The organism is Mesorhizobium loti CJ3sym, assembly GCF_000472785.1.
Taxonomy (GTDB): domain Bacteria; phylum Pseudomonadota; class Alphaproteobacteria; order Rhizobiales; family Rhizobiaceae; genus Mesorhizobium; species Mesorhizobium loti_E.
Genome location: NZ_AXAL01000002.1, coordinates 57465 through 110063, shown reverse-complemented (window position 1 = coordinate 110063; position 52599 = coordinate 57465). Strand labels below are relative to the sequence as shown.

The 52599-nt window shown below is 63.1% G+C and carries 67 protein-coding genes, 1 tRNA gene, 1 pseudogene and 1 riboswitch (2 of these 70 running past the window's edge); of the genes and pseudogenes, 25 read left to right on the top strand and 44 right to left on the bottom strand.

Annotation, left to right across the window (positions count from 1 at the left end; genetic code table 11):
* The 7 genes from A3A9_RS0105130 to A3A9_RS0105100 form a co-directional block, all read right to left on the bottom strand.
* Window positions 1–123 carry the start of a sugar phosphate isomerase/epimerase family protein gene (locus A3A9_RS0105130; RefSeq protein ID WP_027057807.1) on the bottom strand. The gene continues 792 nt to the left of window position 1, outside the view, so only the first 123 of its 915 coding nucleotides appear in the window; its start codon is at window positions 121–123; its stop codon lies off the left edge, out of view.
* A 55-nt stretch (window positions 124–178) separates the two neighbouring features.
* Window positions 179–1264: a Gfo/Idh/MocA family protein gene (locus tag A3A9_RS0105125; protein WP_027057806.1), complete on the bottom strand. Its 1086-nt coding sequence runs from the start codon at window positions 1262–1264 to the stop codon at window positions 179–181.
* Between the two features lie 35 nt (window positions 1265–1299).
* Window positions 1300–2361 (bottom strand): ABC transporter ATP-binding protein, encoded by a 1062-nt coding sequence (locus A3A9_RS0105120; RefSeq protein ID WP_027057805.1) that lies wholly within the window; start codon window positions 2359–2361, stop codon window positions 1300–1302.
* Between the two features lies 1 nt (window position 2362).
* The gene (locus A3A9_RS0105115) at window positions 2363–3454 is read right to left on the bottom strand and encodes an ABC transporter ATP-binding protein (protein ID WP_027057804.1); all 1092 of its coding nucleotides are present in this window, start codon (window positions 3452–3454) and stop codon (window positions 2363–2365) included.
* Window positions 3451–4407, bottom strand: coding sequence for a carbohydrate ABC transporter permease (locus tag A3A9_RS0105110; RefSeq protein ID WP_027057803.1), 957 nt, complete (start codon window positions 4405–4407; stop codon window positions 3451–3453). The genes A3A9_RS0105115 and A3A9_RS0105110 overlap by 4 nt, the downstream gene beginning before the upstream one ends.
* Window positions 4404–5264, bottom strand: a complete 861-nt coding sequence (locus A3A9_RS0105105) for a carbohydrate ABC transporter permease (protein ID WP_027057802.1) — start codon at window positions 5262–5264, stop codon at window positions 4404–4406. Before A3A9_RS0105105 ends, A3A9_RS0105110 begins: the two co-directional genes overlap by 4 nt.
* An 82-nt stretch (window positions 5265–5346) precedes the next feature.
* A complete protein-coding gene (locus tag A3A9_RS0105100) occupies window positions 5347–6960 on the bottom strand; it encodes an extracellular solute-binding protein (protein WP_027057801.1) in 1614 nt (537 codons plus the stop codon).
* 357 nt (window positions 6961–7317) lie between these two features.
* Here A3A9_RS0105100 and A3A9_RS0105095 point away from each other — a divergent pair, with 357 nt between their 5' ends.
* Entirely contained in the window at window positions 7318–8346 is a 1029-nt protein-coding gene (locus A3A9_RS0105095; RefSeq protein WP_027057800.1) for a LacI family DNA-binding transcriptional regulator, read from the top strand.
* 17 nt (window positions 8347–8363) lie between these two features.
* Here A3A9_RS0105095 and A3A9_RS0105090 read toward each other — a convergent pair whose 3' ends face one another.
* The 9 genes from A3A9_RS0105090 to A3A9_RS0105050 all read right to left on the bottom strand — a co-directional run bounded on the left by A3A9_RS0105090 (window position 8364) and on the right by A3A9_RS0105050 (window position 16894).
* Window positions 8364–8786, bottom strand: a complete 423-nt coding sequence (locus tag A3A9_RS0105090; RefSeq protein ID WP_027057799.1) for an aconitase X swivel domain-containing protein — start codon at window positions 8784–8786, stop codon at window positions 8364–8366.
* Window positions 8783–10033, bottom strand: a complete 1251-nt coding sequence (locus A3A9_RS0105085) for an aconitase X (RefSeq protein ID WP_027057798.1) — start codon at window positions 10031–10033, stop codon at window positions 8783–8785. Before A3A9_RS0105085 ends, A3A9_RS0105090 begins: the two co-directional genes overlap by 4 nt.
* A 227-nt stretch (window positions 10034–10260) precedes the next feature.
* The gene (locus A3A9_RS0105080) at window positions 10261–11325 is read right to left on the bottom strand and encodes an ABC transporter ATP-binding protein (protein ID WP_027057797.1); all 1065 of its coding nucleotides are present in this window, start codon (window positions 11323–11325) and stop codon (window positions 10261–10263) included.
* A complete protein-coding gene (locus A3A9_RS0105075) occupies window positions 11325–12113 on the bottom strand; it encodes an ABC transporter permease (RefSeq protein WP_027057796.1) in 789 nt (262 codons plus the stop codon). Before A3A9_RS0105075 ends, A3A9_RS0105080 begins: the two co-directional genes overlap by 1 nt.
* Window positions 12113–12982 carry an ABC transporter permease gene (locus A3A9_RS0105070; RefSeq protein ID WP_027057795.1) on the bottom strand — a complete coding sequence of 290 codons (870 nt, stop codon included), beginning with the start codon at window positions 12980–12982 and terminating at the stop codon, window positions 12113–12115. Before A3A9_RS0105070 ends, A3A9_RS0105075 begins: the two co-directional genes overlap by 1 nt.
* 67 nt (window positions 12983–13049) lie before the next feature.
* Window positions 13050–14111: an ABC transporter substrate-binding protein gene (locus tag A3A9_RS0105065; protein WP_027057794.1), complete on the bottom strand. Its 1062-nt coding sequence runs from the start codon at window positions 14109–14111 to the stop codon at window positions 13050–13052.
* Between the two features lie 39 nt (window positions 14112–14150).
* A complete protein-coding gene (locus tag A3A9_RS0105060) occupies window positions 14151–15134 on the bottom strand; it encodes a PfkB family carbohydrate kinase (protein ID WP_027057793.1) in 984 nt (327 codons plus the stop codon).
* Window positions 15131–16165, bottom strand: coding sequence for an ADP-ribosylglycohydrolase family protein (locus tag A3A9_RS0105055; protein WP_027057792.1), 1035 nt, complete (start codon window positions 16163–16165; stop codon window positions 15131–15133). Before A3A9_RS0105055 ends, A3A9_RS0105060 begins: the two co-directional genes overlap by 4 nt.
* Before the next feature lie 3 nt (window positions 16166–16168).
* Entirely contained in the window at window positions 16169–16894 is a 726-nt protein-coding gene (locus tag A3A9_RS0105050; RefSeq protein ID WP_027057791.1) for a GntR family transcriptional regulator, read from the bottom strand.
* Window positions 16895–17083: 189 nt separating this feature from the next.
* Between A3A9_RS0105050 and A3A9_RS0105045 the strand changes: the two genes are divergently transcribed.
* The 3 genes from A3A9_RS0105045 to A3A9_RS0105035 all read left to right on the top strand — a co-directional run bounded on the left by A3A9_RS0105045 (window position 17084) and on the right by A3A9_RS0105035 (window position 19053).
* Complete coding sequence (locus tag A3A9_RS0105045) at window positions 17084–17341, top strand: hypothetical protein (RefSeq protein ID WP_027057790.1); 258 nt, start codon at window positions 17084–17086, stop codon at window positions 17339–17341.
* Window positions 17342–17372: 31 nt separating this feature from the next.
* Entirely contained in the window at window positions 17373–17630 is a 258-nt protein-coding gene (locus tag A3A9_RS0105040; protein ID WP_051370765.1) for a hypothetical protein, read from the top strand.
* Window positions 17631–17982: 352 nt separating this feature from the next.
* On the top strand, window positions 17983–19053 hold the full coding sequence (locus A3A9_RS0105035; RefSeq protein WP_027057788.1) for a sensor histidine kinase: 1071 nt from the start codon (window positions 17983–17985) through the stop codon (window positions 19051–19053).
* Between the two features lie 5 nt (window positions 19054–19058).
* Here A3A9_RS0105035 and A3A9_RS0105030 read toward each other — a convergent pair whose 3' ends face one another.
* From A3A9_RS0105030 to A3A9_RS0104990, 9 genes are all read right to left on the bottom strand, one after another.
* Window positions 19059–19529, bottom strand: a complete 471-nt coding sequence (locus A3A9_RS0105030) for a pyridoxamine 5'-phosphate oxidase family protein (RefSeq protein WP_343286125.1) — start codon at window positions 19527–19529, stop codon at window positions 19059–19061.
* A 481-nt stretch (window positions 19530–20010) separates the two neighbouring features.
* The gene (locus A3A9_RS42360) at window positions 20011–20175 is read right to left on the bottom strand and encodes a DUF3309 family protein (RefSeq protein ID WP_080680761.1); all 165 of its coding nucleotides are present in this window, start codon (window positions 20173–20175) and stop codon (window positions 20011–20013) included.
* 190 nt (window positions 20176–20365) lie between these two features.
* Complete coding sequence (locus tag A3A9_RS0105020; protein WP_027057786.1) at window positions 20366–20914, bottom strand: hypothetical protein; 549 nt, start codon at window positions 20912–20914, stop codon at window positions 20366–20368.
* Between the two features lie 347 nt (window positions 20915–21261).
* On the bottom strand, window positions 21262–21888 hold the full coding sequence (locus A3A9_RS0105015) for a hypothetical protein (protein WP_051370763.1): 627 nt from the start codon (window positions 21886–21888) through the stop codon (window positions 21262–21264).
* A 486-nt stretch (window positions 21889–22374) separates the two neighbouring features.
* Window positions 22375–23145 carry a methyltransferase family protein gene (locus A3A9_RS0105010; RefSeq protein ID WP_430515876.1) on the bottom strand — a complete coding sequence of 257 codons (771 nt, stop codon included), beginning with the start codon at window positions 23143–23145 and terminating at the stop codon, window positions 22375–22377.
* Between the two features lie 190 nt (window positions 23146–23335).
* Window positions 23336–24352 carry an ABC transporter substrate-binding protein gene (locus A3A9_RS0105005; protein ID WP_027057783.1) on the bottom strand — a complete coding sequence of 339 codons (1017 nt, stop codon included), beginning with the start codon at window positions 24350–24352 and terminating at the stop codon, window positions 23336–23338.
* Window positions 24345–25097: an ABC transporter ATP-binding protein gene (locus tag A3A9_RS0105000; RefSeq protein ID WP_027057782.1), complete on the bottom strand. Its 753-nt coding sequence runs from the start codon at window positions 25095–25097 to the stop codon at window positions 24345–24347. Before A3A9_RS0105000 ends, A3A9_RS0105005 begins: the two co-directional genes overlap by 8 nt.
* Window positions 25094–25909 (bottom strand): ABC transporter permease, encoded by an 816-nt coding sequence (locus A3A9_RS0104995; RefSeq protein ID WP_051370761.1) that lies wholly within the window; start codon window positions 25907–25909, stop codon window positions 25094–25096. The genes A3A9_RS0105000 and A3A9_RS0104995 overlap by 4 nt, the downstream gene beginning before the upstream one ends.
* Window positions 25910–25948: 39 nt before the next feature.
* Entirely contained in the window at window positions 25949–26557 is a 609-nt protein-coding gene (locus tag A3A9_RS0104990; protein WP_027057780.1) for a YkoF family thiamine/hydroxymethylpyrimidine-binding protein, read from the bottom strand.
* Window positions 26548–26661: riboswitch (TPP riboswitch) on the bottom strand. Its footprint overlaps the gene before it by 10 nt.
* Window positions 26662–26857: 196 nt before the next feature.
* On the opposite strand from A3A9_RS0104990, the gene A3A9_RS0104985 reads away from it, so the two are divergent.
* Window positions 26858–27184 carry a hypothetical protein gene (locus A3A9_RS0104985; RefSeq protein ID WP_027057779.1) on the top strand — a complete coding sequence of 109 codons (327 nt, stop codon included), beginning with the start codon at window positions 26858–26860 and terminating at the stop codon, window positions 27182–27184.
* Between the two features lie 101 nt (window positions 27185–27285).
* On the opposite strand, the gene msrA is transcribed toward A3A9_RS0104985, so the two are convergent.
* Together msrA and A3A9_RS0104975 are read right to left on the bottom strand one after the other, a co-directional pair.
* Window positions 27286–27804: a peptide-methionine (S)-S-oxide reductase MsrA gene (msrA, locus tag A3A9_RS0104980; protein WP_027057778.1), complete on the bottom strand. Its 519-nt coding sequence runs from the start codon at window positions 27802–27804 to the stop codon at window positions 27286–27288.
* A gap of 205 nt (window positions 27805–28009) precedes the next feature.
* A complete protein-coding gene (locus A3A9_RS0104975) occupies window positions 28010–29545 on the bottom strand; it encodes an ArnT family glycosyltransferase (RefSeq protein ID WP_245278981.1) in 1536 nt (511 codons plus the stop codon).
* Between the two features lie 206 nt (window positions 29546–29751).
* Here A3A9_RS0104975 and A3A9_RS0104970 point away from each other — a divergent pair, with 206 nt between their 5' ends.
* Entirely contained in the window at window positions 29752–30459 is a 708-nt protein-coding gene (locus tag A3A9_RS0104970) for a hypothetical protein (protein WP_027029882.1), read from the top strand.
* Between the two features lie 95 nt (window positions 30460–30554).
* Here A3A9_RS0104970 and A3A9_RS0104965 read toward each other — a convergent pair whose 3' ends face one another.
* The 3 genes from A3A9_RS0104965 to A3A9_RS0104955 form a co-directional block, all read right to left on the bottom strand.
* Complete coding sequence (locus A3A9_RS0104965) at window positions 30555–30953, bottom strand: GNAT family N-acetyltransferase (RefSeq protein ID WP_245278980.1); 399 nt, start codon at window positions 30951–30953, stop codon at window positions 30555–30557.
* Between the two features lie 246 nt (window positions 30954–31199).
* Window positions 31200–31535 carry a hypothetical protein gene (locus A3A9_RS38320; protein WP_033838354.1) on the bottom strand — a complete coding sequence of 112 codons (336 nt, stop codon included), beginning with the start codon at window positions 31533–31535 and terminating at the stop codon, window positions 31200–31202.
* On the bottom strand, window positions 31528–32052 hold the full coding sequence (locus A3A9_RS0104955) for a hypothetical protein (protein WP_245278979.1): 525 nt from the start codon (window positions 32050–32052) through the stop codon (window positions 31528–31530). The genes A3A9_RS38320 and A3A9_RS0104955 overlap by 8 nt, the downstream gene beginning before the upstream one ends.
* Window positions 32053–32216: 164 nt before the next feature.
* On the opposite strand from A3A9_RS0104955, the gene A3A9_RS0104950 reads away from it, so the two are divergent.
* The 5 genes from A3A9_RS0104950 to A3A9_RS0104930 all read left to right on the top strand — a co-directional run bounded on the left by A3A9_RS0104950 (window position 32217) and on the right by A3A9_RS0104930 (window position 34812).
* Window positions 32217–33032: a class I SAM-dependent methyltransferase gene (locus tag A3A9_RS0104950; protein ID WP_027057774.1), complete on the top strand. Its 816-nt coding sequence runs from the start codon at window positions 32217–32219 to the stop codon at window positions 33030–33032.
* A 242-nt stretch (window positions 33033–33274) separates the two neighbouring features.
* On the top strand, window positions 33275–33544 hold the full coding sequence (locus A3A9_RS0104945) for a hypothetical protein (RefSeq protein ID WP_027057773.1): 270 nt from the start codon (window positions 33275–33277) through the stop codon (window positions 33542–33544).
* Between the two features lie 41 nt (window positions 33545–33585).
* Window positions 33586–33747, top strand: a complete 162-nt coding sequence (locus A3A9_RS42355) for a DUF3309 family protein (protein WP_033838353.1) — start codon at window positions 33586–33588, stop codon at window positions 33745–33747.
* A 65-nt stretch (window positions 33748–33812) separates the two neighbouring features.
* Window positions 33813–34118, top strand: coding sequence for a hypothetical protein (locus A3A9_RS0104935; RefSeq protein WP_027029924.1), 306 nt, complete (start codon window positions 33813–33815; stop codon window positions 34116–34118).
* A 97-nt stretch (window positions 34119–34215) separates the two neighbouring features.
* A complete protein-coding gene (locus tag A3A9_RS0104930) occupies window positions 34216–34812 on the top strand; it encodes a TMEM175 family protein (RefSeq protein ID WP_027057772.1) in 597 nt (198 codons plus the stop codon).
* 20 nt (window positions 34813–34832) lie between these two features.
* Here the strand turns inward: A3A9_RS0104930 and A3A9_RS0104925 are convergent, their stop codons facing one another.
* On the bottom strand, window positions 34833–35261 hold the full coding sequence (locus A3A9_RS0104925; protein WP_027057771.1) for a DoxX family protein: 429 nt from the start codon (window positions 35259–35261) through the stop codon (window positions 34833–34835).
* A gap of 227 nt (window positions 35262–35488) precedes the next feature.
* Here A3A9_RS0104925 and A3A9_RS0104920 point away from each other — a divergent pair, with 227 nt between their 5' ends.
* Complete coding sequence (locus A3A9_RS0104920) at window positions 35489–35857, top strand: VOC family protein (protein ID WP_027057770.1); 369 nt, start codon at window positions 35489–35491, stop codon at window positions 35855–35857.
* A 135-nt stretch (window positions 35858–35992) separates the two neighbouring features.
* Entirely contained in the window at window positions 35993–36184 is a 192-nt protein-coding gene (locus tag A3A9_RS38310; protein ID WP_027029928.1) for a hypothetical protein, read from the top strand.
* A gap of 198 nt (window positions 36185–36382) precedes the next feature.
* Here A3A9_RS38310 and A3A9_RS43855 read toward each other — a convergent pair whose 3' ends face one another.
* The gene (locus A3A9_RS43855) at window positions 36383–36622 is read right to left on the bottom strand and encodes a hypothetical protein (protein WP_161634478.1); all 240 of its coding nucleotides are present in this window, start codon (window positions 36620–36622) and stop codon (window positions 36383–36385) included.
* Window positions 36623–36717: 95 nt separating this feature from the next.
* Here A3A9_RS43855 and A3A9_RS0104910 point away from each other — a divergent pair, with 95 nt between their 5' ends.
* From A3A9_RS0104910 to A3A9_RS0104890, 4 genes are all read left to right on the top strand, one after another.
* Entirely contained in the window at window positions 36718–36897 is a 180-nt protein-coding gene (locus tag A3A9_RS0104910) for a DUF3606 domain-containing protein (protein WP_015317039.1), read from the top strand.
* Between the two features lie 78 nt (window positions 36898–36975).
* Window positions 36976–37428 (top strand): GFA family protein, encoded by a 453-nt coding sequence (locus A3A9_RS0104900; protein WP_027057769.1) that lies wholly within the window; start codon window positions 36976–36978, stop codon window positions 37426–37428.
* 126 nt (window positions 37429–37554) lie between these two features.
* Window positions 37555–37791, top strand: coding sequence for a DUF982 domain-containing protein (locus A3A9_RS0104895; RefSeq protein ID WP_027057768.1), 237 nt, complete (start codon window positions 37555–37557; stop codon window positions 37789–37791).
* Window positions 37792–37802: 11 nt separating this feature from the next.
* A complete protein-coding gene (locus A3A9_RS0104890; protein WP_027057767.1) occupies window positions 37803–38048 on the top strand; it encodes a DUF982 domain-containing protein in 246 nt (81 codons plus the stop codon).
* A gap of 86 nt (window positions 38049–38134) precedes the next feature.
* Here A3A9_RS0104890 and A3A9_RS46260 read toward each other — a convergent pair whose 3' ends face one another.
* From A3A9_RS46260 to A3A9_RS0104875, 3 genes are all read right to left on the bottom strand, one after another.
* On the bottom strand, window positions 38135–38269 hold the full coding sequence (locus A3A9_RS46260; protein ID WP_275451159.1) for a hypothetical protein: 135 nt from the start codon (window positions 38267–38269) through the stop codon (window positions 38135–38137).
* 83 nt (window positions 38270–38352) lie between these two features.
* On the bottom strand, window positions 38353–38646 hold the full coding sequence (locus tag A3A9_RS0104880; protein ID WP_027057766.1) for a hypothetical protein: 294 nt from the start codon (window positions 38644–38646) through the stop codon (window positions 38353–38355).
* Window positions 38647–38750: 104 nt separating this feature from the next.
* On the bottom strand, window positions 38751–39278 hold the full coding sequence (locus tag A3A9_RS0104875) for an MgtC/SapB family protein (RefSeq protein ID WP_027057765.1): 528 nt from the start codon (window positions 39276–39278) through the stop codon (window positions 38751–38753).
* A gap of 158 nt (window positions 39279–39436) precedes the next feature.
* Here A3A9_RS0104875 and A3A9_RS0104870 point away from each other — a divergent pair, with 158 nt between their 5' ends.
* The 4 genes from A3A9_RS0104870 (at window position 39437) to A3A9_RS0104845 (ending at window position 41250) form a co-directional block, all read left to right on the top strand.
* Window positions 39437–39919: a pyridoxamine 5'-phosphate oxidase family protein gene (locus A3A9_RS0104870; protein WP_027057764.1), complete on the top strand. Its 483-nt coding sequence runs from the start codon at window positions 39437–39439 to the stop codon at window positions 39917–39919.
* Between the two features lie 528 nt (window positions 39920–40447).
* Window positions 40448–40744: a hypothetical protein gene (locus A3A9_RS0104860; protein WP_027057762.1), complete on the top strand. Its 297-nt coding sequence runs from the start codon at window positions 40448–40450 to the stop codon at window positions 40742–40744.
* 107 nt (window positions 40745–40851) lie between these two features.
* A tRNA-Gln gene (locus A3A9_RS0104855) sits at window positions 40852–40925 on the top strand.
* Between the two features lie 118 nt (window positions 40926–41043).
* Window positions 41044–41250: a hypothetical protein gene (locus A3A9_RS0104845; RefSeq protein ID WP_027057761.1), complete on the top strand. Its 207-nt coding sequence runs from the start codon at window positions 41044–41046 to the stop codon at window positions 41248–41250.
* 1 nt (window position 41251) lies between these two features.
* On the opposite strand, the gene A3A9_RS0104840 is transcribed toward A3A9_RS0104845, so the two are convergent.
* Window positions 41252–42343 (bottom strand): sensor histidine kinase, encoded by a 1092-nt coding sequence (locus A3A9_RS0104840; RefSeq protein ID WP_033838376.1) that lies wholly within the window; start codon window positions 42341–42343, stop codon window positions 41252–41254.
* A gap of 122 nt (window positions 42344–42465) precedes the next feature.
* Window positions 42466–42677, bottom strand: a pseudogene (locus tag A3A9_RS43850) (hypothetical protein); the annotation flags it as partial.
* A 270-nt stretch (window positions 42678–42947) separates the two neighbouring features.
* On the opposite strand from A3A9_RS43850, the gene A3A9_RS0104830 reads away from it, so the two are divergent.
* Together A3A9_RS0104830 and A3A9_RS0104825 are read left to right on the top strand one after the other, a co-directional pair.
* Window positions 42948–43241, top strand: a complete 294-nt coding sequence (locus A3A9_RS0104830) for a hypothetical protein (RefSeq protein WP_027057759.1) — start codon at window positions 42948–42950, stop codon at window positions 43239–43241.
* 134 nt (window positions 43242–43375) lie between these two features.
* Entirely contained in the window at window positions 43376–44377 is a 1002-nt protein-coding gene (locus A3A9_RS0104825; RefSeq protein WP_027057758.1) for an aldo/keto reductase, read from the top strand.
* A 44-nt stretch (window positions 44378–44421) separates the two neighbouring features.
* Here A3A9_RS0104825 and A3A9_RS0104820 read toward each other — a convergent pair whose 3' ends face one another.
* The 3 genes from A3A9_RS0104820 to A3A9_RS0104810 form a co-directional block, all read right to left on the bottom strand.
* Window positions 44422–44985 (bottom strand): GNAT family N-acetyltransferase, encoded by a 564-nt coding sequence (locus A3A9_RS0104820; protein ID WP_027057757.1) that lies wholly within the window; start codon window positions 44983–44985, stop codon window positions 44422–44424.
* 366 nt (window positions 44986–45351) lie between these two features.
* A complete protein-coding gene (locus A3A9_RS0104815; protein WP_027057756.1) occupies window positions 45352–45882 on the bottom strand; it encodes a dihydrofolate reductase family protein in 531 nt (176 codons plus the stop codon).
* A 112-nt stretch (window positions 45883–45994) separates the two neighbouring features.
* On the bottom strand, window positions 45995–46909 hold the full coding sequence (locus A3A9_RS0104810; protein WP_033838350.1) for a LysR family transcriptional regulator: 915 nt from the start codon (window positions 46907–46909) through the stop codon (window positions 45995–45997).
* A gap of 201 nt (window positions 46910–47110) precedes the next feature.
* On the opposite strand from A3A9_RS0104810, the gene A3A9_RS0104805 reads away from it, so the two are divergent.
* Both A3A9_RS0104805 and A3A9_RS41710 read left to right on the top strand, forming a co-directional pair.
* Entirely contained in the window at window positions 47111–47848 is a 738-nt protein-coding gene (locus tag A3A9_RS0104805) for an SDR family NAD(P)-dependent oxidoreductase (RefSeq protein ID WP_027057754.1), read from the top strand.
* Window positions 47849–47985: 137 nt separating this feature from the next.
* Complete coding sequence (locus A3A9_RS41710) at window positions 47986–48591, top strand: TetR/AcrR family transcriptional regulator (RefSeq protein WP_051370759.1); 606 nt, start codon at window positions 47986–47988, stop codon at window positions 48589–48591.
* Between the two features lie 17 nt (window positions 48592–48608).
* On the opposite strand, the gene A3A9_RS0104795 is transcribed toward A3A9_RS41710, so the two are convergent.
* The 4 genes from A3A9_RS0104795 to A3A9_RS0104775 form a co-directional block, all read right to left on the bottom strand.
* Window positions 48609–49460: an NAD(P)H-binding protein gene (locus tag A3A9_RS0104795; RefSeq protein ID WP_027057753.1), complete on the bottom strand. Its 852-nt coding sequence runs from the start codon at window positions 49458–49460 to the stop codon at window positions 48609–48611.
* Complete coding sequence (locus A3A9_RS0104790) at window positions 49457–50290, bottom strand: SGNH/GDSL hydrolase family protein (protein WP_027057752.1); 834 nt, start codon at window positions 50288–50290, stop codon at window positions 49457–49459. The genes A3A9_RS0104795 and A3A9_RS0104790 overlap by 4 nt, the downstream gene beginning before the upstream one ends.
* A gap of 325 nt (window positions 50291–50615) precedes the next feature.
* Window positions 50616–51737 (bottom strand): hypothetical protein, encoded by a 1122-nt coding sequence (locus tag A3A9_RS38290; RefSeq protein ID WP_051370757.1) that lies wholly within the window; start codon window positions 51735–51737, stop codon window positions 50616–50618.
* Window positions 51738–51843: 106 nt separating this feature from the next.
* Window positions 51844–52599, bottom strand: the end of a protein-coding gene (locus A3A9_RS0104775) for an AI-2E family transporter (RefSeq protein ID WP_027057751.1). Its footprint extends 1206 nt past the window's final position; only the last 756 of its 1962 coding nucleotides appear in the window; the start codon falls outside the window, past its right edge; it ends in the stop codon at window positions 51844–51846.

The following is a 52599-nucleotide window of genomic DNA, read 5'->3' as shown; positions in this document are numbered from 1 at the left end:
CAGATCGACATCCCGGAAATGCAGGTCGAGCTGCACCGTGTTGAAACCGAGCCCGCGGATCTTCTTCGCCGTCTCTTCGAGGCCGTACGGGAAATAGCCCGTGAAAATACCTGCCTGCATCATGGTGTGAATTCCTCCCTGTAAGCGATTCAGTTGTCTGGTGTTTCAGTTGCGGTGATCAGATAGCGATTTCGGAAAGCCTGACGGTGCGGCCCTCGTTGATCGAGCGGTAGCCCGCCTCGACCAGCGCCATGGTCTTGACGTTGTCGGCGACGGAAAGCGCCGGCGGCGTGCCTGTCTTCACCGCGTGCTGCAGCTGCTCCATCACGCCGATGAAGGCATGCGGGAACCACATCGTGTCCCAGCTTGGGCTGACCCATTCGCCGCCGGTCGTCTCGGCCGACGCATAGGTCAGCGTCGAGGCAGCCCCCGTCGGCCAGCCGATCGTACCCTTGGCAACGCCCCTGGTGCCGTCGACACGCCAGTTGATGTGCTGGTCGTCCTTGTAGCCATCCTGGCGCGGACCGGACCAGACATCCTCCAGCGACACGGCAAGCACACCGGACGGGAAGCGCAGTGTCGACACGGTGATGCCGTCCAGATGGTCGAATGTCGTGCGCGGATCCTTGCGCGTCAGCGTCGTGATCTCATCGGGGTCGCCAAACAGGAAACGCAGCACGTCGAGATGGTGCACGCTCATATTGGCGAGCGTCAGCCGGTCGTAATCCTCGAGAAAAGTCTGCCAGTGCGGGATGGCGTGCATGTCGATCTGCGCGAAGACGATGTCGCCCAGCGCGCCGCTGTCCATGATCTGCTTCAGGACGCGCATCGACTGGTCGTAGCGCATGTTCTGGTTGACCGAGAGGATCTTGCCGGCCTTCGCCGCTTCGTCGCGCAACTTGACGGCTTCCTCGACCGACAGCGCCAAGGGTTTCTGCGCCAGAACAGCCTTGATATGCTTCTGCTTCAGCGCATGGCGGATCAGGGCCGGCTGCAGGTCGGGCGGAAAGGCCAAATCGATGATCTCGACGGCTTCGTCCTCGATTAGCTGTTCGGGCGTGTCGTGCACGGTCGGGATGCCCCAGCGTGTCGCGACCTTCTGCGCATTCGCAGGCGTGCGCGAGGCGATCGCCACGACCGGAAAGCCCGCTTCGTGATAGGCGGCGAGATGGCACTCGGCCATGATCATGCCGGCGCCGACGCAGCCGATCCTGTATTCTTTCGTGCGGACTTTAACGTCCGGCTCGAAGCCTTTGGCTGTCATGCTTTCCTCCCGAAACTCTGTCCTCGCGGCCGCAATCATCTCACCAACGCGCCTCCGCTTTGCCCGAAATAATGCACGCGGGCCGGCTCGCAGGATATCGCCACCATCGCATCCGGCCTGATATCGGGCTGACCGCGCAACAGCGCCTTCAGCCGCGCCTGCCCAGCGGCGAGTGTCACGACGGTGTAGCCACCAAGCGGCTCGACCTCGAACACCCGCGCCGGGCGACCCTGGCCCCCATCCGCCCACGGCCTGACCTTGATATCCTCCGGCCTCAGCCCGATCTCGACGGCATCAGCGGGGGCAGTCTTGTCGGCAATCCGGATCGTGCCTTCGGCCGCCTCGACGCCGCCCTCGCCCCGGGCCGATTTCAGGATGTTCATGACAGGCGAACCGAGCAGCCGTGCCACATAGGTGCTGGCAGGACGATCATAGATCTCCGCCGGCGCGCCGATCTGCCGGATGCTGCCATTCTCCAGTATGGCGATGCGGTCGGCGATCGACATCGCCTCTTCCTGATCGTGGGTGACATAGATCAGCGTCTTGCCGAGCTGGCGCTGGATGCGCTTCAGCTCGACCCGCGTCTCCTCGCGCAGCCGTGCATCGAGTGCTGAGATCGGATCATCCATCAGATAGGCATTGGGGTCGCGCACCAGCGCGCGCGCGATTGCCACGCGCTGCCGCTCGCCGCCCGAAAGCTGCGCCGGTGGTTTGTGCAGGATATGGCCGATATGCAGCTTGGCCGCGACATCGGCGACTCGCTTTTTAATCTGGAGTTCCGCGACCCGGCGTTCGACTAGAGGAAAGCGCACATTGTCGAGCGCGCTCATATGCGGGAACAGCGCCAGGTTCTGGAACACCATCGCCACATTGCGCTCGGCCGGCGACACCGCGTTGACCGGTTTGCCGCCGATCAGGATGTCTCCGGTATCAGGCTTCTCCAGCCCGAGCACCAGGCGCAGGATTGTCGATTTGCCCGACAGCGGCGGCCCGAAGAAGCAGAAGAACTCGTTGTCATTGACCGTGAACGAGGCGTCGTCGACGGCGTGTGTGTTGCCGTAGCGCTTGGTCACATTGCGAAAGACGATGTCAGCCATCTCAACTTGCCTTCATCGCAACACCAGTGGCGGCATCGAAGACACGTACCGACAACGCGTCGGGGGCGACAACTGCGGTTTGCCCGATCGACAACCCGACATCATTGTCGAAGACCGCCTTCACTGCGCCTTCGCCCTGGCCGAGATGGACAATGGTACGCGCGCCGATGCGCTCGACGAAGGTGACAGACATGGCAAGGCCGCGCCCATCTTGCGCCAGCGCCACCTGCTCCGGCCGGAAACCGTAAAGCACTTCGCCGCGTGCGCCGCGCACGGTCGCCGCCAGATCGTCCGGCAGTGGCGGCGTGATGCCCAGCGGCCCGAGATCAACGACCAGCCCGCGGTCACTCTCCGCCGGCCGGCCCTTCAGCAGGTTCATGCCCGGCGCGCCGATGAAGCGGGCGACGAAGACGTTGACCGGATTGTTGTAGACTTCGAGTGGCGTTCCGACCTGCTGCAGCACGCCATGGTCCATGACGGCGATGCGGTCGGCCATGGTCATGGCTTCGAGCTGATCATGGGTGACATAGACCATCGTCTGCTTGAACTGTCGCTGCAGCTGTTTCAGCTCGGTGCGCATCACCGCCCGGAAGGCGGCATCGACATTGGACAGCGGCTCATCGAGCAGGAAGATCGCCGGCTCCATGATCGCCGACCGGCCGATCGCCACGCGCTGCAAGATGTTGACCGAGAGCCGGTCAGCCTTGCGGTCGAGCAGCGGCGTCAGTTGCAGCAATTCGGCGATGGCGCCGACGCGGCGGTCGATTTCGGCTTTCGCAGCACCGCGCATCTTCGGTCCGTAAGCCAGGTTCTGGCGCACCGTCATATGGGTGAAGATGGCGTAGTTCTGGAAGACGAAGCCGACGCCGCGCCGGCCCATCGGCACGCCGGCCATGTCGCGCTCGCCAAACAGGATCTTGCCGCTCGTCGGCTCCTCCATGCCGGCGATCATGTTCATCGTCGTCGACTTGCCGCAACCGGAAGGCCCAAGCAGCGCCATGAACTCGCCATCCGCTATGTCGAGATCCATGGTCTTCAGCGCGGTGAAGTCGCCGAATGTCTTGGTGAGGTTGCGCAGTTGGATCGTACTCATGCCGCCACCTGCCTTGCCCGTGCCATGCGCTTCATGGCGAACACGGCAACGATGGAGAGCACGATCAGGATGGCGAGCGCAATCGCCGCGACATAACCCCAGATCAGGTCCTGAGTGGTGACTTTGTAGATGTAGACCGAGATCGTTTCCGTAGCGACGCCGGGGCCGCCGCCGGTCATGATGTAGAGCGTGTCGAAGATCTTGAAGTTCTCGATCACGCGGATCGCCAGCGCGATGATGATGATGGTCTTCATCTTCGGCAGCACGATGGTGGTAAAGCGTTGCCAGGGATTGGCGCCAAGCAAGGTCGCTGCCTTGACCTGGTCCTCCGGCACGCCGACCAGGCCGGCGAGCAGGATGAGGAACATCAGCGGCGTCCACTGCCAGATGTCGGCGATCATCACCGCGATCAGCGCCAGCGTCGGATCCGACAGCCAGGCGATGGTGACGCGTGTACCCGTGATGGCCGACAGGATGTCGTTCACCGGGCCGCCGGATTGAAACAGCATGAAGAACATATAGCCGGCCACCGCCGGCACCACCATCATCGGCATCAGCAGGATCGAATAGAAGATGCGCTTGCCGGGAAAATCATCGGCGAACAGCGTCGCCAGTGCGAGGCCGAGCAGGAACTCCGCCGGCACGCAGACGACCATGACGATGGCCGTGCGCTTCAGCGCGCTCCAGAAGCGCGCGTCGGCGGCAAGATCGGTGTAGTTGGCAAAGCTGTTCCACATCTCCCAGGCATTCCACCAACCGAGGCCCGAGAGCGGCGACCAGTCGGTGACGCTGATGTAGAGCTGCATCAGCAGTGGAAAGACCGAGATGAACAGCACCAGGATCTGCGCCGGCAGCGTCAACCGGAAGCCCAGCCGGGCGCCCTCGTCGCGCAGGGCCGGCTTTGTCCGCGCGTCCATCTCGCCCTCCGAAATCGTCGTCATCACCGCGCTCATTGCTTGAGCGCCCCGAATGTCAACCCACGCACCAGATGGCGCTGGATGGCGATGCCCATGATGACGGGCGGCACGGCGGCGATCAGGCCAAGAGCCGCCTTGGCGCCATAGAGCTGGCCTGTCATCGAGGACGACAGCGACGCCATGTAGACGGGGATGGTCACCCATTCGCGCGTCGTCAAAAGCAGCGCGATCAGATAGTCTGACCAGTTGAGGATGAAGACGAAGAGGGCCGCACTGGCGAGCGGCGCGCGCATCATCGGCAGTGTGATGCGGGTGAAGACGCGCAGCCGCGAACAGCCTTCGACCAAGGCGGCTTCCTCGATCTCCCGCGGCATGTCTTCGAAAAAGGTCTTCATCAGCCAGAAGGCGAAGGGCAAGGTGACGATGCCGTAGATCAGCGCCAGACCCCACCAGCTGTCGGTGAAGTTCAGGAAGGCCCACATGATCATGACCGGGATCATCACCGCCATCGGCGGAAACAGCCTGAGCTGGATCAGCGCCAACGGCAGGTTCTGTCCGGAGCCGAAACGCGACAGCCCATAGGCCGCCGCCGTGCCCGCCGACATGGCGATCGCCGTCCCGAACACCGCCGACAGCAGCGACGACAGGATCGGCTTCAGCGCGGTGCGGTCGAGCGCCACGATCAGGCTGTTGGTGGACTCGCCGAAGACGAAGCGGAAATTGCTCAGCGTCGGGTTCTTCGGCCACCATGTCAGGTCGGCACCCGTCGCCGACCATTCGGCGATCGGCTTGAAGGCCATCGACACCATCCACAGGATCGGCACCAGCGTCACCGCCATCGCCGCGAGGATCGCGGCGTAGCGGAATATCTCGAAAGGAACGGAACGCTTCATCTGGCTGCTTTTGCTGGTGGCGTTGAGTGCGGAGGGGAAGAGCTTTCGCCCCTCCCCTCCGGCTCTGATCCAGGGAGACGGATCAGCTGATCGGATCGAGAACGGTCGGCCATGCCTCCTTGTTGGTCCTGATGGCTTCGAGCAGTTTGTCCTCGCCGATGCGCCGGGCGATCTTCTTCCACTCGGTCTCGGTGTCGGCCATCGCCTGCTCCGATGTCTTGGCCTTGGTCAGCGAGGCCATGAGGTTTTCATCGAGCGCATTGTGGAAGGCGGTGGCGCCGGGATAGTTGATGGTCGGCACCGTGCGCGCCACCGTCTCGCGCACCACGTCCATGTGGTAGGCGTGATAGGTCTGGCGCACCAGAGGATCGGAGAAGTCCGACAGCCGGAACGGATCGAGATAGCCGCCGGGGTTGGCGCTCATCCAGGCGTAAATGCGGGCCGAGCCCAGCCATTGCAGCAGGAGGTAGGCGACTTCCTGGTTTTTCGACTGCGACGAGACCATGCCGGTCAGCGAGAACCACAGCACCGAGCGGCTGATCAGCTTGCCGTCGATCTCGCGGCCGGGCGGCAGCATCGAACCGATCTTGCCGGTGACGGCCGAATCCTTGTTGCCGGCATTGTCGAGGAATTTCGGCAGGTTGGAGAAGGCGCAGGTCATCGCCGCACCGCCCTTGGCGAAATTGCCGTACTGTTCCGGCCAGCCCCAGGAGATCGCATCCGGGGAGTGGTGCGCGAGCGAAGCGACATATTCGTTGGTGGCGGCGATACCGTGCTCGGAATTGATCAGCGGCTTGCCGTCATCGCCGAACAGGAACTGGTTGGGCGAAGCCATCGAGACATAGCGCTGGTACCAATTGGTGTAGCCCCAGCCCTGGTTGCGCAGGTCGGTCGAGCCGAACAGGCCCTTGTCCGGGCGCTGGAAGAAGGCGGCGATATCGCCGTGCTGCTTCCAGGTCTTCGGCGGTGCCAGGTCGTAGCCGTACTTGTCCTTGAAAGCCTTCTGCTCGGCTGCGTCGCCGAACAGGTCGGTGCGGTAGACCCAGGTCTGGAAGTCGCCGTCCAGCGACACGCCGTAGTTCGAGCCGCGATATTTGTTGAGCAGCGACACACCCTTGGCGCCGTCGACATAGCCGGTCTTGGGATCGTCCCATTCCGGCTTGTACTGGGCGACGAAGTCGTCGAGCTTGGCGATGCCGCCGGTCTCGGCGAGGTCGCCGAGGCGGTTCCATTCGGTCGAATAGATGTCATAGGCCCCACCCTTGGTGGAGATGTCCTGCATAGTCTTGGTGAATTCCTGGCCGTTCGGCAGGCCGACGATTTCGATCGGAATACCGGTCTCTTTTTCCCAGAGATCCTTGATCGACGGCGCGCCGGCCGGGAAAGGCTGCGTCAGCTGCCCGATCGAGCCGTCCGACAGGCCGAGCACGATCTTCGCCGGCGCCTTGCCGGCACCCTTCAGCGCCTTGGCCGCCTCGATGGCGCGGCCTTCCGGCGTGTCGTCACCATACTGGTAGCGCTCGGCGCCCTCGAAGCCGGTCGGGCCACCGATCATGCCCGGCGCAAGTGCGTCGGCAGCGAAGGCACGGCCGGGACGAATGAATTGCGGTGCGATACCCGTGGCGGCTACGAACACCGCCGCCTTTCCTCCGGACGCCAGCAACCGGCGTCGCGATATGCGGATCAGATCAGACATTGGAGTTCCTCCCTCAGGGCTCACGTTTCCCCCACGAGCCCATGAGGGATATTGACGGCAGGATTGGAAGGCTGTCAACATCATAAATAATCAAAACACATCACAACATTGCAATGAGGCGAGGAAATGCGTCATACCGGGGTCCATATATCGCTCCAGATGCCTCGATTTGATGGGAAATGTATCCTCCCGCCCCGGAATAGCCGTGCCGGGCAACCTGATTTAGCCCAACGGCTTGCGCTTCGGCCAAGGCCGGATACATCATTTCCCATCAGAATCGCCGATGGCGAGGAGTCGTGGCCATCAGGCCGGCCGCCGGCATTGCGTGATCCTGATGCGTTGAGGAGATGAAAGACGGTGCGTTCCACCCTGACTGACATAGCCCGGGAGGCCGGCGTTTCCGCCGCCACCGTCGACCGCGTGCTCAACAACCGCGCCGGTGTGCGGGCGCGCACTCGCGAAATCGTGCTCGAAATGGCGCAGCGCCTCGGCTACATCGCCGAAGGCCCGAACGGGGCGCCGCCGCGCGCCTTGCCCGGCGAGGTCATCCGGCTCGACTTCGCGCTGCCGGCCGGCACCAATTCCTTCATCAAGATGCTGCACCGGCACATTGAGGCGCAGGCCCTGGCCCGCCCCGATCTCGATGTCCACATCGCCACCATAGAAGGCTTCAATCCCGACCGGCTCGCGCGCCTGCTGCAGGAATTACGCGGGCAGACGCAAGGCGTCGGCGTCATCGCGCTCGACCATCCAACGGTGCGCGAGGCGATCCGCTCGCTGTCGGCCAACGACATCAAGGTGGTGACCATCGCCTCCGACATCCTGCATGTGCCGAGGGTCGCCTATATCGGCATCGACAACCGCGCCGCCGGGAGGTTGGCCGGCTATCTGCTCAACCGTTTCATGGGGTCGGAACGCCCCGGCAAGGTGGCGCTGTTCGCCGGCTCGCTCTCCTATCGCGGCCATGAGGAACGCGAGATGGGGTTCCGGCACATATTGACCGAGGAATCGCCCAATCTCGAGATCGTCGAAATGCGCGAAATGCTCGACGACCGCGAAAAAGCCTATTCAGAGGCGTCAGCGCTTCTGGACAGGCACCCCGACCTTGCCGCGATCTACAATGTCGGCGCCGGCAACACCGGCATCGCCCGCGCGCTCAAGGAGCGCGGCCGCGCGCAATCCATGGTCTTCCTCGGCCATGAAGTGACGGATGGCACCAAGGACCTGCTGCTCGACGGTACGCTCGATGCGGTCATCGACCAGAACCCACGTGTCGAGGCGCGTGAGGCGCTCAACACCTTGACCCATGCGGTCCGGGGCCTGCCCTATGAATTGCACCAGCCGAGACTGCAGGTGATCTTCAAGGAGAACATTCCGGAGATCTGAGCGGCTAGCTTTCGGTTCTAACCCCTGATGATCGCGCGGCCGTCCGCGCCGGTGCCGATCGCTATCCTGTCGCCGGACACAATGCCCGCAATCTCACACACCACCAGCGGCATGCGTATTTCGTAGAGAAACTCCGCCACGATGGCACCGACCGCCAGGATCGGGTCCGGCCGTTCCATGAGAATGCCGGCTGGTGCTGTACCTCGGCGGATCGCTTCAGCCAGGACAGACGACGAAGACGACGATCCCCGCCCGCTCGGCATGACCAGGATCCTGCCGGCGACATTCTGGCCGAGCCCCGGATGGGAGTGGTCGATGATCTCGCCAGTCTCGGCATCGACACCGCCCCAGAAGCTGAGCGGCTGCGAAAACACCAGCGCCTCGCCATCGGCGTTGCCCGCTAGCTGGAAGATGCCGGATCGCTCCGCCGATTGCATCATGATGCACCCCGCACCACATGCCCGACCGCGGCGGAGCGGATGCAATCCTTCATGTCGGCGAAGGCGACGGTGACGCCGATATTGCCCGGCGCGTAATGCGCCCATTTGCCGGAATTGGTCATCACCACGCCGTCGAGCCGCTCGAGAATCGAGGTGACATAGGTGCAGGTGTCGGCGACCGGGATGAGGCCGAACGCCTCCATGCCTGTGAGCATGCCTTCTTCCTGCAGCCGCGTCAGTGTCGCGCGGCCGGTGTTGACATAGATCGGGATACCCCTGCCAGGGGCCGCCTCGCGCAGCAGCGGCAACAGGCGCATCCATTCCTCATGCGAGAAATGCGGCGTGCCCAGTGACACGGCGGCGAGCAGCGCTCCGTCCGGCACCATTGAAAGCCTGGCCAGCGCGTGATCGACATCGGCGCGGGTGATACGGATCGTCTCTTCCGGCGCGTGGCCATGGAACGCCTCATCGAGCGTGCTGGCTTCCGGTGTGATGCGGATCGCATGGAACAGCGCCACGGCGCCCGTCGTCGCCGCCGCCGCGCCCAAAGCCTTCAACTGGTCCTCGTCACGGGGCCGGGGCAGGCCTGATATGACCGGAATGCGGTCACCGCTGGCTTGCCCGATGATTAGTCCGACGCCGACAAACAGGCTATCGCTCGGCTCAAGGTCCGGAACGTCTAGCTCGAACAGGATGCGACCGCGCCGGTTTTCGCTGAGGTGCAGGCCCCAGGCCGGCGCGCGTCCGGTCATGGCGCAGCACAAATCGATGAAATCGCCATAGCGGTTGGTGCGCGCGCCGATGACCGAATTGGCGAAGACGATGGCGTTGGATTCGCCCCAGGCGATCTGCTGGCCGAATTCAGGCCGGAAGCGTGTCTGGTAGGGCGCGCAGGTGAAGGTCGCCTGGCAGCCAAGCTCCAGATGCGCCTTCATCAGCCGCCGCGCCGGCACCTCTTCCGCCGCCGGCATTTTCACCATGCCGGGATGGATGAGGTCGAACGAGCCGACATTGAGCGTCGTCGGCACTTGCACACGCCCCCCGCCCTCGACCAGCCGTTCGACGAAATCGAGGCCGGCCTTGCCGTGGTAAAGACAGCCGTCGATATGGGCGCCCGATATGTCGAGCAGGCTGCCTGCATCGATGGCGTTGGAGAAGGCGACGAGAATTCTCATGGCAGCGGCGGAGGACGGGCCTTGCTCGCCATCGAGCATGGATTGGTCCTCGGCGGTCAGCTCAAGCGTCATCAGTACTCCAGCCACTTACTCGATCGTATGGCGGGACAGCGCCCCCCTCTGCCCTGCCGGGCATCTCCCCCACAAGGAGGGAGATTGGCAGCTTCGGCCCTGGCGCTCATTCTTGCAACGTAGGAGATTTGCGAAAACATCGACGACGGCCAATCTCCCCACTTGTAGGGGAGATGTCCGGCAGGGCAGAGGGGGTGTGACGGAGCGCCAACCTCCCCGGTTAGTCCCTAACCAGCAGCGATCAATACCGTACTTTCCGGCGACCAGCGCAGCACGACATCCTGCCCTTCGGCCAGCCTGTCGGCGCCGGTGTTCTGCACGATGACCTTCAGCGTCTGGCCGGCACGCTCGACAAAATACGTGCTGTTGTTGCCGGCGAAGATGCGCTTGGACACCTGACCCTTGAGCGTGTTTGCATTGCCGTCCGAAGCTCCACCATCCGTGGCAATCCGGATGCGTTCCGGCCGCACGGCACAGCTCGCCTTGGCGCCCGCGGCAAGCGTCGCCCCCACCCCAGCGGCAATCGCCGTTCCGTCCGGCAGCCGGATGCCATTGCCGGTCGAGTCGCCGCGAAAGATGTTGGCGTCGCCGAGGAAGGTGGCGGCGAACTCGCTTTTCGGCCGGTCGTAGATCTCCTCCGGCGGCCCCTCCTGCACCACCCGCCCGTCGCGAAGAATGCCGATGCGGTCGCTCATCGTCAGCGCTTCTTCCTGGTCGTGGGTGACGAAGATGGTGGTGATGCCGATCTCGCGCTGGATACGCTTGAGCTCGATCTGCATGTCGACGCGCAGCGCCTTGTCGAGCGCGCCGAGCGGTTCGTCGAGCAGCAGCACACGCGGCTTGGTGACGATGGCACGCGCTAAGGCCACGCGCTGTCGCTGGCCGCCAGAGAGCTGGTGCGGCCGGCGGCCGCCAAGCTTGCCCAATTGCACGAGGTCGAGCGCGCGCTGCACCTCCGTCGCGATGACGGGCTTGGCCTCGCCGCGCACCGACAGGCCGAAGGCGACATTGTCGGCGACGCTCATATTGGGAAACAGCGCATAGTTCTGGAACACCATGCCGATGCGCCGCTTCTCGACCGGCACCCGCTCGACGCTCTCACCACCGATGGCGATGCGGCCAGAGTCCGGAAAGTCGAAGCCCGCGATCTGCCTGAGCAGCGTGGTCTTGCCGCTGCCGGATGGCCCGAGCAGCGCATAGAAGCCGCCATCGGCGAAGTCGATGGAGACATCGTCCAGCGCCTTGTGCGCGCCAAAGCTGCGCGAGACGTTCGATACCTGCACACCGGCCATTATTTCTCTCCGCCGAATTTGAAGAAGCGCGCCGTGAGCAGCATCAGCGCCATCGACACGACAATGATGATGGTCGAGACCGCATTGATCTCGGGCGTGAAACCCTTGCGGATCGCTGCGTAGATTTCGACCGGCAGCGTCGTCTGTCCCGGCGTCGCCAGGAAATAGGAGACGACGAACTGGTCGAACGACACCGCAAACGCAAACAGCCCGCCGGCAATCACGCCCGGCATGATCCACGGCAGCGTGACGCGCCTCGTCACCTGCCACTGGTTGGCGCCGAGCGAGCGCGCCGCCTCTTCCAGTTCGGGCGCGAAAGTCTGCAGCCGCGCCGAGACGACGACGATGACATAGGGCAGCGCCAGCGCGACATGGCCGAGCAGAATGGCGAACAGGCCGCGACCGATGCCGACGCCGAAGAAGAAGATCAGCATTGCCGTACCGGTGATCAGCCAGGGAATGGCGATCGGCGGGAAGAGCAGCGCGTGCAACACCTTCTTGCCGCGAAATTCATAGCGGAAAAGCGCCAGCGACGCCGCCGAGCCGAGCACCACGCAGATGATGGTGGTGATGATTGCGATCTCGAGGCTGTTCCAGGTCGCGGCGATGATCTGATCGTCCTGCCAGAGCGACGTGTACCACTCGGTCGTCCATTCGAACGGCAACTGGTAGAAGGGCGAGACGTTGAACGACATCAGCGCCATGATGATGATGGGCAGATAGAGGAAGGCGAGCAGCAGTCCGACATAGAGGCGGCCAAGCCCTTCCAGGATACGCGTGGTCATCATCACGCAGCCCTCCGCAGCACCGGCGAGGCAACAGCCAGGATGACCAGCACGACGGCCAGCAGGATGAAGGAGAGCGCCGCGCCCAATGGCCAGTTGAAGACGGCGACGAACTGGTCCTCGATGACAGTTCCGTAGAAGGTGCCGGTGCGGCCGCCGAGGATGCGCGGCTCCATGAACGAACCGACGACCGGCACGAAGATCAGTGCCGCACCCGCCACCAGGCCGGGCATCGACAGCGGAATGATCACTCGCTTCAGCACCTGCAGCCGCGAGGCGCCGAGCGAGCGGCCAGCCTCGATCAACGAGTCGTCGATCGCCTGCAAGGTGAGATAACAGGTCAGCACCATGTAGGGCACGTAGGAGTGCACCAGGCCGATAATGACGGCCGGATAGGAATACATGAGATCGATGTTGATCTTGAACGGCAGCACGGCATTGAGGGCCGTGTCGAGAATGCCGCCTTGGCGCAACACCATCGCCCAGGAAAAGATGCGCACCAGCCCGTTCGACCAGAACGGCAGGATGACGAGCAGGAAGATCGCCTCGCGGCTGCGCCCCTTCAGCACCTTGGCCAGCACATAGGCGGCGGGATAGCCGATGACAACGCACCACAGCGTGACTTCGAGGCCGAGCCGCAACGAGGCGAGTAGCAGCGTCAGATAAAGGCTCTGCGAGAAGAAGGCGGCGTAGTTGCCAAGCGTGAAGGCCCATGGCTTTCCCGACAGCGGCAGCTCGGTCATGAACGAGAAAAAGACCATGGCCGAGAGCGGCAGGAAGATCGCCACCGTCAGCCAGAGATAGGCTGGCGCCAGCAGCGGCAGAGCCGATCTCAGCCCGCTGCGCGACGCGACCGCTCCCTCTACTGCCATGACACCCTCCTCCCCAGGATTGCAAGAACCAGCCGGCGCGAACCGCCGGCTGGTCCGGACGCGCGTTTTACTTCACGTCGACCTTGAGCTGCTGCCAGAGTGCCAGATAGGCCTCGCGCTGCGCGTCGGTGATCGGTGCCTGGAACTGGATGCGCTTGGCCACCTCGGGATCACCCATCACCTTGCGGTTGAAGGAGTCTTCGGGCAGCGCTTCCACCGCCTTGGTGTTGGCCGACACCGGCGCGCCGACCTTGGTGACCCATTCGACATAGAATTTCGGGTCGATCATGTAGTTGATGAAGGCCTGCGCGCCCTCGACATTCTTGGAACCGGCAGGAATGGAGAAGGCATCGAGCCAGGCGACGGCGCCTTCCCTTGGAATGACCAGCGAAACCGGTAGCTTGAAGTGCGTCTTGGCGCGGTCGGCCGAGCCGCTCCAATAGGTGCCGATGTCAATCTGGTTGGAGGCGACCATCTGGTTCCAGTCGTTCTCCGAGCTCCAGAACGTCTTGATCTGCGGCATCAGCGAAGTGAGCTTCGTCTTGACCGAATCCATATCCTTGATGTCGTTGATGTTCTGGCCGGTGGCGATGGCGCCGAACTGCACCGCCTCGACGGCGTCGTCGCGGATGACGACGCGGCCCTTGTGCGCGGCATCCCACATTTCGGCGATCGACGTCGGCGGCTTGTCGAAGGACTTTTCGTTGATGGCGAGCGCCGTCAGGCCCCACACCCACGGCACGCCATAGACCTTGCCGTCATGGTCGAGCATCGGCGAACCGGCCTTGTCCTTGCTGATGTCGGCATAGTTCGGCAGCTTGGAGGTGTCGATCGGCTGGATCAGCTTTTCCGCGATCGCCTGGTCGTTGAAGGCGGCGTTGATCATGACGACGTCGTAGAGGCCGGGATTGGTCCGGATCTTGGTCAGCATTTCCTGTTCGGAATTGAAGAAATCGTTGACGACCTTGTTGCCGGTCGCCTTTTCGAAAGCCTCGACGGCCCATGGCTCGTCGGCGCCGTAGCCTTTCCAGTTGAGCACATGCACTTCGGCGGCACTGGCGGCCAGCGTGAGTGCGGTGGTGAAGACGGCAGTCGCCGTCAGCAGAGCAGTCAGTCTTGGCATGCGCATGGTTGGTTCCTCTCTTTGTTTGCCCGCTTCCCGGGCTTGTCAGGCTGTCTGATGGGCCTTCTTTGTCTGGCTCGGCGCGCCGGTCGAAGGACCATTGGCCTGGCACAGGAAAGTCTGGATTTCCGCGTCACTCGGTGCCGATGAACCACCGTGGCGTGTCACCGAAATCGCCGCTGCCGCATTGGCATAGCGCGCAGCCTCGAAGGGCGTGACGCCGCGCGCCAATGCGCTGACGAAAGCGCCGATATGGGTGTCGCCGGCGCCGTTGGTGTCGATGGCAGCAACCTTGAATCCGCCGATGGTCTGCGCCGTGCCGTCGGCCAGCCTGACATGGCAGCCCTTGGCGGCGGAGCGGATGACGACACCGGTAGCCTGTGGGCAATGCTCGGCAAGCAGCCGAACAGCCAGGGCCTCGACATCACCCTCACCGGCGATTTCGGCGGCTTCCGTGGCGTTGCAGCTGAGCCACGTCGTGCGCGCAAGCACCCGCGACAGGATAGGGCGCGGAATGTCTGAAATGACCGGCGTCGGGTCAAAGACAAAGGGAATTTTTGCCGGCAGCGCCTCGATCCAGTCGGTGAGCACTTCGCGGCTGCCCAGATAGCTCAGCGTATAGCCTGAGGTGAACACCCAATCGTCCGGTGCGACCGCCACGGGCGCCATCATGTCGAGGCTGAGCACACTCTCCGCGCCGGGCCACGAGACGAAGGTGCGTTCGGCATCGCTTGAGATCATGGCGACGCAATTGCCGCTGTCCATGACGGGCGATGGCGGCGTCAGCGTCTCGATGCCTGCGGCGGCGAAGGCGGCGCGCAAAAAATCGCCGTTCGGTCCGCTGCCGAGCTGGCCGCCGAACGCCACTGTCATGCCGGTGCGGGTAGCGGTGACCATCATGTTGAAGCCGCCGCCGGCGACCTGGGCAAAGCTCGATGCCGTCTTCTCGGTGCCTGGCGCCGGCAAGGCGTCGATACGATAGACATAGTCGACCACAGCGCTGCCGATATGGACGAGCCGCCCGCTCATGCCGCTGCGTCCTTGCCGGAACCGGTTTTCACCACCCTTGCCGCCACGAGGTCGCCCGCAAGCGCGCGAACCTCCGACATGTCGATGCCGACAAGCCGGGCGATATGCTGCTGCGGCAACCGCGAGAAGCCGGTGCAGGCGCCGGCCATGCCGGCCGCAATGGCACCGATCGTATCGGTGTCTCCACCGAGATTGGCGCTGATGACGGCCGCTTGCCAGGGATCGCCGCCGGCAACCTCCAGCACCGCGAAGGCGGCCGGAACGGATTCCTGACTGGCGACGCCGGTGCCGACCAGATCTGTGATCAGCCTTATCGCGTCCTTCTTCACCTTGCCGCGCACCAGATCCTGTGCCCAGACGATGCGCGCGGCGATGTCACCGCCGGTCACCCAATGGCCGAGCGTCGCCCCTCGCCTTGCCGCCGCGACCGCGCTGTCGGAGGCAGCGCGCCAGTCACCACCGGAGACGCCACGGCTGACGGCGGCCGCGACGGCGGCGGCGGAGGCTATGGCGATCGAGGTGTTGTGCGTGGCCCGGCACGTCTCGGCCACCTTGGCAACGAACGCGTCGAGCGGCTCCAGCGGCATCATGATCCCGACCGGCGCGATGCGCATCGCCGCCCCATTGGTGTCGCCGCTGCGCCCTGCCTCTTCTGCCGGCACACCATTGTTGATGGCATCGATGGCGCGCTTGGTCGACGGCCCCAGAAGATCGTAGCTGCCGCGCGCCTTGACCTCGTGCTCCCAGTCAAGCAGCGCGTTGACCCAGCGCGCATGGTCGAAGCGCTCGGCCGATTCGACCAGAATGCGGCCGAGCAGCAGCGCCTGTTCGGTATCGTCGGTGATGGTGCCGGCCAGCAGTCCCTTCGACACCGGATGGTCGGCGAAGGGCGCGATGAAATCCTCGACATGGCCGTAGACCTCGGCAATCCGGGCCGGCGACAAAAGCTGCGTCGGCATGCCGAGTGCGTCTCCCAGCGCCCCACCGACAAGCGCGCCGATGGCGCGATCGAGCATGGTGTTGTCGGGCATCGCTCAAAACCTCATATGCAGCGCGAAATGCGCGGGATTGAGCAGGCTGGTGACATATTCGATCGGCCGGTCATCTGCGGCGCGGGTCAGCCGCCGTCCGCGCAGGAAGGGCGTGCCTTGCGGGCAACCGAGAATGGCCGCGTCCTCGGCATTGAGCATCTCGATGCCGACCCATTCCTCGCCATGGTCGGGAATGAGGCCGGCGCCGCGCAGCGTCTGGTGCAGCGAACCTTCGCGCAGGCCGCGCAGCGGCACATCCTCCAGCTCTGGCGACAGCGGCAGGCGACTGCGCTCGATCGAGATCGCATGGCCGTCACTGGCATTGGTGCGTACGCGGTCGACAGCGATGAAGAACGGGCTTTCGATCCCTAGCAAGGCAGCCAGATCGGGGTCTTCGATGACCTCGAGCCGCAGCGTCCGCGTCTCGGCATTGGCGCCGGCATTGGCCAGCGCCCGCGACCAGCCGATCGAATCGTCGACCGGCTTGCCGTCGAAGGTGACGAAGGAGCCGATGCCGACCTTGGTGGTGATCAGCCCTCTGCTGGACAGTTCCTCGAGGCCCTTGCGGACGGTGTTGCGGCTGACGGAAAAGCGCTGGACGAGCTCGTTCTCGCTCTGCAGGCGATCGCCGAAGCCGAGCACGCCGGAGCGGATTTCATGTTCCAGAACGGTGGCGATCTGCTCGGGCTTGCCCGTGCCGGGAGACAATTGAACCGCGCGCCGCTTCATATGCGTACCTGTTCAGTGAACCTGTGTAATCCTGTTCAATACACGGCGACAAGACGCGAGTCAATCCGATGCGGAAGGCGGCTCAAAGCAGGCAGCGAACTCCAGAGTTCCCCGCGAAATACGGTGGAGAGCCAGACAGCCGACCCCTTGGTCCGGTAGTGTGATAGGTTCCGCCCTTGAAGGAGCACCATGTCCCATTCAACAGAGCATACAAACCCCAAGCTGATCGTCGTGGTCGCGTTCGATCGCGGCGATGACGGTGAATTGTTTCCAGCCTTTGGCCCCGCCGATCAGCAAAGCGAAGACCGCGCCATACGCACAGCCCGAGGACTGGCGTCAAAACATGTCGGCGTCATCGCCTGGAGCCGCGATGCCGACCCGAACCTGGGCGACTACGGCCCGCCGACCACGCTGTTTGTCAGCGGCGACGTACCGGACATGGAGTAATCTATTGGCGCCAGGATCTGGCACGCACCCGATGGCGCTTGCAATGATGACCGGCTCGGCGCTCGCCGCTACCCACACCTCAGCGCTCGACGATCCGGCGAAAATGTCGCCGTTCTTCACCGATGCCGGCATGAAGACGATGAAGTCCGAGAAGGAATTCAAGGTGGCTTGGATGGCGATGAAGGAAGAAGATCGCACAGGCATGATGAAGGAATGCGGTGATAAGGCTATTGCCAAGTCGCATGACAATTTCTGTAAGATGACCAAGCAGCTCGGCGGCGCCAACTGACGTCAGCGATTTGGGCCATGCCCAAATGGAACAGCCGGAAAAGGCGGGCCAAGTGTCCGTCTTTTTCTGTTCAGCGGCGGCAACAGAAACCCGCCGCCTCCCCCCGAAGGCAGCGGGTTCCTCGCGCGACCGGTGAGGGCATCCGAAAGACCGGCCGCCACGAGCGTCTAATCGATCGCACCTGCCGACGCGCCGTCATTCAAATTTGACATAGGAAAAGCAATTCGCCGTCACCGGGCGGGATGGATCATCACATCACCGTCCCGTCGGATTCAATTCGCGACAGCGGTCAGGCAAGGGTATAGGGTTGATGTTTGGAGTGGCAAAACGCTGCTCGGCCGGCTTTGCGCCCATGTTTCAACCCATTGCGAATATCGAGGATGCGCAAACGCTGGCGCAGGCGATCGTCAATACGATCACCGAGCCGTTTCTCGTGCTTGACGAGAAGTTCCGCGTGCTGGCGGCCAGCCGCTCCTTCTACAAGACGTTTGAAGTCGACCCCGCGCAGACGCAGGGCACGCTGCTCTACGCCCTCGGCGACGGTCAATGGGACATTCCCGCACTTCGTCTGTTGCTGGAGACGATCATTCCCGAGAAGACCGCCATGGACGGTTTCGAGGTCGAGCACGATTTCCCGCGGATCGGCCGCCGCACCATGCTGCTCAACGCCCGCAAAGTGCTTTACGATCACAGCCCGGCGATCACCATCCTTCTCGCCTTCAATGACATAACGGCGCGCCGCGTCATCGAGCGCGAAAAAGAAGAACTGCTGCGCCGCACCGAGGATCTGCTTCGGCAGAAGGACGTGCTGTTGCGCGAGATGGAGCACCGCGTTGCCAACAGCCTGCAGATCATCGCCAGCATCCTGTTGCTGAAGGCACGCTCCGTCACCTCGGAAGAGACGCGCCAGCATCTCAAGGACGCCCACCAGCGTGTTCTGTCCGTGGCCGAGGTGCAACGCCACCTCCACACCTCTGTCGGCATCGACGAGATCGATGTGGGCTCCTACCTGCCGAAATTGTGCAGCAGCCTCGCATCATCCATGATCGGCGAAGCCCAGCCGATCACGGTCAATGTCACGGCCGAAGGCGGGAGAATGGATTCGCAAAGGGCGGTTAGCCTGGGGCTGATAGTCACCGAACTAGTCCTAAACGCCATCAAATATGCCTTCCCAAGGGAGAAGGCCGGCGCCTGTATCCAGGTGACGTTCGAGACCGCGGGCAGCGACTGGAAACTGACGGTATCGGACAATGGCGTTGGCAAGATCGCAAACGACTTGCCGAGCACCGGTCTTGGAACAGCCATCGTGGAGGCACTGGTTAGGCAGCTGGAGGCCAAGGTGGAAACGATCAGCGACACCGACGGCACCAGCGTGTCGGTGACCCGCGCGACATTCACCTCACGGGTACCGCGCGCTGCGTAAAACCGCTACCACGAGGCCTGCCTTCCGGATATCGCCTCGATCCTGATCTGATAGAAGAGATGGCTGCCTGAAACCGTCGCGGCATGGTCTGGCTTCAGCGCGCCTGGTTCCCACCAGTTCGCGTGCGCTGCAAGAAGCGACCACGCAAATTTGCGGTCGATGTCTACCGGGGCAATCATCCTTTCGACACCGGCGGCACTGTCATCCAGATCAGGCCCTTTAGGCAGTTCCTCGAAGAGTCCCTCCACGACAACACTCTTCCAGCCATTGATTCCGCCCACATCATCGACCTGAAGACAGACATGGGGGTTGGCCTGCATCCACTCGACCTTCCTGCCGGGAAGCGAGAAACTGAAAATGGCGTCATCTCCGAAGGCAAAATTGATCGGCACCACATAGGGCCTGAGGTCGCGCACACAGGCCAGCCGGCCAAGGCGTTGCGTCTTCAACAGGGCAATGCAGTCCTGCCGCGTCATCTCCGTGACGTTCATCCGGTCCTCTTCCCTTCAGCTGCGGCGATCGATACGGCTGATGCCCTTGATGCCCTTGATGGCCTCGGCTTCCGCGATGCCGATCAGCGCGTCGATACCTGGATGGTCTCTATATGCCCGCGGGCCGCCACCATCCGCCTAAGGAGGTGAAGATCATCGCGAATTTCGCACAGGGTTGCTCTGAGTGTTGCGGGCATTGGGCAGCCTTCCGCAACTCAACTGTCTCGACGCAAGGCGGTTCCCTCGGTCAAAGCAAAGCCCGCTCCGGAAAGCCGGGGCGGGCCTTGGAGGAGGATGAAGGGGTGGGACCCTCTCCTCTTGTTTCCACGGGGGGTATGGACCGAATTCACAATACGAGAGTCGCGCAGAATTTTGGATCACAAGCCGGCTTGCTTCCATCACAATCCGGTGCATTCCCTTCGTTAAGCAGTCACGAGATCGCGATTGTCCCGGGGCTCGAGAGCCTCTAGATCCGCCCTAAGACGACAAGGACGATAATGATCAGCAGCACAAGCCCGAGGCCGCCGCCGCCATAATAGCCGGTGCCATAGAACGGCCCGCCGCCGAGACCGCTGAAGCCGCCCAGCAGCGCGATGACAAGTATGATGATGAGGATGGTGCCGATGCTCATGGTGTTTTTCCCGCTCCTGTAGGCGCTGACACGCCGGTTTGAACATCGTCGCATGCGATGCTTCGAAGACGAGAACGTTCGAACAGCCTTACCGTTCCGCGTGATTATGACGAGGCGCGCGAGCAGACCGTTCGCCGGCAAAATGAAGGCCCGCCACCTTGCGGCAGCGGGCCTCATGACGTTTACCGCCTTAGCGGCGCGCGATCAGCAGGCACAGCTGCCGCAGGTCGCGGTCGTAGCCGCCTGAACTGGCCAGCACATCGACGCAGCGCTTCTTCATCCGCGCCACCTGGCTGTCCGACATCTCGGCGACGACGCCTGGCAGGCCAGGCTTGCTGGGGTTGGACGGGTTGCTTGGCGTGCTCGGATCTGTTCCGCCAACGCCAATGCCGACACCCGCGGCGACGCCATTGCCGATTCCGACACCCGCGCCGACGCCAACACCGTTTTGGCCCCCCACTGACGCACCGAGGCCTGCGTTGACCCCGCTGTTGCCGCCGATGCTGGCTCCTGCGCCCGCATTGACGCCATTGCTGCCACCAACCGATGCGCCGGCGCCGGCATTGATACCACCGCCGCCGCCAACTGAAGCACCAGCACCGGCATTAACGCCGCCACCACCGCCGACCGAAGCACCGGCGCCAACGCCAATTCCGCCGGCGTGCGCCGGCATGCATAGAACAGCCACGACAGCACTGCCCGCGAGGATCTTGGAAAGTCTTTTTGCGATACCAAACATGAGTCTCTCCCTGGGTTGTTTCGAACAAACCGGACTTGAAAACCGGCTGTATGACCAACCTTCGGTCTCTATCATTGGTTGCTAAAATACATTTGACAACCTGTGGTACAGTTACCCGCATACCGGCCAATTCGAGACAATTGGACCCATCGAGAAGTATCAGCGGATAGGCACCAAATCCGCAACCTTCAAACGGATCGACAGCCTAGCAACAGCGTCCGGGTTGCTAGGATATCGACAACAGAAAGCCCGCCGAAATGGCGGGCTTTCCGACCGGCCGGAGGCCAGGAGAGTGCGGTCATAGCCTCACGGCTGGTGTTGCACTTCCGATCCCCGCACTCTTGGCCTCAGCGGCTTGCGATCAGCAGGCAAAGCTGACGCAGGTCGCGATCATAGGTGCCGCTATCGCTTAGCACGTCGGCACAGCGCTTCTTCATCCGCGCGATCTTGCCATCCGACATCTGAGCCACCACGCCCGGCAGATTAGGATGGCTGGGATTGCTCGGGTTGCTGGGGTTCGACGGATTGCTCGGGTTCGACGGGTTGCTGGGATTGGTGCCACCACCGATGCCCACGCCGACACCAACGCCAATGCCGCCCGTGCCGCCGACAGTGGCGCCGAGCCCAGCGGTGACGCCGCCAGCGCCCCCGACATTGGCTCCCACACCGGCATTGACCCCGTTGCTGCCGCCAACGGAAGCGCCGAGCCCGGCGCTGACGCCGTTCGAGCCGCCGACATTGGCGCCGGCTCCGGCATTGACGCCGTTGCTGCCGCCAACGGAAGCCCCGGCACCGGCACTGATGCCGCCGCTACCGCCGACGGAGGCACCGACGCCGGCATTGACGCCACCGCTGCCGCCAATCGAGGCACCGACCCCAACACCGAGCCCTGCAGCTTGCGCCGGCAAGGACAGAACGACGACTATTGCACTACCTGCCAACACACTGGCGACTGTTTTGATGGTAAAAGCCATAACACTCTCCTGTTGTCGTTGCGCTAAGGCAGTCGGCACACGGCCGATTGCAAACTCAACTACGCAACAGAAGAGATTCAGTTTCAAATTGTCCAATACAGGATAATTTGATGGTATTAATTGTTCAAATTAACAAATGATAATAATAATAGACGTATAATTTAATTGTAAAAAATATTATTCGGAGAATACCAACATAATCGATATATTATATTTATCGATAAGAAAAACGTTTTTTCGAATCTCTTGCGCCTTTGAGCACGCCAGTCTGCGGCAGTGGTGCTTTGTCGTGAGCTCTGGATAGCGCTGAAGCCGCTCAGCGGTGGCCTGGAGATGTCCCCAGGGGCGCTATGTGTCCGCTCTCGTCAGATCGATATCATGCATGCCGCTGGCAATCGGCAATCCGCACACCGCTTGGATGGGAAAACTGCCCAAACCAGTCGAAGCCACGGAACGACCCCCTTGTTTTTGCCGGCCGTGCCGTTTTTAGAAAACCCGGTACAACAGCCTGTAGGGCACGCGCTTCATATAGTCGCGATATTCGGGCAGCGAGGACAGCAACGCCTCCTCGCGCACGATACGATACAGCTGCATGTAGGTGATGACGGCATAGACCGCGAAATTGTGGAAGGAAAAGGCCGACAGCAGGAAGAGAACGTGTCCGGCAAGATAGCCGGCATAGATCGGGTGCCGCACAATCCGGTACGCGCCGCCCGTCATCACACCACGATTGGCAGGCAGGATGGCAAAGGAGCGGCCCAGCGATGCCTTGCCCCAGATGACGAACAGCAGCGCCAGGATCTGAAGCGGCGCGGCTATATCGACAGGAAGAAGCGCTGTGCCGGGCTCCAGGCTGATCAGCACAACCCCGAAACTGGCGGTGATGGAGACGATGACCGTGAGCGGATTCCAGTCACGCGTGACCGGGCGTCGCGACAGCAGCAACCAGGTGAAAGTGAGGATCTCGGAAACCGCTGCCAGCGCCGCATTGAGCCGGGTGGGATCCTCCACGAGCTGATGTACGCCGCGATAGACGAACAGCCCCGCGCACGCTAGAGCGCAGGCGCGAAAGAAACCTTCGCGAAGATCGATCAGCATCTCGCGCTTGCGCGCAGCGGAAACAAATCCGCCCTCATTGTTATGCGACAACGCTTCACTTTTTGACGTGAGCAAGGCAAGCACCCCATGATCCCTCAAGGGGACCATTGCATGCAACCATTGCCGGGCCGTTAACCGGCAAGATCGGAATGATGCCAACCGGAATCCGCGCCGGGCATGCGATCATGCTCAGCCACTGTCGGGCGCAGGGCTACAAGGCACGAAGCCGGACCTGTGAAGCCAAGGGCAAACACAAACGAGCAGCGCCTATCGCAACAAGGCCGCGGCCCCTTGGCGCAAGCGAACTCGCTTGGTTCGCGCAGCTTGCCCAGGCGTCGTAGCAGCGTGCCTAACCCAGAGTTGAATTGCTGAAATACTGGGCGAAATCAGGGCGTTGCGTCAACACTTTGCCGTCGGCGTCACGCAAAATGCCGGCGGTGAAGAGGTAGTCGCCGATCGCGTCCATCTTTGCCGGATCCAAGGTGCCGATGGCGCTATTTTCGCCGCGCAGATAGTGCCCGTCGATCAGCGCCTTCAGCGACGCTTCGATCAGCGTCGGATTGGTCAGGGCATCCTTGTTGGCCGCAATCAGCAGCGCGGCGGCTTCCCCGGGATGATCGACTGTGAACTGATAGCCGCGCCGCGTTGCCTGGACGAAGGCCGCCGCCAGCGCCGGATTTGCCTGGAGATACGCGTCGCTCGACGAGATCAGCGTCGTGTGCTCGTCGGGCACGCCATAGTCGGCATAGACGAAGCTGCGCTGCTTGATGCCTTTGAGTTCGGCCTCGACACCCTCCCAGGTCGAGACCTCGAGCGTGAAGTCGACTGAGCCATTGGCCAGCGCCTCGTAGGCGGAGGTGCCGAGCGTCACGGTCTCGAAATTGCCCTTGCCGCCGTTGTGGCGGATGATGGTCGAGATCAGCGCGTTTTCCCAGGCGCTGCCGAAACCGCCATAGGTCAGGCCGTCCAGATCCCTGGGGCTATTGATCTCGCTGCGCGCGGCATTGAACACCAGCCGGCCGGTTTCGGACTGCACCACGGCATAGACGGCCTTCAAATCGGCACCGGCCGTCTTCTGGGTGAACAGGCTGATGGTGCCGTTGATGCCGAAATCGGCGACGCGGTTGGCGACCAGCGTGCCGGCACCGGTATCGCTGTAGGGCAGGATATCCACCTCGAGGCCGGCCTCGCCATAGAACCCTTTGTCGCGGGCGACGAACAACCCGATGTGGTTGGTGTTGACAGTCCAGTCGAGAGCGACGGTGACTTTTTGCGTTGCCGCAAAGGAGCGGCTCGATCCGGTAACCAGCGGAAGACCGCTGGCAAGGGTAAGCAGCAAGGCCTGCCGGCGCGTCAACTTAGTCATGGTCATTTCCTTTGGATGGTTGAGGGTTGAGCAAGATGTCAAGGATTTCGGCCTCGAGCGCGGCGGCGCCCGTCGGATCGCGCGGGCGCGGCAGCGGCACCGGGATCTCACGCAGTACACGGGCCGGGCGCGCCGACAGCACATAGATGCAGTCGGACAGGAACACCGCCTCGCGCACATCATGGGTGATCAGCAGTGCCGTCCAGTGATGCTCCCGCCACATCTGTTCGAGCCAGCGCTGCATGGCTGTGCGCGTCAGTGCGTCGAGCGCGCCGAACGGCTCGTCGAGCAAAAGCATGTCGCGCTCCTGCACAACGGTGCGCAAAAGCGCCGCGCGCTGGCGCATGCCGCCCGAAAGCTGCGCCGGGAAATGCCGCTCGAAGCCGGCAAGCCCGAACTCGGCAAACAGCGGCGCGACGCGTGCCCGAGCCGCCTTGCGTTTTACGCCTTGCACCTCGAGCCCGAGCGTCGCGTTGTCGAGGATGCGCCGCCACGGCATCAGCGCGTCGCGCTGCGGCATGAACGCAAAATGCCTGCCATGGTCGTCGAGCGGCGCACCGTCGAAGAGCATCTCGCCCTCGCCGTGCTCCGCCCCCGTCAGGAGCTGGAACAGTGTCGACTTGCCGGCGCCCGAAGGCCCGAGGATCGAGACGAATTCGCCGGCACCGACGTTGAGCGAAATGTCGGCGAGCACGTCGAGCCCGCCAAACGCCTTGCGCACATGCCGCAATTCGAGCCGGCTCATCGCCGCGCCCCCTTTCGCGCAGGCTGCCGGCCGGCCCGCTCCCAGGGCATGGCGAGGCGCTGCAAAAACACCGTCAGCCCGAACAGGATGAGGGTGAGCGCGGCACTGACACCGACGGCGGCCAGCACCAGATCGGGGCGGAAATTGTTCTTGGCGTTGAGCATGTAGATGCCCAGCCCTTTGGCCGCGCCTGCATATTCGGCGAAGATCGCGCCGACCACGGCATAGGTGATGGAGATCCGCAGGCCGGCGAAGAAATAGGGCAGCGCCGAAGGCAGCCGCGCCAGCATGAAGACGCGCCAGCGCCCTGCCCCCATGGCGCGCAGCATCTGGCCGATCTCGACCTCCGTCGCCTCGTAACCCTGAACCAGGGCCACCAGCGTCGGAAAGAAGGTAACCAACGCCACCAGCAGGATCTTCGGCATCAGCCCGAAGCCGAACCACAGCACCACCAGCGGTGCGATCGCCACCAGCGGCAAGGTCTGGCTGACGATGAAGACCGGAAACAGCGCGCGCCGCAACGGCCAGAAAAAATCGACCAGCATCGACAGCACGAAGGCGACGCTCAGCGAACAGGCAAAGCCGATCAGCGTGGCGCCGATGGTGGGAATGGCGTTGTCGATCAGCGCCTCACGATTGAGCATCGCCTGTTGGAAGACGCGTGACGGTGCCGGCAGGATCGTCGGCTTGATGCCGGAATAGGTGGCGTAGAGCTCCCACGCCACAAGGAGCAACCCAACCGAGAGGACAGCGGGTATTGCCTTGGCAAGGGAACCCGCGAGCGGGCGCAACGCGACTGATGATGAGACCACGGGAATAACCTTTGACGGGTCGCGCGGAAGCGCTGCCGGCTAAACAGCCGACGGGCTATTGGCCGAGACCGTGACGTCGAGGGTTACGTGGCCGGCCCCCGGCCCGAAGCGGCAGAAGGCCTCATTCAGCGCCGAAAAGATCGCGCCTGTATCGCCGCGCAGTTTGGTGCAAAAATTCTTGGAGCGATCATAGACGCCGGACTGTTTCAGGAAATCGATGCAGCCATAGATCTCGTCCATGTGGTCGCCGGTACCCATCACATAGAGCGAGAACTGCGCCGCCGCCGGCTGGCCGGTGGCAGCAGCATTGCGCACGGCGGTGATGGCGGCTTCCTTGCGTGGGCCAAGCGGCCCGACTGGCCCGCTAAGCGTATCGGTGCGGCAGATCGGATCGTCCGGCTCACCCGGGCAGCCGCGCGAAATGGTTGCCGACAGCACACAATGCTTGCCGCTGCGCGCCGCCGCCACGAACAGGTCGCGCAAAGCCGGGAACAACACTTCGGGTGGCCCGACCAGCAAGGTCGAGATGTCGTCGGTCTCGATCCTGAGTCTGTCCCGCCAGGGATCGAGCGCACCGAGCGCGCCAAGGATGACGCCGACGAAATCGTCGGCCATGGGATATAGAGAAATCTGTGCGCCTGAAAACATCGCCCGCCTCGCTCCGCTGGTATTACCCAGATCAGCTTCTAGGGTCTGTGGGCTTGCCGCCCCCGTCTCAGCCCCGACCGTACGGAGCACCCCTGTGGATGGGCGCGTTAAAGCACCATTCGGTCGATCGGGAAAGCGTTTTTTTTCGAGCCTCTATGCCAAAAGCATTGCGCCAAGTCTGACGTTGGATGCGAGCCGGGCATCGCCTCAGGACATCGAATTTTATCGGGAACCTTCATCGACCCGCGAGGTTGTCTCACCAGTCGCGACGCGACGAATTCACAGAAATGGAGACAGACCATGCTCATGAAAATCCTCGCAGCTTCGGCCTTCACCGTTGCTCTCGCCACGTCCGCCATGGCGCAAAGCACAGGCGGGAACGGCGCTGATGGAAGCGGCGGCGGCAGCGGCAAGTCCGTGACGGTGGACCCGGCCACCCCTGCGTCGCCCAACACAGTTGACCCCAACAACGTTGACTCGTCGGCGACCAACAGCACGACTACTGCGCCTGGCGACATGAATTCCAATGCGGACAAGAATTGTCCGACCAACCCACAGGGCGCGCAGTCCGATGCCAACGGCAATGCGACGGCGCCAACCGTGAATGACAACAACTGCGGCAAGTAAGCTCAGTACCAAGCACTAAAAAAGCCGCGGAGCATTTGCTCCGCGGCTTTTTGTTAATAGGACAGCTGTGTCAGGGCACGGTCCTGCGACCAGTGTGGATGTTACGAAACCGCCTTCTCGCGAACCGGCAACTTCCAGCCCGGCCTGACAAAATGGCAGGTGTAGCCGTTGGGATATTTCTCCAGATAGTCCTGGTGCTCGGGCTCGGCCTCCCAGAAGGCACCGGCCGGCGCGACTTCGGTGACGACCTTGCCAGGCCACAGACCAGAGGCATCGACATCGGCGATGGTGTCTTCGGCGACGCGCTTTTGCTCGTCGCTGGTGTAGTAGATCGCCGAGCGATAGCTCATCCCGACATCGTTGCCTTGCCGGTTGCGCGTCGTCGGATCGTGGATCTGGAAAAAGCGCTCCAGCAGCGTGCGAAAGCTGATGACCGCCGGATCGAAATTGATCTCAATGGCTTCGGCATGGCTGCCGTGGTTGCGGTAGGTGGCGTTGGGCACATCGCCGCCGCTATAGCCGACACGGGTGGAGAGGACGCCGGGATAGCGCCGTATCAGATCCTGCATGCCCCAGAAACAGCCACCGGCAAGCACTGCGCGTTCGGTCGAAGTCGCCATGTCACGTCTCCTCAAAAAGCAATTCCAGCTGTGTGGCGGTTTCCCGTCGGGAATTGCGCAAACAAAATTGAATTTCCCATAAATGGGCATTGTCGCCGGTTTCGTCCAGTCGCCCGGAAGCGCGCGGCAGCCTAACTGGAATGCGTGCGGTCATGAGCGAACGAAATACCACGACGCGAAGCGAGATTGGACCGCGCGGCTGACTTCAGTTGCGCGGATGCCGGGTCCGGCTGTCAATCGCAGCCGGCAGGTTGCGCGTACCAGGCAAAATGGCGGCAAAACTGATTGGCACAGGCGGCGCTTCACGCGACCAGTTGAAAACAACGGTCTTGACCGGGACATTGCCCAGCCACGCCCGCAACCGCGGCGGCACGCCGTACCCCGACCAGACCATAAGCATGCCGTGATCAAGCAGCCGCTGCCTGGTAATCCAGGGTGCGAACCGCATGTTGAGGTCGGTGAAGATCGACGGCTTGTCATAGGCATCGAGGCCGGCCAGCATGGCGAGATTGGTATCGCCGCCGACAATGTCGAGCCGGCCGGGCGCAGCCGCGTGCCAGACCGCTTCGGCCTCGTCCGAAATCGGCTGTGCCGGCCAGCAGACGGCGTCCATGCGCCCTCGCACATTGCAGTCCGTCCAGCGGATGGCCGCATAGGCGCCCGACATGGTGACGATGCAGATGAAGGCGCAGATTGCCAGCTTGCGCATCTCGGAGGCACCGAGCCGGTGGCCAACGAAGGCCAGCACCACGACACCGACAAGATTGTACATCGGCGCGCCCCAGGCTTCGCCGGTGCCGGTGATCAACGAGGCCGCCATGACGAGCACCGCCGGCCCAAGTCCCATCCACAGGAGGTAGACAAGTGTGCCGCGCTCGACGGGCCTTTCAGGGGCCGGCGAGCGTCGCAGCAGCCCTGATATAGCCAGCACCAGGAGAAAGCCGGAGAGACCGGCCAGTTGGACACCGATATAATAAAGCCGTGCACGGTGCTCGGTCACCCATGCGTCACGGTCGGCGAAATAGGTCAGCGGCAGGAAATCGAGGCGGTAGAGCGCGATGGCCAGCGGCGCGGCGACGGCGAGAAGAACGGCAAGGCCGAGCCATGGCCAAGGCGTCGCTAGCCGGCTGCGCGCCCGCGCGTCGGACAGCAGCCAGAGAGCGCCGAACACAAGCAGCAGGCCGGTGGAGAACTTGGCATAGAGCCCGACGCCCGACACCAGCCCCAGCGCCAGCCACCAGCCAGGCCCGCCGCCACGGCCGGCGCGCCAAAGCAGCCAGCAGATGGCCGCCCAGAACGGCATCTGCGCATAATCATGATTGAATTGCGGGGTCGGCCAGCCGAAGAAATAGACCGACGGCATCAACAGCACGGCGGCCAGCGCGCGATTTTGCCCGAGCATGTCGCGGGCCAGCAGATAGACCAGGATGAAAGTTGAGGAGATCGTCAACTGGGCGAGCAGATATTGCGGCCAGCGAAACGATCCGGTCAGGAGATGGCTGATCTCGAGCAGCCAGCCGGGGAGCTGCGGATGCTTGTAGGTCAAAAGCACCCATTCGCGGCCCCACATGAAGCCTTCCACGACATCGCCGGGCGGCGCAGGATCGACCAGCGTCGGCACCAGCGTCCAGCAAAAAATCTGTGCAAGGCACAAAAGCGCCAGCAAATACAAGGGATGACGAAGCAGGACAGCCCAGGCCGATGGGGAGTCAATACCGGAAGCAGGCAGTCCTGCCGGCATCCAACCATCCATGGAGTCATCTATTCCGGCCATGCGGCGCTTAAACCACATCGTCCGGTTTTACGAATAGTGCCGATATCAAAGCTTACGAAAATGTATATCTGCACCGCCATTGCGGGGCCAAGATTGAGCACAACATTCGCCGCTTCCTGCCATGCCCAGGCAGACAGCCTGTGTCACCCCTGTCCCAAGTCTCTGGATCCATCATGCGTCACCAGCACGCCGTCATTCACTACCGCGCGCTCGACTTCTGGATGGCGCGTGCGGCCGTCCTCGTCATCATCTGCCTGCAGCTTCTCGTCATCAACAACCTCTCCTTCGGACCGCGCTGGCTGGCCCCGGCGCTGGAGGCCGCCCTGCTGTTGCCGCTGTCGGTGGCGACCGCCTGGACACAGGCCGCCACCAGAAAGGCGGTCGAGGATCACGAATGGCATGCGATCGGCCAGTTTCGCGTCATGATCCGCCGAACGGCCTTGACCATGACCGCGATCATCAGCGTCATGAATTGCGGTTCGCTGGTCTTGCTGGTGCGGGCGTTGCTGGAGGGCCATGCCGGCAACAGCGGCACGACACTGCTGATTGATGCCCTCAACATCTGGGTCACCAACGTCATCGTCTTCGCCTTGTGGTTCTGGAGCACCGATCGGGGCGGGCCGCCGACCTGTGGCCTCGTCAAGCTGGCGCAGGCCGATTTCCTGTTTGCACAGATGACGTTGAATGACCGCGAGCTCAGCCACTGGCTGCCCGGTTTCGTCGACTATTTCTTCCTCGCCTTCACCAATGCGACGGCGTTTTCGCCGACCGACACCTTGCCGCTCTCCCAACGCGCCAAGCTGCTGATGATGGCGGAAGCGATGATCTCGCTGCTGACGATCGCGCTGGTCGCGGCCCGCGCCGTCAACATCCTGGCTTAGGGTGAAAATGCAAAATAGCCGGCCCGGCGAGCCGGGGCGGCTATTGGATTGTCTGCGACTGTCCCGAAGCCACAATGCAGGGCACGACCCCACCCTCAATCCGCGCCGAGGTCGCGTTCGAAGACCACCTGGTCGCGCAGCGGAATCCCGTTCACAGCCAAGCCTTCGGGGTAACCGGTCGATGGCCCGAAAGCATCCTGCACGATGCGGCACATCCGAAAGCCCTGCCTCTGGTAAAACCGCAGATTGCCGATATCGGCCGTCGCCGTCGAGACAATCAGGCGCCGGCCACCGCGCTCGCGGCAGCGGGTGATTGCGGCCGCGACAAGGGCACGCCCCAACCCCTCGCTCTGCCTTGCCGGACGAACCGCAAGGCTCTTGAGTTCAAACACACCGCCCTCGCCTGTCTCGATGACCTGCACATGGCCGACGATGCGACCGCCGTCGCGAGCAACGAGCACCTCGCCCCGATCGATATAGGAGGAGATCTGCATGGGGGAATCGTCTGCAAGGGCAAACAGCGGCCGTAAAGCCTCCCGGTTTCCGTCGTATCGTTCAATCTGCATCCGCAAGCCCGGGCTGGATAAACGCCACCGCGAGTGCGGCAGCCTGGCGCCGGATATAGCAGTGGCCTGTCAGCAGCCACAAACGCAAAAAAGCCCGCCCCGGCGTGAGCCGAGGCGGGCTTAACTCGATCGAGCCGTCAGGCGCTGATTTTCGACGCCAGGCAAGGCCTGGAGTTACTCCTCCGGGGCTGGCCTGAACTTGCGCACGATCACCTCGAACAAGATGTCCGAGATTGCATCCAGATGGTTGACGGCGACATCGAAATCCTTGGGCAGGACTGACAGCACGATCTTCAGATACTGGTCCGGCTTGTCGGCCCGCACCTCGGCGATGACCCCGGCGCCATGCGCGCGGAAATCGGCCCGCACGGCGGCCAGAAAATCGTCGCCCAGCGTTTTTTTCGCCCGCTTCGCGCGGGGTTTCTGCGCAACCGCCTCGCGGGCGACAGGCTTGCGCCTTGCCGGCCTTGTCTGGCGGCGCGCCGGCCTGGCCTCGGCTTCGTCAGCCATTGTCGCGAGCCGGGGCGTCGACGGCGCCAGCCGCCGCCTTCGGCACCGATCTGGCCGGCTTCTTTGAGCGGGATTTCCTTTTCGCCACCTTGACCCTTTTGACGCGCTTCGGCTTTGCCGAAGCGGCGGGCGCAACGGCGCGTTTTACCGCCTGCACTTTGAGCCGCGCCAACACGAGGACGGCGTGTTCGCCGATACCAGCCTGCGGAAAGCAAAAGCCACCGGCCGCATCCCGCACCATGCCGATCAGCACGCCGGGCCCGACCGGCTCCATCCGGCCCAAGCGTGGCTCGGGTGCGGCGCCCTCGAACTCGCCAATTGCGCTGACAATTTCGCGTCCGTCATCGTCGGTGATAATCGTGGCGTAGCGTTGGCTCATGGGATTCTCGCAAAGGTCGCGTTCTGTGGCGCCAGCGTTCAAGATCGGCAGCCGTAGCTGCGTCACCCAAAGGATCGCCCAAAAACACAAAACCCGCCTCGGCGGCGGGTCATCGGCGCAAATCAGCACCATGGACAAGAAGATAGCATGGCTGCCCTCATCCCGTCAATCACTTTCAGGAAAAAATTCCTATTTCGTCTTTCGCCACGGCTCCAGCGTTTGCCATCAAGGCGCTCCGGTGCCGGCGCGTTGCCTAATGCATCCATTGATGGGAAGCTGCGCCTGAGGATGGAGGAAGCGCCGTGAGCAACGTTACCACGCATTACGGCAGCGACGGCATCGTCGAGCGCATAGTGGCCGCCATCCCCGATGCCAAAATCGACAGCCTGAGTGCCGCGCAACTCTATCCGTTCGATCAGCTTCACGGCCGCGAACTCATCGCAACGCAGGAGCATGCCGCCCGTCTTGCGCCCTCGCCCACCGACCGGATCCTGGATATCGGCAGCGGCATTGGCGGCCCGGCGCGCTTCCTTGCCGCCACCTATGGCTGCGACGTCGACGGGGTCGACCTGACACCGGCCTTTGTCGAGGCGTCCAGCCGACTGACCAAGCTGAGCGGCCTGGCCGACAAGGTTCGTTTCCAAGAAGCCGACGCAACAAAATTGCCGTTTGCCGACAGCACCTTTGACGCCGCGATCTGTTTCTATGTCGGCATGAACATAGCGGACAAGGCCGCCGTCATCGGACAGGCCTTTCGCGTGCTGAAGGCGGCAGGCAAGCTGATCTGGACCGAAGCGGTGCTGGCCGGCGACGAACCTTATTACCCATTGCCCTGGGCGGTCGCGCCGGCGACCAGTCACCTGGTTGATGGCAAAACCCTGAAAACCCTGTTCGTCGACGCCGGCTTCCAGATCGGCGAAATCATCGACGAAACCGGCGAGCATGTCGAACTGGCGCTGAAAAGAGCCAGCGCCGGCATCGTGCCGTCGCCTGCGCAGCTGCAAGCCAATGAAATCGTGCTGGGCGCTGAATTCGTGCAGCGCCGCAAGAACTACATTCGCAGCCTGAGCGATGGCAAGCTGGCTTCGCTCGCCATCATCGCCTCGAAGATGGGCTGACCAGGAAAGCTCGCTTTAAGCAGGGAGAAAAAACAAAAACCCGCCGTGGCGGCGGGTCGTCGGCGCAAATCAGCACCATGGACAAAAACATAGCACAACTGCCCTCACCGGACAACCGGATCGTCGCCGCCTCGCCGCCGAAACCCGCTTTGCCCAGCCGGCTTTTCATCAGTCGCCACCTGTGAAATCATTAGCCAACGCGCATGGAATGATTCCCGTCACGACCTTTTTGGGAGAGGACGATGGACAGACCAGCCATGGCATCCGTGTTCAGGATGCGGCATGCTCCGGCCTCGGTTTCCGGTGTGCGCAGCACCGGCCAGGGCCAGGCCGATCCAGCGATCCGCGTGCACTCGCTCGGCGAAGCGATCCGCTTCGTCGCCAACGCCTATCCCAGCTATGATATCAGCGCCGTCGCCATCGTCTGCGGCGACCCCTCGATCCCGCGCCTCGGCAGCCTGGAGGTGAAGTCGCTGTGGCGCGAATATGGCGAGCGCCTGACGCAGGAATAGGCTATTTCCCCGTCAACCGCCTCCCGACATCTGGACAGAGGATGACCGTCCCCGGCGCCTTCACCATCATCACAATCATGCTGGTCCTGGTCGGCGTGGTGCCGATCTGGCCGTGGTCGCGCGGCTGGGCGTGGCGGCCGGCCGCGATCGTGGCGGCGATCCTGCTGGTGCTGCTGGTCCTGCTGTTCACCAACAAGATCTGAGGCCCTGCTTCGGATCGGAAACGCCGCTGGCGCGTTTGATCAGAGAGCAACCGAGGGAAAGCACCATGAACGTCGCCAATCTGCAACTCGAAGGCCTGCTGATGGCCGTCGCATCGATCAACCATGTCCTGGTCCGTAAGGGCGTGCTGACATCGCAGGAGATCGACATCGCCTTGCGCAAGGCCGAGGCCGGCGAAACCGGCGAGGAGCGGTCCGGCGGCATGTCGGCGTCGAGCCGCGACGCCGTCAATTTCCCGATCCGGCTGCTGGAACTCGCCAACCAGTGCCAGCCGGAGGCGGACATGCCGTCCTTCTCGAAACTGGCGCGCATGGTCGGCCAGATGAAGGAGCCCTACAACGACCAGCTGTAGGGTCGGGACGCAGCTTTCGCGCCTGTGACGCCGGCCTGCCCGCGCGGCGCGTTTTCGCGTCTATCCATTGTCACGCGCCTTCGCCTATAACAGCCGGATGCCAGGGCCATCCTACCTCCCCCGCAACCGCCTGGACGCGCTGGTCGACGGCATCCTCGCCATCACCATGACGCTGCTCGTCTTCGGGCTCAAGCTGCCCGACGACATCCATGGCAATCTGTTCGGCGCGCTTGGCGAGCTCAGGCCGAAGATCGTGTCCTGGGTGGTCTCCTTCCTCATCCTGGCGCTGTGCTGGCAGCGCGATGTCATCGACTTCCGCCAGGTTGGGCATGTCGACGGGCGGCTGTTCCGGCTGGTCGTGCTCTGGCTTCTGGTCACCAGCGTCGTGCCGTTCACCACCACACTGATCGGCGAGCATGACGAACTCGTGCAATCGCACATCGTCTACGCCATCAACATCACAGCCATCCAGCTTGTCGCCGTGCTGCGCGACCTGCACTTGAGGGCCCACCCGGACCTGTTCCTCGACGGCAAGGCCGAAGGCCACGAGGTCGGCTGGCGGCCGGCCCTGATCATCGGCCTGAGCTCACTGGCCAGCGTAGGCGTCGCCTTCTGGCGACCGACCGAGGCGTCGCTTGCCTATCTCTTGATCTGGCCATTGACCCTGCTCGCCAACTGGCTGAGGCCACGCTAGGACAGCCTTGCGGCCTCGCCTCAAGCCCTGCCGGGCCAGCCCAGGTTCACTGCCAGCGCCCTTCCCGGGCCGTGCACCGCCGCGAACAGCAATCCGGCCAGGAAGGTAAAGTGGTCGACGAAGAAGCCGAACTCGTCCTGGTTGGCGGCCCAGTGGCTGGGGCCGTGGAAGGCAAAGGCCAGGAACAGCACATAGGCGGCCGCGACCAGGGCCGCCTGGGTGAAGAAGGCGCCGCTCAGGAAGCACAGCACCAGCGCCACCTCCAGGATCGCCGCGCACCAGGCGAGGAACAGCGGGAAGGGAAAGCCGACGGCGGCGATGTAGCCGGCGGTGGCCTCCATGCCCATGACCTTGAAGGTCACCGCCATCAGGAAGACGGCGGCAAAGATCAGGCGGGCGACGAGAACGGCCGCGGTCTGCCACGGCGATTGAGTAATTTGCGAGGGCATGACTGTCTCCAGGGTTTGCGATGGCTTTCGACCCAAGGACGAGCGACGCCGTGCAGTTCCGACACCGGCTCGGAGATTTTTGTCCGCAAGCGCTGCCGCGCGGGATATCGGCACGGGTCTGGCGCTCGCGGACAGGACGCCGTGCTGGAACTCGACCTTGCCGCGGCCTGCACCGGAGGCTATTGCTCGCCAAGGGTGCTTGATCCGTTTGTGAGGAGAGTTAGCGGATGGCGACGGTCCGATATCTCGTCAGCGATGTCGAGTTGGCGATAGCATTTTACACCAGGCATCTGGATTTCGTGCTGCAGCAGCAGTTCGGTTCGGCGATGGCCATCCTGAAGCGCGACGACCTGACGTTCTGGCTTGCCGGCCCGATGGCGTCGGCGGCGAGACCGATGCCCGATGGCCGCACGCCCGAACCAGGCGGCTGGAACCGCATCGTGCTGGAGGTCCAGGACCTGCCGGCGCTCGCCGCCCGGATGCGCGAGGCCGGCGTGCGGTTCCGCAACGAGATTGTCGACGGCCCGGGCGGACGCCAGATCCTTTGCGAAGACCCGTCCGGCAACGTCGTCGAGCTTTTTGAACCAAGAGCATGATCCCTGCCGAACCGCGGGTTCCGGGTCATGGTCTGGATCGTTGGCGCTGCGCGCTCCTTCCGCGCCAGTGAAATCGGATTATTTCGGTTTGCCGGCTGATGTTATAATGGCGCCCGCTCACAGGGGGAATCGGACATGGCCAAGGCCTTGACCATCGGCGCGCCGCAGCATCCGGCACTGAGCGCCGCCTATGAACAGGACTGCAGGGAGATGCTGATCCCCCATCTCGACGCCCTGCTCGACAAGGTCGAGGCCGCCGGCTGGGATCGCGGCCAGGCCGCCTCGGCGCTCATGTATCTCGCCGCCAGGCGGCTGAAGCCGGCCTGAGGCCACAAACCACCGTCAGTTGCGGCACAATCACCTTTTCTCGAAGCCTGGTGGCCACGAAATCATGAAACTTGTTCGTAACCAAGATCGTGGTATTGTTAGCTGGGGCTAATGCACAGGCATGTCTTGTGCAGTGTTGGGTAGGGTAAAAAATTGGGCGCGAGCGTTAAGTTAGGGGCGAGATCCTATCTCGTCCGGTCATCGGTCCTTGAGTGCGAAGGCTGCGGCGGCACCGGGCAGGTTTTCCAATGCCCGCGCTGGACAAGCTCCAACGGCCTTTGCTGTCCCGCCGGCACGCACCAGCGCGGCTGCCCCGGCGCCAGCGCGCCTTGCGCCGAGTGCGGCGCCACCGACCATCACGGCACCGACGCGGCCCATCCCTCGGCCTGACCAGGCAGCTCTTGGCTTTCCGCCCGGCGGGCCTGCGCGGCCGGCCATGGAACCACCAGCGCCGCTCGCTGTTATGTCTGACCGCGGCATCCTATATACCGGTGTCCGCGCGATCATGCGGCTGACAGAAAGCGAGGCCTGACATGCCCGACGACAAATCCAAGACCAAACAGGACCGCAAGCTGGTTTCGAGCGAGGAGACCTACGAGGTTGCCGCGTTCGCGCGCAAATACGGCATCCCGCAGAGCGAAGCCCAGACCATCATCAAGCGCTACGGCCCCTCGCGCAAGAAGCTCGACAATCACATGGCCGCGCGCGGATAGAAGGCGGCGTCGGCGACCGCCAACCATTTGGTCGGTATGCCGACGAAGCCAGACTGGCGAGAACGGAGGGCCGCGATCATGTCCGACACCATAAGCAGGACCGGCAGCTGCCTGTGCGGCGGCGTGCACTTCGTCGTCACCGGCCAGCCGAAACGGGTCGGGCTGTGCCATTGCAAGGATTGCCGCAAGGCCGGTGGCTCCGCCTACTCAGCCTTTGCCATCTGGCCGCGCGACGCCTTCGAGGCATCGGGCGAAGTCGCCACCTACGGCACGCGCAGCTTCTGCCCGACCTGCGGCGGCCGCGTATCCTGGGTCGATGACACCGAAGTCGAGGTCATGCTTGGCAGCCTCGACGTCGCGCCGACCGACCTTGAGCCCGAATACGAATTGTGGATCAGCCGGCGTGAGACCTGGCTGCACGCCTTGCCCGGCACCGAGCAGTTCGAGCATGATCGGCCCCATGATGGGACAATGAAGGACGACGAACCGCCGGCGCCAAGACCTTTGTCGGACGCCGTCGCGCACGATTGAAAATTCATCTTTTAGGCCCGGAACCCTCCCCTATCGGCCACGTTATCCGGCGGCCCTTCAGTACACCGTTCTCCCGAACAGGCAGCTCGCTCAGGGGCCGACCTCTATCCGTTACGGAGACGACCGTTGAACGACAAGATGTTTCCCCACCCCGTCCGCCTTAAATTCGCCGCCGAGCGCGAGCGCGTCGTGCGCAGCGCCTGGGAAGGTCTGGAATGCCTCGGCGACTGGCCGGCCGGCCAAGGCCGCCAATACCGGGCGGCGCTGCGCTGCTGCCGCGACGCGCTTGATGGCTGGACGCCGCCGAGAAAGGCGATGCGGGCGATGATCGACGCCGCACGCGAAGCACACATCCTCCAATAGCGGGAAAGCGAATGGCCGATTTGATGCTGTCGACGCCAATACGGATCAGACCACACGGCTCGGACACGATCCGGGACGTCGCCACGCTCAGGGATGCCAGCGAAATCTTGATCGATTGGCCGCAGGCAAAGCGTGGTCCCTTCTATCAGGCCGCGCGCGAGCAGATAGAAGCGGCGCTGAATGGCGATGGCGGCGCGGCCCAAGCACAGGAAGCCTTCTCCGCCCTCTGCAATCATGCCGGCGTGTTGGTTCGCTAAGTTTCCAATTGCCATGGACGCCACCTAAAAAAAAGAAGGGCAAGGCGCGTGGCGCCTTGCCCTTCTTTTTTTACGGAGACGGCCGATTATTGGGGCGGCTGCTCGCCATGGACGATCGGGCTTTCGTTTCCGATGCCGAAATTCTTGGGGGCCATCAGCATCAGCACGATGACAATGGCGATCGAGGCGAGAAACGTGGCGGTGCTGGCGATATCTCTCACGGTGCCGTCCTTTCAGAATTCGAAGTCCCGACAGAAACGTCCTCGACAAGCAGAGGTTCCGGCAAATTAATCTCTATTAACTTCTACTGGGCAGGCGGCTGAGCCGGCACTTCACCCGGCTTGATCACCGGCGTCTTGCCCTCGTCGGGCGCCGGCGCGGCCATGCCCTGGTCGCCGGTGGCCGGCGGTTTCAGCACCCCGCCGCAATCGCTGAGCTTGTCGGTCAGATTGCCGCCGCCAGGCTGCTGTTTGCCGCCTTGGTCCGACTGCATCCGGCATTTGTCGGCCTGCTGGGCCGGGCTCTGCTGCGGATCCGTCTGTGCCGCTGCCGGCACTGCCAGGGCCAGCATCAGCGAAGCGATGGCGAGAGGTTTCATCTCGGCCTCCTTTTCTTATACGGCCGCCGGCGGCGGCCTTCCCTTCGCAGGGACAACGCCTGCCTGCCAAAAAGGTTGGCGACCAAAAATCCATCGCATGGATTCTATTCGCGCGGCCGCTTGCCAGACACCGGAGCGGATTTCTTGTCAGACCCTGCCACAACGCCCGTCCCGAGCTGGAGCCGATGCAGCAAGCCGGCCACGACAAGCACGATCAGCGTACCGAGCCCGGCGACCTGCCACAGGCCGAGCCCACAGGCGACACCGATCGCGCCGGCGAGCCACATGCCGGCGCCTGTCGTCAGCCCATGCACCTCGCCCCGCGAAAACATGATCGAGCCGGCCGCCAGGAAGGCAACGCCGGCGGTCACGGCTTCGACCACGCGGATCGGATCGACCTTGACCGAGCCCTGCGCGAACATCGGCGCATGGATGATCTCGATTGTCAGGATGCCGAAAGTGGCGGCGGCCACGCTGACGAGAATATGCGTACGCAGTCCGGCGGGGCGGTTGCGCCATTCGCGCTCGAAGCCGATGACCGCACCATAGAGCGTCGCCAGCAACAATCGCGCGGCGATGACCGGAAACGAGGTGTAGGTGGGATGGCCGAATTCCTCGACGAGCTGTTCCAAGATTTTCCTTTGAGTATGAAAAGCGCATAACGTGAACGGCTTGCGGGAGTTCCGTCCAATAGGAACACCGGGAAACCTCTCGGATTTTTCAACCGAAGACACGGAACCTTGGCAACCGGCCGGAGTTGCGATCCTGAACTTTGAGAAAGGAGCAACTCATGGCTATTGAAGAGAAAGACCTCGACCGCGTCTGGAAGCTGATGGACAAGATTGGCTTCTGCATGCTGGCCACCCGCGAAGGCGAGGACATTCGCTCACGGCCCATGGCCGCGCACAGTGTGCGCGAAGAGAACACCATCTATTTCCTGACCGACGCGGACAGCCACAAGGATGATGAGATCGAGGCTGAACCGAATGTCGCCTTGGCCTTTGCCGATTCCAGTGGCCAGAAATATGTCTCCGTCAGCGGCGTGGCGGAGGTTTCCAATGACCGCGCGAAGATCAAGGAATTGTGGTCGACACCGGCGAAAGCCTGGTTGGACAGCGCCGACGATCCGTCGATCCGCGTGCTCAAGGTGACGGCGAAAGACGCGCAGTTCTGGGATAGCCCAGGCACCGTCGTCAGCTACGTCAAAATGCTGGCAGCCGCAGTCAGCGATATCAGGCCGGACATTGGCGATACCGGTAAAGTGCGGATGTAGCGGAGATCGGCCGGTCCGCCCCCTCATAGGGCACAGAACTCAATCTCATCGAGATGGATCGGGCTCATCGAGATGGATCGGGTTGGCGCCGCGCTTGGCCGTGCCAGCCGCTTCGCCCTTGGGAGCTTTCCTCACGAAACCCCTGGCCGCGCGACGATCGTGGTCAGCGAGGCGTCTCTGCCTCGCCCTCGGACGGGACATCTGGCGGATCGACCCTTTGCGGGCAATCTTCATAGCGGTGTTCGCGGCCGCCGCAGAAGGAACAGCACATGGCTTCGCGGCCCCCGTCTCCGGGCCACCATTGCGGTGTTTCATAGGGTTTCCTGCTGTCCATGCCCAGCAATGCGCGACAAGCGATTTGGTTGCGCGGCCCCGCGCCGCGCCACGCACAAAGCACAGCCTGTCGCGGAACCGGCGGACAGATTGTGAGTTTTGTAGAATCACGCCGGGGAGCAATTCCAGAAAAAGTGAATCGGTTTTTATCCGTAATTGCGCCAAGACAGAGAAACAAGACAGAGAGAAACCGCCATGTCCGCTCGTGTTCGCATCCTGTTGGTGACCCTCGGCACCGTGCTCGCGGCGCCCGGTCTGGCCGAGGCGCGGCCCGACAGCCGCAGCATGAGCTGCGCCGCGATCCAAGCCGCGATACAGAGCCATCGCGCCGTGGTGCTGACCACCGGCCCGAACACCTATGACCGCTATGTCCGGCAGTTCGGCAATGAATGCGACTGGCCGGAAGTGCCGATGTCGGCCTATATCCCGGCACGCGACGGGCACTGCCCGGTTTACCGGTGCGACGAACCAGTCGGCGCCCCCCCGGATTGACGGCATCGGCCCGCGCCAATTTTGCCCGTGCCAATTTTGACCGTGGATCAGGACCACGTTGATCCTGCCGCCCGAACCGGCTAGGGGTGGTGCGCCCTGCCCGCTTCTCCCGCTTCGTCTAATGGTAGGACAGCGCCCTTTGAAGGCGTGAATCGTGGTTCGAGCCCATGAGCGGGAACCAGCCCTTCGGCAGGGCTGACGGATTTCAAGCCTGCCGCATGGCGTCGGCCTTCTCCTGAAACCATTTGAAGGCCCCTGCGTTGACCCACCAAGGCACGGCCAGACACAGGAGACATTTCATGACCGTCAACTGCCGCATATCCATCGACAATCGGCCCGACGCCGCCGACGCTATTTTCCAGGCAGTGCCGCGGATCGGAGAAAGCATTTCGCTGTCGGTCGACAGAAGTCAGCAGGATCTGCGGGTCTCACGCGTGGTGCATGTTCCCGGCGGCACACCGGAAGGTGCCGCCATCATCGTCGAAGTGACGACCAGCATCCTCTAGATCAGATGCCGAAGCCCAACGCGGCGTCGTCCACATCGACGCCGGCTTGCGGCACGATAATCGACGCCAGCGGCGCGTTGAGGCTCCAGCTGAGATGGCCGGGCCGCCGCTCCAGCACGGCGGTGCCACCGAGCGACTGCGGCGCCACCCGTTGCAGGACGACGGTGCCGAACCCCTTTCGCGTGGTCTCGTCGTGCCCGTCGTCAGGACGAGGCGTGGATGTCTCTTTCCAGAGCAGATGGAATTCACGCCCGGCCGAAGCCCCCGAGCCAGAAGCATCTGAACCCGGATCGCCGGAGCCTATCGTCCAGGTGATTTCGACCCGGCCGTCTTCGCTGCCCAGCGCGCCATATTTGGACGAGTTGGTGCCAAGTTCGTGGAAAGCCATGCCGAGGTTCTGCACCGCATTCGACTGCAGCGTCAGCACCGGGCCGGAGAGCAGGATCTGCTCCTCGCGGCCGAATGGCTTCAAATGTTCCTGGATCAGGTCGAACAGGCTGGCGCCCGCCCATTCCGAGGTGACAAGCAGATCGTGCGAACGCGACAGCGCCATGATGCGGGCGCGGATCAGTTCCTCGAACTCGCGCGGATCGCTCGAACGCTTGCTGGTCTCCCTCACCATGGACAGGATGACCGCGAACTGGTTTTTGACGCGGTGGTTGACCTCGCGCATCAAGAGCCTGATGCGGCGCTCGCTCTCCTTGGCGGCGGAAATGTCGCGGGCGATCTTCGAAGCGCCGACGATCTCGCCATGGGCGTTCTTGATCGGCGAAACCGTCAGCGAGACGGAGATCAGCGTGCCGTCCTTGCGCTGTCGGATCGTCTCATAGCTCGCCACCCGCTCGCCGTTGCGGACCCTGCCGATGATCTCGGTCTCCTCGCTCTTGAGGTGATCGGGAATGAGCATGAGGATCGATTGGCCGACTGCCTCCTCGGCGCTGTAGCCGAACATGCGTTCGGCCGCCTGGTTCCAGCTCATGACGATGCTGTTCAAATCCTTGCTGATGATGGCATCGAAAGAGGAATCGACAATTGCAGCGAGCCGCCCACCGGCGAGTGTGTCCAGCCTGTCGCTGCGCTTGCTGTCGGCCATCACCGTCTGGAATTCCGCCATCCCCGCTAGGTAGCGCGCTTGCGGCGCAAGGCAATTGCCCGGGAAAGAATTGCTGCAGGCAAGCCGCCGCTCAGCGAACGCCTCATCAACGTGTCGGTCGTGCCCTCGCCGTCAGGCAGCACGCCGAAATCCTGGGACTTGGCGCCTTGCTCGGCCGTCAGGAATCCGTCCGAGGCGAGGCCGCGCCGCAACAGCTCCCTGACCGCGGCCGAGCGGCTTGGCATGCGCTTGTCGTAGCGCCAGTTTTCCAGAGCCGCCAATTCGTCGGCGGTCAGCATGATCTGCATCGTTCCGGGCGTTCCAGTTCAGCCATGGCGCTTCCTCGCTCAGGACCAAAATGCGTCGAGTTAGTACTTCACTCATTCGTCTTCTAGTTAGAATAACTATCATAGAGCGTAAAGGCAGGCCATTACGTGGTCCACACATCACGCTCATGATGAGGATCGAGCGCCGGCCGCGCATTTGTGTAATTCTACTAACTAATTGTTTTATTTATATATTTAACAGATGTTTACTTGTCGTTGATCGGCATCGGGCGCATGGTGCAGCCTGAACAGAAAACCGTTCCCCCCGGGAGGTTTCTATGCGGTACGAATACTCCGCGCAGCTGCGCGATGACGTCAATTCAGCGGTTCTGGTCGCCTTCAACAAGACCGGCATCGTCAACATTACGGCGGTGGCTGAGCGTGTCCGGATCAGCAATCTGGCCGAGAATGTCGCCCTCGAGGACATTGAATATCTGGTCCTCCAGGCCGCCCAATTGCTTGGCGCGGCAATCGAATTCGACGGTTTGGCTCTGCTTGGAAACGGCGTCGTCGAGGATGACGACAGCGCGATCGCCTCGTTCGATCTTCGTCAGCCGGCCTCGCTGCAATAGACACCCTCGCGCCGCGCCGGCCAGCCGCCGAAGGCATCCGCGCGCGAAGCGGCCCGCAAAGACGGCGCCGGATGCTGTTGGAATCGAGCCGGCGCCCTATATAGTTCCGGAAGCCCAACCGGAGACCAGCAGCCATGACCCTCGCCACACGAAAACTCGGCAGCCAGGGACTGCAAGTCTCGGCCATTGGTCTCGGCTGCATGGGCATGAGCCAGTCCTACGGCCAGGCCGACGAGGCCGAATCCATCGCCACGCTGCACCGCGCCATCGAACTTGGCTGCACCTTCCTCGATACGGCGGAAGTCTACGGCCCGCACACCAATGAGGCCCTGCTCGGCCGGGCGCTGAAGGGCAAGCGCGACAAGGTGACCATCGCCACCAAATTCGGCTTCCGCATCGAAAACGGCAAGCAGGTCGGGGTCGACAGCCGGCCGCAACACATCCGTGAGGTTGTCGAAGCCTCGCTCGGCCGGCTCGCCACCGACCATATCGACCTGCTCTACCAGCACCGCGTCGACCCTGAGGTGCCGATGGAGGATGTCGCCGGCGCGGTCGGCAAACTTGTCGCCGAGGGCAAGGTGCGCTTCTTCGGCCTGTCGGAGGCAGGTGCCGCCAACATCCGCCGGGCGCATGCCGCCTTTCCCGTCTCCGCGGTGCAGAGTGAATATTCGCTGTGGGAGCGCAATCTGGAGCCGCAGATCATCCCGCTGCTCAGTGAACTCGGCATCGGCCTGGTGCCGTTCTCGCCGCTCGGCCGTGGCTTTCTGACCGGCGACGTCAAGCGCGCCGAGGACTATCCCGAGGGCGACTACCGCCGCCACGACCCGCGCTACCAGGGCGAGAATTACGACGCCAATGTCGAGGCGGCCGCCACGGTGCGCGCCATCGCGGCCGCCCGGGGCGTCAAATCAGGCCAGGTCGCCCTGGCCTGGCTGCTCGGCAAAGGCAGCGATTTCGGCATCGATATCGTACCGATCCCCGGCACCAAGCGCAGACAATATCTGGAAGAAAACATCGCCGCCGCCTCGCTGAAACTCGACGCCACCGAAATGGCAGCACTCGACGAGGCGCTCGCGCCAGGAAAAATCGCCGGTCCGCGCTATAACGAGCGCGGCATGGCGATGGTGGATCGATAGGGCGCTCCTGCGCAGACAATCTTTACTGGCGGATGGCTCAAAGCCTACCGGTCTTGCATCGCGTTGCTCGCCAACAGTGACGATCCTTTGCCCGCGTCGAGCACAAAACGCTCGCAACGCTCGCCGTCGGACTCATCGATGAAGCTTACGACATGTTTGAAGCCGAGCTTCGCCAATATCCGCAGCGACGCGAAATTGCGCGCTGCCGCCTCGGCCGTCACCTGTTCAAGCGCCAGAGTCTCAAAGGCGTAGCGAAGGACTTCGCGCGCCGCCTCGCTGCCCAGTCCGTGCCCCCAATGCGCGCGCGCCAGAACAAATCCCAATGCGGCTGCCTTGGCGCCGGTTGCGCCAAAGGACAGGGTTATCGTCCCGATCGCGTTCGATACCCCTACCCGGTCTATCGACCACTGGGTCGCCTTGCCGTCGGCGAACCGTTGACGCGAACGGGCGAGCCATCGCTCGCCAGCGCTTATGTCGTCGGGAACGGGATCGCCGGCAAGGGAGGCCGATTCGACATCCGTGGCGCGCGCAAACCATGCTGGGATATCACGCTCGCTCGGCGCTCGAAGAACGAGCCTTTGTGTCGTGAGCTGGGGAACTGCTTTCATGGGTGCATTTTCGACCTGAGGCGAAGCCAACGTAACGTGTTCAGAAATCTTCGGAATCAATTGGGCCGCTCGGGAGACCTACCGCACCGATGCCAAGATTGACGCCGTGACGGCGCGCGTCACATACGAATTCGAGATGGGACAGCAGACTTCCGAACTGGCCTTCAGTGTGCGTCGGCCCGAGGCACGGATTGCCCTGCCTTGGGCCTGATGGACGAAGCGGAGATCCTCGACGCCGCCGAGATGGCGGCGCTGGACGCGGCGCTCGCGCCAGAAAAAATCGCCAGCCCGGCTATAACGAGCGCGGCATGGCGATGGTCGACCGGTAGCGTTTTCGTATGTCCCGGACATCCGGCCCCCCGCCGGTCAATCAGGAACGTAGGTCAACCTGATCACGTCCCCGCCCATCCGATCATGAGCCACAAGGCGCAGCGGCGGCCGGGGTCCGGCGAAATATGGCTTGCCGCCACCGAGCACGACGGGGTGCAGGTAGATCCGATACTCGTCGATCAGGCCAAGGTCTGTCAGGCTTCGCGCCACGTTCGGGCCGGCAACTTCGACCTCCCCGTCGCGCTCGGCCTTGATCGCACGGATCGCGCTCTCCAGATCACCCTGGACAAGCCGCGCGTTGGGGCCGACCGATTTCAAGGTGCGCGAGACGACCCATTTCGGCTGCTTGCGCCACGCCGCCGCGAAGGCGCGTTCATCTGCCTTCCATTCAGCATGATCATCGTCCCAGTAACGCATGACCTCATACATCTGGCGGCCGTACACACTGCCCGCCAACCCCTGAGCTTCCTTGACGAAGTGGCGAAACAGCTCAGGGCCTGGCGCGAATCCCATATGGTCGACATAGCCGTCCAGCGACTGGTTCATTCCGAACACGAGCCTGGCCATGCTCACTCCCTTTCCTTGCGCGCCGTATCCGAGCGAAATCCGATTGCGTTATGCAATCAGTTGTAAGCCATTTCATTGGATGTTCGCAATCGGTTTTGGCGCGCATAGACGCTCAGAATCCGGAGACCTCCCTGCCCCCAAAATCCGCCCGCAGTTCCTGCTCGATGAAGCTCGCAAACGCCCGCGCCTTCATGCTGGCATTGCGGCCGGTCGGGAACACGATCCAGAGGTCGACCGGCGGGAGCTCCCAGTCCGCGATCACGCGCCGGACCCTCCCGGACGCGAGCTCCGGACTGAACATCCACTCCGACGCAACTGCCAATCCTATTCCCGCGAACACCCCTTCGCGAACCCCTTCGGCCGCATTGCTCCGCATGCGGCCCTTGATCGTCACCGAACTCTCCGATGTGCCTTTCGTGAATAGCCACACCGTGCCACCAGCCCGTTGATCGTAGATAACGGCTTCGTGGTCGACCAGCTCGGCAGGTGTCAGCGGCTCGCCCATCGCCTCGAAATAGCGCGGCGCGCCCACGACGATGCGCCGCCCTCGTCCAATCTTGCGTGAGGTCAGCGAGGAGTCCTGCAGGTCGCCCATGCGCAGCGCTATGTCGATTCCTGCCTCGATCAGATCGACGTTGCCGTCATCGAGGAACATTTCGACTTCGAGCCCGGGATGCAGCGCCATGAACTTCGGCAGTCGGGGCACTATGTGGAGCCTCGCAAACGTCACCGCGCCTGAGATGCGCAACCTGCCGGTCAGCGCGGCCCCGATCCCGCGTGCCTTCAACTCGGCTTCGTCAGCCTCCTCCACCGCACGCTTGGCGTGTTCGTAGAAATTCTCACCCGCCTCCGTTGGCTTGAGACCCAGCGTCGTGCGCAGGAGAAGCTTTACCCCGACGCGTTCCTCGAGCTGCGCGATCATCTTAGAGACCGCCGGCTGACCGACGCGAAGTTGGCGTGACGCAGCCGTGAAGGAACCGGTGTCGACGACGCGAACAAACGCATCCATGGCGACAAGGCGATTCATTCTCATTCCCTCGTGGAATACTTATCTGACGACGCGACAGTTTTCGCTGTCAAGACTTAGCTGCCTCGCTTGGCGGCATTCCGAACAGGAATATGGCCTAGTCCAATCCCTCGCCTACTGCACGCCCGGCCACCCTTCTACCTCTGGCGTTGCAAGCCGCTACCAGCCGTTGGGCGGCACAACCAGAATCGAAGGATTGAAATGAGTAAGAAGCTTGAGGGCAAGATCGCTGTCGTGACCGGCGGCAGCGCGGGTATCGGCTTTGGCATAGCCAAGGCCTTTGCCGCCGATGGCGCGAAAGTGGTCATCACCGGCCGCCGCCAGGAAGAACTCAACAAGGCCGTCGTCGAGATCGGCAATGGCACCATCGGCATCCAGGCCGACGCGTCGAACCTCGCGGACCTAGATCGTGTCTACGACACCGTCAAGGCGCAGCACGGTCGTATCGACGTGCTGGCGCTGAACGCGGGCTTCTACGAATTCATGAAGCTTGGCGAGATCACCGAAGCCCACTACGACAAGACCTACAACACCAACGTGAAGGGACTGTTGTTTGCATTCCAGAAGGCCCTGCCGCTGCTGCCGAAAGGCGCTTCTGTCATCCTGACAGGCTCGATCGCCGGGTTCCGGGGCATCCCGGCGATGTCGGTATACTCCTCGACCAAAGCGGCAATCCGCAGCCTGGTGCGTAGCTGGATCCTCGACACCAAGGGCCTCGGCATCCGGATCAACGTCCTCAACCCCGGCCATACCTCGACACCCGGCTTCAACAACCTGCTGCCTGCAGCGGCGCATCCCGGCGTCATCGAGACGATCCCGCTCAGCCGCCTCTGTACCCCAGAGGACCTTGGCAAGGCGGCTCTCTTCCTGGCATCCGACGAAAGCGCCTACATTAACGGCATCGAACTGGACGTCGACGGGGGCGCGGCGCAGTTCTGATCCCAGAACGCGATAACGGCACGCTCGCCTGTATCCCGGCAACAGTCCGACGACCTGGCGAGCGTTGCCCGCAGGCGTGGTCGCTGTTACGGTCCCGTGTCGGGGTTCGGCACGGCGACGACACACAGCAAGGCAGCATGACCACGCTCGAAAGAACCTTTACGCGGCGCGAGCCGAAGCAGCAACGCTCACGGCAGACCGTCGATGCCGTGCTCGAGGCGGTCCAACTCGTGGTGAAGCGCCACGGGACCCGGGCCATCACCACGAACCGCATCGCGGAGGCCGCCGGCGTCAGCGTCGGGTCGCTGTATCAGTACTTCCCCGACAAGCGCGCAATCTTCACCGCCCTTCATGACCGACATGTCGACGATGTACGGCGGATCATCGGGCAGACGACGGCTGACTGCGCCTCGGCTCCGCTGGAGGAATTCACGCGCGAACTCGTCCGAGGTCTGGTGGATGTGCACGCGGAAGCTGGCGAACTGCACGAGATTGTTTCGTACGCTGTTCCGCAGGGCGCTCTCGGCTTCAAGAACGCGCTGCATCTCACCTTCGGACGGGTGCTGTCACACGCCGACCAGGAGCGATACAGCCTCGACCAGACGGAGCGAATGCTTTTTGTCCTTCCACGCATGGTGGAATCGCTCGTGCACGGAGCAGTCCACCCGGCGCGCGCCCTATCGCGTGATGGCGCCATGAGCGAGACGATCCGTACCGTGCTGGTCTACGTGAATTCTTTTTAGAGCACCTCGGCCTAGCACTACTGAAACGATGCGGCGTTCTCGGCGGCCCACTGGGCGAACGAGATTGGTTCCCGCCCGGTTACTCGTTTTACCCCGTCCGTGACGGTGTCAAGTCGGCCCTCGCGCACCGCGCGCCAGATGTCCACAAGGGCATCGACGTAGGGGCCTCTCCCGGCCCATTCGACGGTGCTGTTGTACGCCTGCCGGTCGGATATTTCCTCGAAGCCGACGGGCTTGCCGATGGCTCTGCCTATCGTGGCCGCCATCTCCCCATACGACAGCGCCTGAGGGCCGGTGATCACCAGTGCCCGGCCGTCGTGGTCGCGCGAGGTCAGCGCAGCCGTGGCGACGGCAGCGATGTCGTCTGGATGGATGAATGCGATCTTGCCTCCACCCGTAGACGAGCGCAGCACACCCTCGTGGCGGATGGAATCCGACCAACCGAGCGCGTTGGACATGAAGCCGGCTGCCTGAATGAACGTGAACGCCACCCCGCTTCCCCGAATGGCATCCTCGCCGCGTGCATGCCACGGACCGGTGCCGATCCCGGTTCGCACGTCCAACGTAGAGAGCTTGACCACGTGGCGGACACCTGCGTGACGGGCAGCGAAGGAGATTGCGCGATCTCGTTTCTCGAGGTCCGATCCATCAGTCAGGAGGAATATGCCGTCGACCCCGGCCAGCGCGGCAGTCAGGGAGGGGCCTGGCTTTTCGAGGTCTCCGGTATGGATATCGACATGGTCACCGAAAAGGGCTCTGGCCCTCTTCGCGCGGCGCACGAAGACCGATGGGCGTGCACCGGAATCAACGAGGCGCTGGGTTACCCGAGAGCCGATGTTTCCCGTCGCGCCGATGACGAGATGTTTCACTTGAGCTTGCTCCAGCCACGGATCACCTCGAGTGCCATTCGCTTCTGGCCCGCCAGAGTGAAATGCAGACCGTCGCCCATGAGCAGGTCGTAGGGAGGCGGGCTCCCCAGCGTTGAGTGGGCGTCGATAACCGCCCCGTCGCCCTCGCGCACGATCCTGGCGACGCGCTCCAGGTCTTCGTTGCGGAACCGAACCCCGAACCTGGCCAGGCCCGGATGCGCCGCCACCTGCGCTTCGTTGACCGCGGGCGGAGTAATCCAAACGCATTTCGCCGTGGTCTCTCCGGAAACGCGCTGGCGCAGCTCGGCAATGTTGCGCGCGGTCTCCTCATGATGGACCAGTGTCTTGGTGGGGTGCGGGCCCTGTGTGCGGGCGTCATTCGTGCCGACGAGGAAGAGGATCCAGTCGGGCCGGGAATTGATGGTATCCGCGACCCGCACGAGACCGTGCGTGGTCGTCTCGCCTGCGACCGCGCTGATGGTCAACGAAATCCCGTCGGTGCGGCGGCGCCTCGCCAGCATTTCCCTCAGGATTACCGCCCAGGATTGGGGCTCGGACGTCAAGCTGTCGCCGAATGCCACGACCTTGGCCCCTTTGCGTAGGGGAAGGCGATCGACCATCGATGCCACGGCCTGGTCGGCAAGCAATGCGCCTGCCGCTTCCGAGGCCTCCTGTTGCATGCGGCCAAGTTCGGTCGCGTAGATCTCAACCGGGAGGCCGAGGAGCCCGGCATGAACTTCCGGGCTAAGGCTGGCGCCTCCAGGCAGAGAGGCCAAGCCTCGCTCGGGCTGGATGACCTTCAAAAGCCAGCGCACTTGCTCGTCCGACATGGTTCACCTCGCAGTTGTATCCGTCTGAAGGAGGCGAAGAATAGTCGCGCCCTGGGAATCTCGCTACTCGCGTTGTCGGTTCATTAAATTATTGAAATTGCTTTTCAATTTGGCATGATCCAGACCCTTCATCAGATTCAGGGGCGCTGGGAAAACACCTCTCACGGTTCGGCGCCTGTTGCGAGGCGATCCGTGCCGAGAGTGAAAAGCTGGTGAAACTCGACGCCGCCGAAATGGCCGCGTTGGCCGAGATGCCCGCACCGGGAAAGCCTCTGGCCCAGCTGCGAGCGCGGCATAGCGATGGTCGACAAAGCGGGGCCGCGTTCTACGGCTTGTCTTTCGCTGGGAGCGGAATGGGTTTTGTCGGCGTCAGCAGAAATCCGTGCGGCTCTCCAGACGGCGCACGGCCACCGCCGACGATCTGGCCGCTCGAATTGATGTCTCGCGCTTCGAAGAGCGTCCAGCCGCGACCGCTGGAGTCCAGCATATCGTTGAGGTCGTAGACCGCCGTCCCGATCCACAAGGCGGCGTGAGTTGGGGAATTGCCCTTGAGCGCCGCGTTTCCGACTACAAGCCCCGCATCGTTGATCCCGAGCGCCATGCTGAACTCGCCGCCGAGCGTACGCAGATCGACGATTTTCGAGCCAACCCACACGGTCGCATGGGTTTCCGTATTGGCGTAGAGCATGGAATAGCCGGCAACCATGCCGCGATTGTTGATGGCCATGGCAAAGCTATAGTCGCCACCGGAGAGAGTGCCGAGGTCGGTTGGAACCCCTCCCTTCCAGAGCGCCGCATGGATCTTAAAGTCGCCGGTCATGTCAGCGAACCCGACCACCCACCCGCTGTCGCTGATGGCGGTGGCGGAGCTGGTGCGTCCGCCGAGGGTGCCGAGGTCGGTCGCGGTGCTGCCGCTCCAGAGCGCGGCGTGTTCGAGGCGAGTGTCACCGACGGTCGAATCTCCGGCTACCTCACCCTTGGCATTGATGCCCACGGCGCTGCTGCTGTGGCCGGCGACAGTGCCGAGGTCGGTCGGGGCCGTGCCGTTCCAAAGCGTTGCATGGACCTCGGATGTGCCCGCGATAAGCGAATAGCCGGCCACCTGCCCGGCCTCGTTGATCCCCTGCGAACAACCGGGGGCTCCGCCCATCGCACCGAGGTCCACGACGGCCTTCCCGGCCCACTTGACGGTATGAACGTTCGGATTGATGCCCGGTGGCGACGCGCCCGCCGCGTCGGAACCATTGTCCTTCGTCGTGGCGTAGCCGACGACCTGGCCGCCGTCATTGACCGCGCAGGCATAGCTTTCGGTTCCGTCGAGCGTGCCAAGGTCCGTCAAGGTGAAAGTCACCGGCGGCGGCGGTCCGCCCGAACAGCCCGACATTGTGCCCGCGAGCCCGAGGGCGAAAAACAGCAGTACCGGTGCGCAATGGTCGCGCGTTCGCATCTCCCGGCTCCCAGAACGAAAAGTATCAGCCGCGGGGTGTTGCGGCCGTCTTGCAGCATACGCTGCTGGCGCTCGAGCGGCTAGTGAGCCGCACCGGCGCCGTCTGCTACCCCGCCGCAACCTTCCTCGACGCCACCCGCGGCCGGCGCCGTTTGGCGACGAGCTTCAGCGCCACCGCCTGCTCTTTCGACAGAGCGCCTGTCACCGCCTCCACCATGCCATGGGCGACGAAATCGGCGTTGATGTCATGAGCCAGTTTATCGGCCGCTTGCCTGTCGTCGTTGCCGGTCTCCGACCAGAACACGATCCCCACTCTTAGTGCTGCCTTCGCGCGCTTCAGCCGCCGCACCAGGAAGCGGGCGTGCTTGACGGAATCGCGATTCAGGAAGCCGACCACCACGGTGTCGACTGTTCCGAGCTCGAGGCCGCGGATGCTTGACGGCTCCATGTCGGCAAAGCCCGCCTTCGACGCGGTCGCGCCCTGGACGTGCAGCACCTGCGCCAGCATCGCGGCGGCGGCATCGTCGAGTTCGCCTCGCCCGCCGGCGCAAAGCACAGATATTCCGGTGCCGTCGGGCAGGTCGACCTCGTCCTCGTCGGTGGCGTCGGCGTGGTCGCCGGCTTCGGCCACATCAGGTGCATCGGCCTCGTCGGCTTCTTCCTGTGCGTCGTCGTCGAGGTTGGCCACCAGTGCCAGCGCACTGGCCGCCACCTGTCGTCTCTGCAGGTCGCCCATGACGCCGCGCACACGGTCGCGCTCGCCCAGAAGAAGGGCCGGAATGGCGACCTTGTCGTAGAATTCGACCAGATATTTTTCCTCCAGCATCTCCTCCGCGTGGTCGGTGGCCTCATCCGGATCGCC

What these genes read in the sequence shown, in the direction of transcription:
- A3A9_RS0105125 (WP_027057806.1), bottom strand. Translation starts at nt 1,264, where the DNA reads ATGACAGCCAAAGGCTTCGAGCCGGACGTTAAAGTCCGCACGAAAGAA.
- A3A9_RS0105120 (WP_027057805.1), bottom strand. Translation starts at nt 2,361, where the DNA reads ATGGCTGACATCGTCTTTCGCAATGTGACCAAGCGCTACGGCAACACA.
- A3A9_RS0105115 (WP_027057804.1), bottom strand. Translation starts at nt 3,454, where the DNA reads ATGAGTACGATCCAACTGCGCAACCTCACCAAGACATTCGGCGACTTC.
- A3A9_RS0105110 (WP_027057803.1), bottom strand. Translation starts at nt 4,407, where the DNA reads ATGAGCGCGGTGATGACGACGATTTCGGAGGGCGAGATGGACGCGCGG.
- A3A9_RS0105105 (WP_027057802.1), bottom strand. Translation starts at nt 5,264, where the DNA reads ATGAAGCGTTCCGTTCCTTTCGAGATATTCCGCTACGCCGCGATCCTC.
- A3A9_RS0105100 (WP_027057801.1), bottom strand. Translation starts at nt 6,960, where the DNA reads ATGTCTGATCTGATCCGCATATCGCGACGCCGGTTGCTGGCGTCCGGA.
- A3A9_RS0105090 (WP_027057799.1), bottom strand. Translation starts at nt 8,786, where the DNA reads ATGATGCAATCGGCGGAGCGATCCGGCATCTTCCAGCTAGCGGGCAAC.
- A3A9_RS0105085 (WP_027057798.1), bottom strand. Translation starts at nt 10,033, where the DNA reads ATGACGCTTGAGCTGACCGCCGAGGACCAATCCATGCTCGATGGCGAG.
- A3A9_RS0105080 (WP_027057797.1), bottom strand. Translation starts at nt 11,325, where the DNA reads ATGGCCGGTGTGCAGGTATCGAACGTCTCGCGCAGCTTTGGCGCGCAC.
- A3A9_RS0105075 (WP_027057796.1), bottom strand. Translation starts at nt 12,113, where the DNA reads ATGATGACCACGCGTATCCTGGAAGGGCTTGGCCGCCTCTATGTCGGA.
- A3A9_RS0105070 (WP_027057795.1), bottom strand. Translation starts at nt 12,982, where the DNA reads ATGGCAGTAGAGGGAGCGGTCGCGTCGCGCAGCGGGCTGAGATCGGCT.
- A3A9_RS0105065 (WP_027057794.1), bottom strand. Translation starts at nt 14,111, where the DNA reads ATGCGCATGCCAAGACTGACTGCTCTGCTGACGGCGACTGCCGTCTTC.
- A3A9_RS0105060 (WP_027057793.1), bottom strand. Translation starts at nt 15,134, where the DNA reads ATGAGCGGGCGGCTCGTCCATATCGGCAGCGCTGTGGTCGACTATGTC.
- A3A9_RS0105055 (WP_027057792.1), bottom strand. Translation starts at nt 16,165, where the DNA reads ATGCCCGACAACACCATGCTCGATCGCGCCATCGGCGCGCTTGTCGGT.
- A3A9_RS0105050 (WP_027057791.1), bottom strand. Translation starts at nt 16,894, where the DNA reads ATGAAGCGGCGCGCGGTTCAATTGTCTCCCGGCACGGGCAAGCCCGAG.
- A3A9_RS0105045 (WP_027057790.1), top strand. Translation starts at nt 17,084, where the DNA reads ATGTCCCATTCAACAGAGCATACAAACCCCAAGCTGATCGTCGTGGTC.
- A3A9_RS0105040 (WP_051370765.1), top strand. Translation starts at nt 17,373, where the DNA reads ATGGCGCTTGCAATGATGACCGGCTCGGCGCTCGCCGCTACCCACACC.
- A3A9_RS0105035 (WP_027057788.1), top strand. Translation starts at nt 17,983, where the DNA reads ATGTTTCAACCCATTGCGAATATCGAGGATGCGCAAACGCTGGCGCAG.
- A3A9_RS0105030 (WP_343286125.1), bottom strand. Translation starts at nt 19,529, where the DNA reads ATGACGCGGCAGGACTGCATTGCCCTGTTGAAGACGCAACGCCTTGGC.
- A3A9_RS42360 (WP_080680761.1), bottom strand. Translation starts at nt 20,175, where the DNA reads ATGAGCATCGGCACCATCCTCATCATCATACTTGTCATCGCGCTGCTG.
- A3A9_RS0105020 (WP_027057786.1), bottom strand. Translation starts at nt 20,914, where the DNA reads ATGTTTGGTATCGCAAAAAGACTTTCCAAGATCCTCGCGGGCAGTGCT.
- A3A9_RS0105015 (WP_051370763.1), bottom strand. Translation starts at nt 21,888, where the DNA reads ATGGCTTTTACCATCAAAACAGTCGCCAGTGTGTTGGCAGGTAGTGCA.
- A3A9_RS0105005 (WP_027057783.1), bottom strand. Translation starts at nt 24,352, where the DNA reads ATGACTAAGTTGACGCGCCGGCAGGCCTTGCTGCTTACCCTTGCCAGC.
- A3A9_RS0105000 (WP_027057782.1), bottom strand. Translation starts at nt 25,097, where the DNA reads ATGAGCCGGCTCGAATTGCGGCATGTGCGCAAGGCGTTTGGCGGGCTC.
- A3A9_RS0104990 (WP_027057780.1), bottom strand. Translation starts at nt 26,557, where the DNA reads ATGTTTTCAGGCGCACAGATTTCTCTATATCCCATGGCCGACGATTTC.
- A3A9_RS0104985 (WP_027057779.1), top strand. Translation starts at nt 26,858, where the DNA reads ATGCTCATGAAAATCCTCGCAGCTTCGGCCTTCACCGTTGCTCTCGCC.
- msrA (WP_027057778.1), bottom strand. Translation starts at nt 27,804, where the DNA reads ATGGCGACTTCGACCGAACGCGCAGTGCTTGCCGGTGGCTGTTTCTGG.
- A3A9_RS0104975 (WP_245278981.1), bottom strand. Translation starts at nt 29,545, where the DNA reads ATGCCGGCAGGACTGCCTGCTTCCGGTATTGACTCCCCATCGGCCTGG.
- A3A9_RS0104970 (WP_027029882.1), top strand. Translation starts at nt 29,752, where the DNA reads ATGCGTCACCAGCACGCCGTCATTCACTACCGCGCGCTCGACTTCTGG.
- A3A9_RS0104965 (WP_245278980.1), bottom strand. Translation starts at nt 30,953, where the DNA reads ATGCAGATCTCCTCCTATATCGATCGGGGCGAGGTGCTCGTTGCTCGC.
- A3A9_RS38320 (WP_033838354.1), bottom strand. Translation starts at nt 31,535, where the DNA reads ATGGCTGACGAAGCCGAGGCCAGGCCGGCGCGCCGCCAGACAAGGCCG.
- A3A9_RS0104945 (WP_027057773.1), top strand. Translation starts at nt 33,275, where the DNA reads ATGGACAGACCAGCCATGGCATCCGTGTTCAGGATGCGGCATGCTCCG.
- A3A9_RS42355 (WP_033838353.1), top strand. Translation starts at nt 33,586, where the DNA reads ATGACCGTCCCCGGCGCCTTCACCATCATCACAATCATGCTGGTCCTG.
- A3A9_RS0104935 (WP_027029924.1), top strand. Translation starts at nt 33,813, where the DNA reads ATGAACGTCGCCAATCTGCAACTCGAAGGCCTGCTGATGGCCGTCGCA.
- A3A9_RS0104930 (WP_027057772.1), top strand. Translation starts at nt 34,216, where the DNA reads ATGCCAGGGCCATCCTACCTCCCCCGCAACCGCCTGGACGCGCTGGTC.
- A3A9_RS0104925 (WP_027057771.1), bottom strand. Translation starts at nt 35,261, where the DNA reads ATGCCCTCGCAAATTACTCAATCGCCGTGGCAGACCGCGGCCGTTCTC.
- A3A9_RS0104920 (WP_027057770.1), top strand. Translation starts at nt 35,489, where the DNA reads ATGGCGACGGTCCGATATCTCGTCAGCGATGTCGAGTTGGCGATAGCA.
- A3A9_RS38310 (WP_027029928.1), top strand. Translation starts at nt 35,993, where the DNA reads ATGGCCAAGGCCTTGACCATCGGCGCGCCGCAGCATCCGGCACTGAGC.
- A3A9_RS43855 (WP_161634478.1), bottom strand. Translation starts at nt 36,622, where the DNA reads ATGGCCGGCCGCGCAGGCCCGCCGGGCGGAAAGCCAAGAGCTGCCTGG.
- A3A9_RS0104910 (WP_015317039.1), top strand. Translation starts at nt 36,718, where the DNA reads ATGCCCGACGACAAATCCAAGACCAAACAGGACCGCAAGCTGGTTTCG.
- A3A9_RS0104900 (WP_027057769.1), top strand. Translation starts at nt 36,976, where the DNA reads ATGTCCGACACCATAAGCAGGACCGGCAGCTGCCTGTGCGGCGGCGTG.
- A3A9_RS0104890 (WP_027057767.1), top strand. Translation starts at nt 37,803, where the DNA reads ATGGCCGATTTGATGCTGTCGACGCCAATACGGATCAGACCACACGGC.
- A3A9_RS0104880 (WP_027057766.1), bottom strand. Translation starts at nt 38,646, where the DNA reads ATGAAACCTCTCGCCATCGCTTCGCTGATGCTGGCCCTGGCAGTGCCG.
- A3A9_RS0104870 (WP_027057764.1), top strand. Translation starts at nt 39,437, where the DNA reads ATGGCTATTGAAGAGAAAGACCTCGACCGCGTCTGGAAGCTGATGGAC.
- A3A9_RS0104860 (WP_027057762.1), top strand. Translation starts at nt 40,448, where the DNA reads ATGTCCGCTCGTGTTCGCATCCTGTTGGTGACCCTCGGCACCGTGCTC.
- A3A9_RS0104845 (WP_027057761.1), top strand. Translation starts at nt 41,044, where the DNA reads ATGACCGTCAACTGCCGCATATCCATCGACAATCGGCCCGACGCCGCC.
- A3A9_RS0104840 (WP_033838376.1), bottom strand. Translation starts at nt 42,343, where the DNA reads ATGGCCGACAGCAAGCGCAGCGACAGGCTGGACACACTCGCCGGTGGG.
- A3A9_RS0104830 (WP_027057759.1), top strand. Translation starts at nt 42,948, where the DNA reads ATGCGGTACGAATACTCCGCGCAGCTGCGCGATGACGTCAATTCAGCG.
- A3A9_RS0104825 (WP_027057758.1), top strand. Translation starts at nt 43,376, where the DNA reads ATGACCCTCGCCACACGAAAACTCGGCAGCCAGGGACTGCAAGTCTCG.
- A3A9_RS0104820 (WP_027057757.1), bottom strand. Translation starts at nt 44,985, where the DNA reads ATGAAAGCAGTTCCCCAGCTCACGACACAAAGGCTCGTTCTTCGAGCG.
- A3A9_RS0104815 (WP_027057756.1), bottom strand. Translation starts at nt 45,882, where the DNA reads ATGGCCAGGCTCGTGTTCGGAATGAACCAGTCGCTGGACGGCTATGTC.
- A3A9_RS0104810 (WP_033838350.1), bottom strand. Translation starts at nt 46,909, where the DNA reads ATGAATCGCCTTGTCGCCATGGATGCGTTTGTTCGCGTCGTCGACACC.
- A3A9_RS0104805 (WP_027057754.1), top strand. Translation starts at nt 47,111, where the DNA reads ATGAGTAAGAAGCTTGAGGGCAAGATCGCTGTCGTGACCGGCGGCAGC.
- A3A9_RS41710 (WP_051370759.1), top strand. Translation starts at nt 47,986, where the DNA reads ATGACCACGCTCGAAAGAACCTTTACGCGGCGCGAGCCGAAGCAGCAA.
- A3A9_RS0104790 (WP_027057752.1), bottom strand. Translation starts at nt 50,290, where the DNA reads ATGTCGGACGAGCAAGTGCGCTGGCTTTTGAAGGTCATCCAGCCCGAG.
- A3A9_RS38290 (WP_051370757.1), bottom strand. Translation starts at nt 51,737, where the DNA reads ATGCGAACGCGCGACCATTGCGCACCGGTACTGCTGTTTTTCGCCCTC.